This is a genomic window from Kribbella pratensis, assembly GCF_004365355.1.
Lineage (GTDB): Bacteria > Actinomycetota > Actinomycetes > Propionibacteriales > Kribbellaceae > Kribbella.
The window spans coordinates 399,129-456,050 of the sequence record NZ_SODP01000004.1; the positions used below are offsets into that span (position 1 = coordinate 399,129).

At 68.1% G+C, this 56,922-nt stretch carries 55 protein-coding genes and 1 pseudogene (2 of these 56 running past the window's edge); 23 read left to right on the forward strand and 33 right to left on the reverse strand.

Going from position 1 to position 56,922, the window contains the following annotated elements:
• Both EV653_RS42395 and EV653_RS36260 read right to left on the reverse strand, forming a co-directional pair.
• On the reverse strand, positions 1–209 hold the start of the coding sequence (locus EV653_RS42395) for an excalibur calcium-binding domain-containing protein (protein ID WP_238160689.1). It extends 427 nt beyond the left edge of the window; only the first 209 of its 636 coding nucleotides appear in the window; its start codon is at positions 207–209; its stop codon lies off the left edge, out of view.
• A gap of 95 nt (positions 210–304) precedes the next feature.
• Complete coding sequence (locus tag EV653_RS36260; RefSeq protein ID WP_238160690.1) at positions 305–550, reverse strand: hypothetical protein; 246 nt, start codon at positions 548–550, stop codon at positions 305–307.
• A gap of 139 nt (positions 551–689) precedes the next feature.
• Between EV653_RS36260 and EV653_RS36265 the strand changes: the two genes are divergently transcribed.
• The gene (locus EV653_RS36265; RefSeq protein WP_134110285.1) at positions 690–2,102 is read left to right on the forward strand and encodes a glycoside hydrolase family 43 protein; all 1,413 of its coding nucleotides are present in this window, start codon (positions 690–692) and stop codon (positions 2,100–2,102) included.
• A 41-nt stretch (positions 2,103–2,143) separates the two neighbouring features.
• Here the strand turns inward: EV653_RS36265 and EV653_RS36270 are convergent, their stop codons facing one another.
• From EV653_RS36270 to EV653_RS36280, 3 genes are all read right to left on the reverse strand, one after another.
• A complete protein-coding gene (locus EV653_RS36270) occupies positions 2,144–2,965 on the reverse strand; it encodes a carbohydrate ABC transporter permease (protein WP_134110289.1) in 822 nt (273 codons plus the stop codon).
• Entirely contained in the window at positions 2,962–3,804 is an 843-nt protein-coding gene (locus EV653_RS36275; RefSeq protein WP_238160691.1) for a carbohydrate ABC transporter permease, read from the reverse strand. The genes EV653_RS36270 and EV653_RS36275 overlap by 4 nt, the downstream gene beginning before the upstream one ends.
• A 258-nt stretch (positions 3,805–4,062) precedes the next feature.
• Entirely contained in the window at positions 4,063–5,355 is a 1,293-nt protein-coding gene (locus tag EV653_RS36280) for an ABC transporter substrate-binding protein (RefSeq protein ID WP_134110296.1), read from the reverse strand.
• 300 nt (positions 5,356–5,655) lie between these two features.
• On the opposite strand from EV653_RS36280, the gene EV653_RS36285 reads away from it, so the two are divergent.
• Positions 5,656–6,369, forward strand: a complete 714-nt coding sequence (locus EV653_RS36285; protein WP_134110300.1) for a hypothetical protein — start codon at positions 5,656–5,658, stop codon at positions 6,367–6,369.
• A 91-nt stretch (positions 6,370–6,460) separates the two neighbouring features.
• Positions 6,461–7,177, forward strand: a complete 717-nt coding sequence (locus EV653_RS36290; RefSeq protein ID WP_134110303.1) for a hypothetical protein — start codon at positions 6,461–6,463, stop codon at positions 7,175–7,177.
• On the opposite strand, the gene EV653_RS36295 is transcribed toward EV653_RS36290, so the two are convergent.
• Positions 7,174–7,908 carry an ArsR/SmtB family transcription factor gene (locus EV653_RS36295; protein ID WP_134110305.1) on the reverse strand — a complete coding sequence of 245 codons (735 nt, stop codon included), beginning with the start codon at positions 7,906–7,908 and terminating at the stop codon, positions 7,174–7,176. The genes EV653_RS36290 and EV653_RS36295 overlap by 4 nt on opposite strands.
• 66 nt (positions 7,909–7,974) lie before the next feature.
• On the opposite strand from EV653_RS36295, the gene EV653_RS36300 reads away from it, so the two are divergent.
• Positions 7,975–9,117 carry an MFS transporter gene (locus EV653_RS36300; protein WP_134110307.1) on the forward strand — a complete coding sequence of 381 codons (1,143 nt, stop codon included), beginning with the start codon at positions 7,975–7,977 and terminating at the stop codon, positions 9,115–9,117.
• Positions 9,118–9,244: 127 nt separating this feature from the next.
• Here the strand turns inward: EV653_RS36300 and EV653_RS36305 are convergent, their stop codons facing one another.
• Positions 9,245–10,777 (reverse strand): serine/threonine-protein kinase, encoded by a 1,533-nt coding sequence (locus tag EV653_RS36305; protein WP_370359286.1) that lies wholly within the window; start codon positions 10,775–10,777, stop codon positions 9,245–9,247.
• 52 nt (positions 10,778–10,829) lie between these two features.
• Between EV653_RS36305 and EV653_RS36310 the strand changes: the two genes are divergently transcribed.
• From EV653_RS36310 to ptsP, 6 genes and pseudogenes are all read left to right on the forward strand, one after another.
• Positions 10,830–11,390, forward strand: a complete 561-nt coding sequence (locus EV653_RS36310; protein ID WP_134110310.1) for an RNA polymerase sigma factor — start codon at positions 10,830–10,832, stop codon at positions 11,388–11,390.
• Positions 11,391–11,416: 26 nt separating this feature from the next.
• Positions 11,417–12,646, forward strand: a complete 1,230-nt coding sequence (locus EV653_RS36315) for an MFS transporter (protein ID WP_134110311.1) — start codon at positions 11,417–11,419, stop codon at positions 12,644–12,646.
• A gap of 43 nt (positions 12,647–12,689) precedes the next feature.
• Positions 12,690–13,694 (forward strand): dihydroxyacetone kinase subunit DhaK, encoded by a 1,005-nt coding sequence (gene dhaK / locus EV653_RS36320; protein ID WP_134110312.1) that lies wholly within the window; start codon positions 12,690–12,692, stop codon positions 13,692–13,694.
• A gap of 2 nt (positions 13,695–13,696) precedes the next feature.
• Complete coding sequence (gene dhaL, locus EV653_RS36325; protein ID WP_134111005.1) at positions 13,697–14,320, forward strand: dihydroxyacetone kinase subunit DhaL; 624 nt, start codon at positions 13,697–13,699, stop codon at positions 14,318–14,320.
• Positions 14,321–14,336: 16 nt separating this feature from the next.
• Positions 14,337–14,747, forward strand: a pseudogene (dhaM, locus tag EV653_RS42815) (dihydroxyacetone kinase phosphoryl donor subunit DhaM); the annotation flags it as partial.
• A 51-nt stretch (positions 14,748–14,798) separates the two neighbouring features.
• Complete coding sequence (gene ptsP / locus EV653_RS36330) at positions 14,799–16,715, forward strand: phosphoenolpyruvate--protein phosphotransferase (RefSeq protein ID WP_370359396.1); 1,917 nt, start codon at positions 14,799–14,801, stop codon at positions 16,713–16,715.
• On the opposite strand, the gene EV653_RS36335 is transcribed toward ptsP, so the two are convergent.
• Together EV653_RS36335 and EV653_RS36340 are read right to left on the reverse strand one after the other, a co-directional pair.
• Positions 16,694–17,419 carry a hypothetical protein gene (locus EV653_RS36335; protein WP_134110314.1) on the reverse strand — a complete coding sequence of 242 codons (726 nt, stop codon included), beginning with the start codon at positions 17,417–17,419 and terminating at the stop codon, positions 16,694–16,696. The genes ptsP and EV653_RS36335 overlap by 22 nt on opposite strands.
• Positions 17,416–17,700 carry a GNAT family N-acetyltransferase gene (locus EV653_RS36340; protein ID WP_202871992.1) on the reverse strand — a complete coding sequence of 95 codons (285 nt, stop codon included), beginning with the start codon at positions 17,698–17,700 and terminating at the stop codon, positions 17,416–17,418. The genes EV653_RS36335 and EV653_RS36340 overlap by 4 nt, the downstream gene beginning before the upstream one ends.
• Positions 17,701–17,817: 117 nt before the next feature.
• On the opposite strand from EV653_RS36340, the gene EV653_RS36345 reads away from it, so the two are divergent.
• A complete protein-coding gene (locus EV653_RS36345; RefSeq protein WP_134110316.1) occupies positions 17,818–18,282 on the forward strand; it encodes a pyridoxamine 5'-phosphate oxidase family protein in 465 nt (154 codons plus the stop codon).
• Positions 18,283–18,322: 40 nt separating this feature from the next.
• Here EV653_RS36345 and EV653_RS36350 read toward each other — a convergent pair whose 3' ends face one another.
• Positions 18,323–20,677 (reverse strand): beta-L-arabinofuranosidase domain-containing protein, encoded by a 2,355-nt coding sequence (locus EV653_RS36350; protein WP_238160692.1) that lies wholly within the window; start codon positions 20,675–20,677, stop codon positions 18,323–18,325.
• A gap of 247 nt (positions 20,678–20,924) precedes the next feature.
• On the opposite strand from EV653_RS36350, the gene EV653_RS36355 reads away from it, so the two are divergent.
• On the forward strand, positions 20,925–21,896 hold the full coding sequence (locus tag EV653_RS36355; RefSeq protein ID WP_134110318.1) for a LacI family DNA-binding transcriptional regulator: 972 nt from the start codon (positions 20,925–20,927) through the stop codon (positions 21,894–21,896).
• Here the strand turns inward: EV653_RS36355 and EV653_RS36360 are convergent.
• The 5 genes from EV653_RS36360 to purS are packed head-to-tail and all read right to left on the reverse strand — an operon-like array spanning position 21,885 to position 27,670.
• Entirely contained in the window at positions 21,885–22,379 is a 495-nt protein-coding gene (locus EV653_RS36360) for a DUF1707 SHOCT-like domain-containing protein (protein ID WP_134110320.1), read from the reverse strand. The genes EV653_RS36355 and EV653_RS36360 overlap by 12 nt on opposite strands.
• 42 nt (positions 22,380–22,421) lie before the next feature.
• On the reverse strand, positions 22,422–24,695 hold the full coding sequence (gene purL / locus EV653_RS36365; RefSeq protein WP_134110322.1) for a phosphoribosylformylglycinamidine synthase subunit PurL: 2,274 nt from the start codon (positions 24,693–24,695) through the stop codon (positions 22,422–22,424).
• Position 24,696: 1 nt separating this feature from the next.
• Positions 24,697–26,736, reverse strand: a complete 2,040-nt coding sequence (locus EV653_RS36370; RefSeq protein WP_238160693.1) for a hypothetical protein — start codon at positions 26,734–26,736, stop codon at positions 24,697–24,699.
• A 14-nt stretch (positions 26,737–26,750) separates the two neighbouring features.
• Positions 26,751–27,422 (reverse strand): phosphoribosylformylglycinamidine synthase subunit PurQ, encoded by a 672-nt coding sequence (gene purQ, locus EV653_RS36375; RefSeq protein ID WP_134110326.1) that lies wholly within the window; start codon positions 27,420–27,422, stop codon positions 26,751–26,753.
• Complete coding sequence (purS, locus tag EV653_RS36380) at positions 27,419–27,670, reverse strand: phosphoribosylformylglycinamidine synthase subunit PurS (protein ID WP_130387955.1); 252 nt, start codon at positions 27,668–27,670, stop codon at positions 27,419–27,421. The genes purQ and purS overlap by 4 nt, the downstream gene beginning before the upstream one ends.
• 112 nt (positions 27,671–27,782) lie before the next feature.
• Between purS and EV653_RS36385 the strand changes: the two genes are divergently transcribed.
• The 5 genes from EV653_RS36385 to EV653_RS36405 all read left to right on the forward strand — a co-directional run bounded on the left by EV653_RS36385 (position 27,783) and on the right by EV653_RS36405 (position 31,491).
• Positions 27,783–28,304: a PadR family transcriptional regulator gene (locus EV653_RS36385; protein WP_134110328.1), complete on the forward strand. Its 522-nt coding sequence runs from the start codon at positions 27,783–27,785 to the stop codon at positions 28,302–28,304.
• Positions 28,301–28,984 (forward strand): ABC transporter ATP-binding protein, encoded by a 684-nt coding sequence (locus EV653_RS36390; RefSeq protein WP_134110330.1) that lies wholly within the window; start codon positions 28,301–28,303, stop codon positions 28,982–28,984. Before EV653_RS36385 ends, EV653_RS36390 begins: the two co-directional genes overlap by 4 nt.
• On the forward strand, positions 28,981–30,306 hold the full coding sequence (locus tag EV653_RS36395) for an FtsX-like permease family protein (protein ID WP_134110332.1): 1,326 nt from the start codon (positions 28,981–28,983) through the stop codon (positions 30,304–30,306). The genes EV653_RS36390 and EV653_RS36395 overlap by 4 nt, the downstream gene beginning before the upstream one ends.
• Entirely contained in the window at positions 30,303–30,923 is a 621-nt protein-coding gene (locus EV653_RS36400; RefSeq protein ID WP_134110334.1) for a CDP-alcohol phosphatidyltransferase family protein, read from the forward strand. Before EV653_RS36395 ends, EV653_RS36400 begins: the two co-directional genes overlap by 4 nt.
• A gap of 79 nt (positions 30,924–31,002) precedes the next feature.
• The gene (locus tag EV653_RS36405; protein WP_134110336.1) at positions 31,003–31,491 is read left to right on the forward strand and encodes a hypothetical protein; all 489 of its coding nucleotides are present in this window, start codon (positions 31,003–31,005) and stop codon (positions 31,489–31,491) included.
• On the opposite strand, the gene EV653_RS36410 is transcribed toward EV653_RS36405, so the two are convergent.
• Together EV653_RS36410 and EV653_RS36415 are read right to left on the reverse strand one after the other, a co-directional pair.
• Positions 31,488–32,363 carry a phosphoribosylaminoimidazolesuccinocarboxamide synthase gene (locus EV653_RS36410; RefSeq protein ID WP_134110338.1) on the reverse strand — a complete coding sequence of 292 codons (876 nt, stop codon included), beginning with the start codon at positions 32,361–32,363 and terminating at the stop codon, positions 31,488–31,490. The two genes, EV653_RS36405 and EV653_RS36410, sit on opposite strands and share 4 nt — an antisense overlap.
• 9 nt (positions 32,364–32,372) lie before the next feature.
• Positions 32,373–33,431 (reverse strand): FAD-dependent monooxygenase, encoded by a 1,059-nt coding sequence (locus EV653_RS36415; protein WP_134110340.1) that lies wholly within the window; start codon positions 33,429–33,431, stop codon positions 32,373–32,375.
• 53 nt (positions 33,432–33,484) lie between these two features.
• On the opposite strand from EV653_RS36415, the gene EV653_RS36420 reads away from it, so the two are divergent.
• Positions 33,485–34,069 (forward strand): TetR/AcrR family transcriptional regulator, encoded by a 585-nt coding sequence (locus EV653_RS36420; protein ID WP_134110342.1) that lies wholly within the window; start codon positions 33,485–33,487, stop codon positions 34,067–34,069.
• Here EV653_RS36420 and EV653_RS36425 read toward each other — a convergent pair.
• The 8 genes from EV653_RS36425 to EV653_RS36460 form a co-directional block, all read right to left on the reverse strand.
• Entirely contained in the window at positions 34,053–34,475 is a 423-nt protein-coding gene (locus EV653_RS36425; RefSeq protein WP_134110345.1) for a hypothetical protein, read from the reverse strand. The two genes, EV653_RS36420 and EV653_RS36425, sit on opposite strands and share 17 nt — an antisense overlap.
• 571 nt (positions 34,476–35,046) lie before the next feature.
• Entirely contained in the window at positions 35,047–37,086 is a 2,040-nt protein-coding gene (locus EV653_RS36430; RefSeq protein WP_134110347.1) for an ArnT family glycosyltransferase, read from the reverse strand.
• On the reverse strand, positions 37,086–38,306 hold the full coding sequence (locus tag EV653_RS36435; protein WP_134110349.1) for a bifunctional glycosyltransferase family 2/GtrA family protein: 1,221 nt from the start codon (positions 38,304–38,306) through the stop codon (positions 37,086–37,088). Before EV653_RS36435 ends, EV653_RS36430 begins: the two co-directional genes overlap by 1 nt.
• 63 nt (positions 38,307–38,369) lie before the next feature.
• Positions 38,370–38,762: a hypothetical protein gene (locus EV653_RS36440; RefSeq protein WP_134110351.1), complete on the reverse strand. Its 393-nt coding sequence runs from the start codon at positions 38,760–38,762 to the stop codon at positions 38,370–38,372.
• Position 38,763: 1 nt separating this feature from the next.
• The gene (locus tag EV653_RS36445; protein ID WP_134110353.1) at positions 38,764–39,120 is read right to left on the reverse strand and encodes a hypothetical protein; all 357 of its coding nucleotides are present in this window, start codon (positions 39,118–39,120) and stop codon (positions 38,764–38,766) included.
• Between the two features lie 3 nt (positions 39,121–39,123).
• Positions 39,124–40,551, reverse strand: a complete 1,428-nt coding sequence (gene purB, locus EV653_RS36450) for an adenylosuccinate lyase (RefSeq protein ID WP_441294989.1) — start codon at positions 40,549–40,551, stop codon at positions 39,124–39,126.
• Between the two features lie 24 nt (positions 40,552–40,575).
• On the reverse strand, positions 40,576–41,190 hold the full coding sequence (locus EV653_RS36455; RefSeq protein ID WP_134110357.1) for a hypothetical protein: 615 nt from the start codon (positions 41,188–41,190) through the stop codon (positions 40,576–40,578).
• Positions 41,183–41,671, reverse strand: a complete 489-nt coding sequence (locus EV653_RS36460) for a SigE family RNA polymerase sigma factor (protein WP_134110359.1) — start codon at positions 41,669–41,671, stop codon at positions 41,183–41,185. Before EV653_RS36460 ends, EV653_RS36455 begins: the two co-directional genes overlap by 8 nt.
• A 73-nt stretch (positions 41,672–41,744) precedes the next feature.
• Here EV653_RS36460 and EV653_RS36465 point away from each other — a divergent pair, with 73 nt between their 5' ends.
• On the forward strand, positions 41,745–41,996 hold the full coding sequence (locus EV653_RS36465) for a TIGR04222 domain-containing membrane protein (protein ID WP_166679674.1): 252 nt from the start codon (positions 41,745–41,747) through the stop codon (positions 41,994–41,996).
• A gap of 1 nt (position 41,997) precedes the next feature.
• On the opposite strand, the gene purD is transcribed toward EV653_RS36465, so the two are convergent.
• Both purD and EV653_RS36475 read right to left on the reverse strand, forming a co-directional pair.
• Entirely contained in the window at positions 41,998–43,275 is a 1,278-nt protein-coding gene (gene purD / locus EV653_RS36470) for a phosphoribosylamine--glycine ligase (RefSeq protein WP_134110363.1), read from the reverse strand.
• A 58-nt stretch (positions 43,276–43,333) separates the two neighbouring features.
• A complete protein-coding gene (locus tag EV653_RS36475) occupies positions 43,334–44,059 on the reverse strand; it encodes a hypothetical protein (RefSeq protein ID WP_134110365.1) in 726 nt (241 codons plus the stop codon).
• A gap of 103 nt (positions 44,060–44,162) precedes the next feature.
• Between EV653_RS36475 and EV653_RS36480 the strand changes: the two genes are divergently transcribed.
• From EV653_RS36480 to EV653_RS36490, 3 genes are all read left to right on the forward strand, one after another.
• A complete protein-coding gene (locus EV653_RS36480) occupies positions 44,163–45,023 on the forward strand; it encodes an alpha/beta fold hydrolase (protein ID WP_134110367.1) in 861 nt (286 codons plus the stop codon).
• 131 nt (positions 45,024–45,154) lie between these two features.
• A complete protein-coding gene (locus EV653_RS36485; RefSeq protein ID WP_134110369.1) occupies positions 45,155–45,526 on the forward strand; it encodes an FKBP-type peptidyl-prolyl cis-trans isomerase in 372 nt (123 codons plus the stop codon).
• Between the two features lie 111 nt (positions 45,527–45,637).
• A complete protein-coding gene (locus EV653_RS36490) occupies positions 45,638–46,282 on the forward strand; it encodes a hypothetical protein (protein WP_134110371.1) in 645 nt (214 codons plus the stop codon).
• Here EV653_RS36490 and EV653_RS36495 read toward each other — a convergent pair.
• Genes EV653_RS36495 through EV653_RS36515 form a run of 5 tightly spaced genes read right to left on the reverse strand, consistent with a single transcriptional unit; the run spans position 46,239 to position 55,439 of the window.
• Positions 46,239–51,233: an AAA domain-containing protein gene (locus EV653_RS36495; RefSeq protein WP_166679675.1), complete on the reverse strand. Its 4,995-nt coding sequence runs from the start codon at positions 51,231–51,233 to the stop codon at positions 46,239–46,241. The two genes, EV653_RS36490 and EV653_RS36495, sit on opposite strands and share 44 nt — an antisense overlap.
• On the reverse strand, positions 51,230–52,381 hold the full coding sequence (locus EV653_RS36500; protein ID WP_166679676.1) for a M48 family metalloprotease: 1,152 nt from the start codon (positions 52,379–52,381) through the stop codon (positions 51,230–51,232). The genes EV653_RS36495 and EV653_RS36500 overlap by 4 nt, the downstream gene beginning before the upstream one ends.
• A 50-nt stretch (positions 52,382–52,431) precedes the next feature.
• Entirely contained in the window at positions 52,432–53,328 is an 897-nt protein-coding gene (locus EV653_RS36505) for an ABC transporter ATP-binding protein (protein WP_134110376.1), read from the reverse strand.
• A 3-nt stretch (positions 53,329–53,331) separates the two neighbouring features.
• Positions 53,332–54,369 (reverse strand): FecCD family ABC transporter permease, encoded by a 1,038-nt coding sequence (locus EV653_RS36510; RefSeq protein WP_134110378.1) that lies wholly within the window; start codon positions 54,367–54,369, stop codon positions 53,332–53,334.
• Entirely contained in the window at positions 54,366–55,439 is a 1,074-nt protein-coding gene (locus tag EV653_RS36515) for a FecCD family ABC transporter permease (protein ID WP_134110380.1), read from the reverse strand. The genes EV653_RS36510 and EV653_RS36515 overlap by 4 nt, the downstream gene beginning before the upstream one ends.
• A gap of 116 nt (positions 55,440–55,555) precedes the next feature.
• On the opposite strand from EV653_RS36515, the gene EV653_RS36520 reads away from it, so the two are divergent.
• The gene (locus tag EV653_RS36520; RefSeq protein WP_134110382.1) at positions 55,556–56,362 is read left to right on the forward strand and encodes a siderophore-interacting protein; all 807 of its coding nucleotides are present in this window, start codon (positions 55,556–55,558) and stop codon (positions 56,360–56,362) included.
• 84 nt (positions 56,363–56,446) lie between these two features.
• Here the strand turns inward: EV653_RS36520 and EV653_RS36525 are convergent, their stop codons facing one another.
• Positions 56,447–56,922, reverse strand: the 3' end of a protein-coding gene (locus EV653_RS36525; protein ID WP_134110384.1) for an alginate lyase family protein. 721 nt of this gene lie beyond the right edge of the window; only the last 476 of its 1,197 coding nucleotides appear in the window; its start codon lies off the right edge, out of view; its stop codon occupies positions 56,447–56,449.

The window sequence follows — 56,922 nt, forward strand, 5'->3', positions numbered from 1 at the left end:
CCCGCGGCCCAGCCCGCGATCAGCTTCACCGGCGGCTCGGCGCCGTACCTTCCGTTCGGTCCGCGCGTCCGCAACCCACGCGCATTCAGCCAGAACGCCCAGCCGGGCGGCGCCGGTGGCCAGGACGGGTCCGGCTGCCAGCCGGGTGGCGGTTGCCAGTTCGCTTCCGGTGGCGTCGGCCAGGCCGGTGGTGGATTGAAAGTTGCCATGGTGAGTTCCCCCTCCGGGGTTACATCCGGTCACCGTGACGTTGTGTTACATCTCGAAGAGAATGAGTTCGAGCTGCTCGGCTCGGTCCGCCGGATCAGGCGGCGATGGTCTCGCTGATCCGGGACGGAAGCGCGCCGGCGGCAACCGCCTGGTCGAGCACGGCGAGCTGGGAACACGCGAGCGCGACCGCTTCGGCCTGGGTACGGCAACCGGCGGCGTACCAGTAGGGATCGTCCGGCTGACGATCATCCGCGTCGTCGATGTCGGCGTACCAGCAGTCGTGCCGGTAGTTCACGACCCGAACCTTGAGCTTCATGTGGGGTGAGACGCCATACCTCATCCACAAGTTCCTTCGACCCAGGTCCTGAGGTACTCCGCCACATCGTTCGATCCTGGCGCAAAGGGTTTACAACGTTGACAAAGAGCCAGTAGAACCTTGAGCGAGACCGGTCCGCCCCCCAGGTTTCGAGAGGTGTGCCATGAGGTTCTTCCGTGCCGCAGTGACCGCAACAGCCGCCGTACTGCTGACCGGCGTCCTGGCTCCCGCCGCACCAGCCGCTCAGAAGCAGGAGGGTGTCGTGGCCTCGCAGACCTTTCGGAATCCGGTGAATTCGGCCGCGGATCCGTCGTTGATGTTCTACAACGGCAAGTACTACGTCGCGACCACCCGCGGCGACCGGATCGGGATCTGGTCGTCGGCCAGTCTCGCCACGCTGCTCGTGCAACCGGAGCAGGTGGTGTGGCGGGACTCGGACACCTCGCGCAACACGCAGATGTGGGCGCCGGCGTTCCGCCACGTCGGCGGCCGTTGGTACATCTACTACACGGCCTCGGACGGCGTCGACGCGAACCACCGGATGTATGTCCTCGAGTCGGCCGGCGACGACCCGCTCGGACCGTACTCCTTCAAGGCCAAGATCGCGGACTTCGATGAGTACGCGATCGACGGCGAGCCGATCACGGTCAACGGTCAGCAGTACTTTGTCTGGACCGGCCCCGGCCGCGGTCAGGGCGGACCGGCGCAGCTGTACATCGTCCGGATGAGCAACCCCTGGACGGCGAGCGGCGACCGCGTCGCGATTCCCGCGGACGGTGGTTGCTCGGAGGTCCGCGAAGGACCGACACCGCTGTACAGCGCGACCCGTACGTTCCTGACCTACTCGACGTGCGACACCGGCAAGCCGGACTACCAGCTGTGGATGAAGAGCATCGCGAACGGCGCCGACCCGATGGTGGCGTCGAACTGGGTCCAGCACGCCGGCCCGATCTTCTCCCGCAACGACGAGACCGGCGTCTGGGGTCCGGGCCACCACTCGTTCTTCAAGTCGCCCGACGGCACCGAGGACTGGATCGCGTACCACGGCAAGAACACCAGCACGTACACGTATTCATTCCGTACGACGCGGGTCCAGAAGATCACCTGGAACGCCGACGGCACCCCGAACCTCGGCCGACCGCTCGCCGCCGGCGCCACGCAGAACCTGCCGTCGGGCGACCCCGGTTCGTCGAACTACTGGATCAACGACACCGACAGCACAGTGGTGTACGCCGGGAACTGGAGCTCGGGATCCGGCTGCGGCAACCAGTGCTTCTGGGGTAACGACCACTGGAGCGGCGAGACCAACGCGACCGCCACGATCCACTTCACCGGCACACGCGCCGCACTGCTCAGCGTCGCCGACACCGGAAACGGGATCGCCGCGATCTCCGTCGACGGCGGCCCCGAGCAGCGCATCGACTACTACAGCTCGATCCGCGTCGGCGAGCAACTGATGTACATCAGCCCCACGCTCGCCCCCGGCGCCCACACCTTGAAGGTGCGAGTCACCGGCGACAAGAACCCGGCGTCCACCAGCACAGTCATCAGCCTGGACCGCATCGAGGTCTACTAGCCGATCAGGTACGACGTACCGCGAGCCCGTCGACCTGGTCGTCACCCCTTCAGGCCGGAGGCGAAGCCGCGGATGACGTAGCGCTGGAGGACCAGGAACAGCAGCAGGATCGGGAGGGCGGCGAGGATCAAGCCGGCCGCGACCAGCCCGTAGTTCGACGTGTATTGGTTGACGAACGCGAACACCCGCACCGGGACGGTCTCGTGTCCGGAGCCGCCCAGATAGAGCAACGGTGTGAAGAAGTCGTTCCAGATCTGTACGGCGTTCAGGATCAGGACTGTTCCGGTGATAGGCCGGAGCAACGGGAAGATCACGTGCGCGAACGCTTGCAGATGCGAAGCCCCGTCGATCAGCGCGGCGTTCGTGTAGTCCGCCGGCAGCGAGCGGATGAAGCCCGTGTACAGGAAGACCGTGAACGGCAGCTGGATCCCTGTGTAGAAAAGGATCATGCCCTGATAGGTCCCGAGCAGACCGAGATTGTCGACGAGTTGGTACAGCGGGATCATCCCCAGCTGGAACGGCAGGATGATGCCGACCAGGAACAGGATGTAGAGGCTGTAGCTCAGGCGGGTCGCCGTACGAGCGAGGAAGTACGCCGCGAGCGAGCCCAGCGCGATCAGCAGCAGAACGCTGACGACTGTGATCAACGTGCTGTTCAGTAAGGCCGAGCTGAGTCCGGCCGACCGCCAGGCCTCGCCGAAGCTCCCCACGCTCGGCGGGGACGGCAACGACAACGGCCGGTTCGCGATCTGCTGGGGATCCTTGAACGCCAGCGTAACCAGCACGTACACCGGGAACAGGAACCCGATCGCGACCGCGATCATCACCAGCTCCAGCAGGAACGTGCGCGGGCGATACTTCATGCCGCCGTCTCCCTCGACCTCAAGTACCCGATCTGCAGGAACGACACGGCCGCGACGAAGATCGCCAGTACCAGCGCGACCGCGGTGCTGTAGCCGAACTTCCCGAACACGAACGCCTGCTTGTACAACACCGTCGAGAGCGTGTCCGTCGCGTACCCGGGTCCGCCGTTCGTCATCGCGATGATCTGGGTGAACAGCGTCAGGCCGCCCACCGTCGACAGCATCACGTTGATCGTCACGGCCGGCGCGAGGAGCGGCCAGGTGATATGGCGGAAGCGGGCGACCGTACCGGCGCCGTCGACCATCGCGGACTCGTGCAGCTCGGCCGGCACGCCTTCGAGCCCGGCCAGGAAGATCACCATCGAGTACCCGGCGCACTGCCAGATCACCGTGAACGCGACCGACCACAAGGCCAGCGACGGATTCCCCAGCCAGTCCTGCCGCAATGCACCGAGTCCGACCGCTCCGAGGGCCGCGTTCAGCCCCGCGTCCGGCGCCGGGTTGTAGACGAACTTCCACAGGAACGACACGATCACCGGGCTCACCACGACCGGCGCGAAGAACACCAGCCGCAACGCCATCCGACTCTTGATCCCGGTGTGTACGCCGAGCGCCAGCAGGAGCCCGATCCCGTTCTGCACAACGACGATCGCGACCGTCAGCAGCAGCGTGTTACGCAACGCCCCGAGCGCCTGGCTGTCGTGCGCCAACTGTTTGAAGTTGTCGATCCCGACAAAGGTCTTGGCGTTCCCGATCCCCGACCAGTCCGTGAACGCCGACCCCGCACCCGCGATGCTCGGATACAACACCACCACGGCGTACACCAGCACAGCCGGCACCGCGAACCACCACGGCGGGACGATCCCGCCTCGCCCCCTTCCCTTACCCGCGGCCTTTCGTCGTACCGATTCAGGTGTTGGAGCAACAACGGCTGTCATTGGACCGGTCGCGGGCTCCGGACATCCATGGAAGGAGTGCGCCGCGACTGCCTCCCTTCGAGGACGCGGAACTGTCGGTTCGGGTCTCGCCTACGCGTGAACCTCAACTGTCTGCCTCCGCGTGGTAGTTGGAATCCCCGCTTTGCAGTCGGGAGGACGTCAAGCTTTCTTCCGGTAGGCCTCGTCCATTTTTTTCAGGGCGGCGTCGACGGTTGTCTTGCCGCCGAGGAGTTCCTGGACGACGGCGAAGTGGGTCGGCTGTACTTCGGCGTTCGGCCAACGCTGGTCCATGAAGGGGACCGCCTTGTTCGCCTTCAGCGCGGGCAGGAACAGCGTCAGCGCCGGGTCGACCTTCGCGTCGCCGTACAACGGGACGCAGGAGACGGCCTCGGCCCAGGTGTTCAGGTTCTCCTGTTGGCCGCAGTAGTCGAGGAACGACTTGGCCTGATCCGACTTCTTGCTCTTCGCGCTGACCGCGATACCGACCACGACACCGGCCGGAATCCAGTTGTCAGCGGCAACATCCGTGGCCGGGAACGGGAACATCGACAGGTCGTCCGGCGTCTGCGACGCGGCCCGGAACGCCGACAGCACGGCGGAGACCTGGACCGCCATCGCAGCCTTGCCGGTGGCAACCATCGAAGTGGCCTGCTCGTACGTCGTACCGTTCGGGTTGTCGTTGAAGAAACCCTTCTTCTGCAGCTCGAGGTACTTGTTCATCGCGTCGACCCAGCCGGACTCCGCGAACGAAGCCTGGCCGGCGAGCATCTTGTCGTCGAAGTCGGGCGTCTTGGCGTAGACCGTGCCCGGGACCAGCGCGTACGGGATCAGCTGGGTGATCCACGGCGTCTGCGCGCCGAGCGCGATCGGGACGATGCCCTTCGCCTTGAGCTTCTCGCAGACCGACAGCAGCTCTGACCAGGTGGTCGGCGGCTCGACGCCCGCGGTCGCGAACGCCTTCTTGTTGTAGATCGCGCCGAGCATGCTCGAGCCGGGCGAGAAGATGTACGTCTTGCCGTCGCTCTGGAACGCGCCCTTGAAGCCGTCCGGGATCTTCTGCGTCCAGGACTGGCTGCTGAGGTCGGCGAGCAGTCCGGCCTTGGCCAGCTGGGCCATCGACATCGCGCTGCCGTTGCCGGGGTAGACGACATGTACGTCGGGTGCGTTGCCGCCGCCGAGCTGGGTCCGGAGCGCGGTCTGCACCTGGTCGGCCGGTGCGAACGAGAGGTTGAAGTCGAAGCCGGAGTGCGACGACTTGTACGCGTCGAGCACCTTCCGCAGGCCGGCCTCCTGGTCGCCGACGCCGATCACCTTGAGCGTGCCGCCGGACGACGACGAGCCGCTGCCGCCTCCGCCGCAGGCCGCCAGCGTGCCGACCGCAGTGGCGGCGACAGAGGCACCGCCGATCAGCTGCAGGAGCCGCCGTCGGCTGACGGACTGGTCGAGTGCCATGGGTCCTCCTGAGCGCCGGAGATACCGGCGAAGAGTGTGAAGTAACCGCAGGATCGTGTTACTTTCGTCACCGGGACGCTACGTATGGCCCGGGAGAGTGTCAAGCCCTCGTTGAAAGGATTCAGTCAGGAGCGGTCCGAAAAGGTCTCCACCGGGGTTTTGGGCTCGTGCCCGTCTCTCCTGAGAAGATGGCGCCGTGTCCGTGACCGCCTCCCCGCATCCGGCCGGTACGCCGTACTCCGTACTGCTGCCCGGCGGTCCCGCTCTGTCCACGCGCTCGACCTGTGGGCCGGTGCACGCGTGAGACGAGTCCTCCTGGCCGGCCTTTTGCTGCTGGCTCTGGCGCTTGGCGTAGGCGGCGGGTACTACACCGGCGACCGCCTGGACGCCCCAGAACCAACCGCCTCCGGCACCGCCGGCCCCCTGGGCACCGTGTCGGAGTCCCCGTCACCCACTCCCACGGAGCCGTCCCTGCCGGTGAAGACCCCGGTCCCGAGCAACCTCGAGCCCCTCCAGCCAGGCCTCGAATACACCCGCCGCTCGTTCACCGTCACGCCACAGGACGAGCCGTCGGTACAGCTCTCGATCGAGATCCCCCAGGGCTGGAAGCAGACGCGCGACCCGAAGCGGCCGCAAGAGGTGAAGTACCTGGACGACCAGAAGGAGCGAGGGGTCCGGATCGAGGCGGTCGAGCCGGTCGACACGACTCCCGCGGCAGCGATGGCCCAGCTCATCGTCGACCTGAAGAAGAGCCAGGCGCCGGAGAACGACGTACGGATCGTCAGCCACACCACCGGCCAGATCAACGGCGAGGACGGTGATCCCCGCCCGGTCGCGACGCTGATCTACACCTATATCCCGGGCGAGACGCTCCGCTATGTGATCGTGCGCTGGATCGCGATCGACGGCCAGCTGACGAACGTCGAGATGAGTATCACCGGCATCCCCGAGGACGCCGCCGCGCTGGACGAGGTTCTGCAGCGGACCTCGACGTCGGTCCATCAGGTCGGCTGAGCGCTTTCACGGAATTGTTACCTCGAGACATGCAACCTGAGACTGTACTCAGGTGTCTTCTGTTGAGTAAGGAACTGGGGAAGGTGGGGGCGTGAAGAGGACGATGTCGCGGCGCGCGCTGCTCGGCGCCGGCCTGCTCACGCTGGCCGGGGTCGGTGGCGCCGGCGGGTACGGCGTCGGCCTGTTCCTCACCGAAGAACCCAGCCTGGCCGGTACTGCGGCGCCGCTGCCGATGGCAGCCACCTCGGAGCCAGGGACGACGCCGACCACACCGGCCCCGCCGCCGAAGCAGATCGTCCCCGACGACACCAAGGCGCTGGACAAGGACGACCTGGAGTACAGGATCCGTGAATTCACCGCGACCAGCGTGGTGCGGTCGGATGTCCGACTCAAGGTGCCGAGGGACTGGGGTTTCACCCAACCCGATCCCCCGAAGATCGGCCGCTACACCGACCCGACCTCCAAGCGCTGGATCCGGATCGAGGCCGGGTTCACCATCCGTCGGCCACCCGCTGAGTCGATGGCCCAGAGGCTCACGGACCTCGCCACGGTGCCGGCCGCTCAGATGCTCTCGATCAAGTCCAGCACCGTGGACCCGCAGACCAAGGAAGCAACGCTGGTCTACACCTACGTGCCGGAGAACTCGCTCCGCTACGTGATCATCCGGTGGGTCGCCAACCACGAGGGTCTGTGCACCTTCGAGATCGCGGTCACAGGGCTGCCACAGGACCGGGAAGCCATGGAAGACATCCTGGACCACGCGGCCAACTCGGCGACCCGGGACGACTCACCGCTACGCCCCTCCTAGCCTGTCAACAGTCCGGCGAGGGCTTCTTGGCCGGTGGGGGTCAGGTCGACGGCTCGTTGGTTCGGGCGGCGGTGGAGCCAGTTCCGGGTCAGGAGGCTGTCGACGACGGATGCGCCGAGTTGGCCTGACAGGTGATGGCGTTGTTCGCTCCAGTCGACGCAGAATCTCAGGAGTTGGCGGCGGGACGGCTGGTCGTTCAGGTCGACGCCCAGTTCGCCGAATACCTCGGTGGCGTTGGGGCCCAAGGCATACGGGGCGTCCGGAAGTTGTGCGGCCAGTGGGTCGTTCGGACGACGGTCTGCGCCGACGCCGCCGTCGGTGCGGGTCAGGGCGGCCCGGCGTACCAGACCGTCCAACAGGGCGACGCCGAGGCGACCGGCCAGGTGGTCGTAGCAGGTGCGGGCTTCGCGGAGTGCTGCCGCGCGGGTGCTCTGCCTGAGCGACTTGATCGGTTGGGGTTTCGCGATGCGGGCCAGGGCTTCTACGGCCGCGGCCACCTCCGGTCCGGACAGCTTGTAGTACCTGTGTCTCCCGGACCGCTCGACCGCGACCAGACCGCCGTCCAGCATTTTGCGCAGGTGACCGCTGACGGTCTGCGGAGACACACCGGCCTCTGAAGCCAGCAAGGAGGCAGGCAGCGCGCGGCCGTCCGCCAGCGCCATCAGGACCTTCGCCCGCGCAGGCTCGGCCATCAGGCCGGCGGCGCGAGCCACATCGGCATCTCCGCTCATGCAGTCCATGCTCACACCGTCATACTTCGGCGCAACCCGAAGTGTTTCGGTGGAAACGTGGGAAGCATGCTTCTCGCGTTGCTCTGTGGCGGAATCTTCCTCGTCCAGCTCGACGTGACCGTGGTCAACGTCGCGCTGCCGACGATCCGGACCGGCCTCGACACCAGCGCATCCGGGCAGCAGTGGGTAGTGAGCGGCTACATGATCACGCTGGCCGGGCTCCTGCTCGTCTGCGGAGCACTGGGCGACCGCATCGGCCACCGCCGTTCGGTGCTTGCCGGGCTGATGGTCTTCGGCTGCGCGTCCCTGGTGTGCGGCATCGCGCCGAACATTGAGCTCCTGGTCGCAGCCCGGGCACTCCAGGGCGTCGGCGCCGCGCTGCTCCTACCGGGCACGCTGGCGGTCATCACGGGTCAGTATGTCGACAGCGCCGCGAGGGCCCGTGCCGTTGGGATCTGGGCCGGCGCGGGCGCACTCGCTTTGGTCGCCGGGCCAATCCTCGGCGGCGTACTGGTCAGCGGATTCAGCTGGCGGGCGGTGTTCCTCATCAACCTGCCGATCATCGCGTTGGTGCTGCCAATGGCGTGGCGGATGGTGCCGCGACGCCGTACCGATCGACGCGAGGCACACGTCCGGCTGCGCATCGGTCCGGCGTTGGTCGGCGCCAACGTGGTCTCCGGCCTGATGAATCTGGTTGGTCTAGGCACGCTGCTCGCTCTGACCCTTTATCTACAAGAGCATCTGGACCAATCCGCACTCCGTTCCGGTCTGGAGTTACTGCCTGTCCTGCTGCCGCTAGCAGTCCTCGGCCCGGTGTCAGGCCGGATCACCGCTCGGTACGGTTCTCGGCTTCCGATGTCGTTCGGCCTTGCTCTCGGGGCGATCGGATCGTTCTGCCTGTTGGTCGTCCGCCCGGACAGCCGTTACGGCGCGGTCATTCCCGTGGAGATCTGCCTGGGCATAGGCATGGGTTTGCTGACCGCCGCGGTTGTGCATGCGGCCATCGCAGCGCTGCCCCCGGATCGCGCCGGACTGGCCAGCGGCGTCAACAACACCGCGCGGCAGGCCGTCGGCGCAGCGGGCGTAGCGCTCTACAGTGCGGTCTTGAGCCACTCCGCGACCTTCACCGCAGGTCTCCACACCCTTGCCTGGGTCGGCGGCGGCCTGTGGGTGGTTACGCTCGGCATCACCTGGCTGACAGTCGACTAATCGACCGGCCAGATGGTACGGAAGATCGTGGAACGCAGCCGATAGAACGTACGACGGGCAGACTGCATCAGCGCCGGCGACGGCCGCAGCCGTTCGGTCGGAAAACGCATGGGGGACTTCCTCAGCGCTAGTACTTCACCGAATTGGCGATCTCGGCAGCCCGAGCGGCATCCGGCGTGATCACCTGGACGAGCAGCGAGCCGCCGTCCCCGCGATCGACGACCCGTTCGAACAGGACCATATCCGCCCCGGCGCATCCACTGGAAATCCGGTCCGTGGTCGGCCGGTCATTGAACGTGCCCGGATACGTCGGACCGGGTTTGCACCCGAGCGCCTTGTTGTCCGGGAGGGCAAGCTTCGAGCCCGCGACGCCGATGAACACTCCCGGCGTCCTCGCTGACCAGTCTGCGTCCCGGCTGACCCGGAACGCAGGCGTCCGGGCCTTGCTGCCCGGTGCCAGCCAGTCGGTCTGGGCCATCGACCTCGCCCAGGACCGCGGCACTGTCACCTGGAACGGTCCCTGCGAGACGACGATCGCCTTGCGACTGGACAGGTACCACTGTCCGGCGTACCCGGCGCCGCCGCCGACCACCAGCGCCAGTAGGGCGGCGACGACCCACCGGCTGCGCTTCCGCTTCGGCCTGGGCTCCGGCTCGACCTTCTCTGTGACTTCTTCTGGTACGGCGGGTGCTTCAACCGCGACGGTCTCTGCGTCCACCGACGGCTCGGCGAGCTTCACGACCGTCGGCTGGTTCTCGTCGCTCAGCGCGGTCTTCACACCCAGGTGATCCGTGTCCACGGCAACCAGATCAGGGATCGCCAGCGGGAAATGGTGCGTGGTCTCGTCGAGCCCGCCCACGAGCTCCCGCGTGAACGACTGCACGTCCGGCCAGCGCTTCTCCCGGTCCGGGTCCAGCGCCCGGACGATCGCGGCGTCGACCTGCTCCGGCAGCTCGAACCCGAGCGAGCTCGGCGGCGGAGCCACCTCGACCCGGCTCGCTGCGCCGAGTCCGTCGACCTGGTGCGGGGACCGCCCGGTCAGAGCGGCGTACGCGACGGCACCCAGCGAGTACTGGTCGGCGCGCTGGTCCAACCGCTCCCCCAGCGCCTGCTCAGGAGCGACGTACGACGGGGTGCCGCCGGGCATCGTGATCCTCGACACCTCGTCGAGCGACTTGCCCAGGCCGAGGTCGGACAGGACAGCCCGCTCACCGTCGTCCGTACTGCGGAACAGAACGTTGGCCGGCTTCACGTCGCGGTGCAGCAGACCGCGCCGGTGCAGCGCCTGCAGGCCACGGCCGACCTGGACCACCACGTCCACCGCCTCGGCCAGCGGAAGGGGCTTCTCCTTCAACCGGTCGGCCAGCGTGCCGCGATCGGCGTACGTCAGCACCAGAAAAGGGCGGCCGTCCTCCAGTTCGCCGACGTCGTGCACCTGGACGACATGCTCGGACTCGACCCGGCGCAGGAACCGGCCCTCCTCGAGGAACCGGTGCCGGACCGAATCGTCGTGCCCCCAGTTGTCCGCGAGCACCTTGATCGCCACTTCAGCATCCAGTTGCTCATCGTGAGCAAGCCATACCGTAGCGAAACCGCCTGAGCCCAGGCGTCGGCGCACGACGTAACGCCCGAGTCTGGTTGGGACCCCCATACAGGGCATTATGGAGTACTGGAGTGTCCCGTGCCGGGGCCGATCGAGAGCAAAGGCGCAGATGAGCGAGAGCACCAGCCCGACCGACGACCTCGCAACCCTCGCGGAGCAGGCGCAGGCGGGTGACAAGAACGCGATGGACGACCTGCTGCGGCAGGTCTATCCCCGTGTCCTGCGGATCTGCCGCAGCGTCCTGCCGTACTCCGCCGACGCGGAGGACGCGGCCCAGGAAGCGCTGCTGAACATCGCCACCAAGATCAACACGTACTCCGGCCGCAGCAGCTTCTCCACCTGGGTCCACTCCGTCGCGGCGAACTCGGCCCGTTCGACGTACCGCAAGCTGAAGCGCAGCGCCCAGGCCGCACACAACCCGGAGCAGATGGAGAAGCCGGACCCGCGCACCACCAGCGTGATCGCCGGCACCCGTCTGGACCTCCTGGAGGCGCTGGAGACCCTGGAGCGCGACCGTCCCCAGATGGTCACGCCGCTGGTGCTCCGCGACGTCTACGGACTGTCCTACGAGGAGATCGCCGCCGAGGTCGGCGCACCGCTGGGCACGGTCAAGTCCCGCATCCACGACGCCCGCGAGGTCGTCCGCCCGCTGCTGCGCCCCAAGGACTGACCTAGCCCAGGCATACCCTCCGGGTTATGTCCGCCCGGGGGTTATTGCACAACGGTGACTATCTCAAGCTGCTGACCGGCCAGACGATCAGCTCCATCGGCTCCGCGATGAGCTCGTTCGTCTTCACCCTGCTCGGCTTCGCGATCACGGGTTCCCCGGTCCAGGCGGGCCTGATCGGTACGGCGTACGCGCTCGGAGCAACCCTGGCCGCGCTCCCCGCGGGTGCGCTGGCGGACCGATGGAGCCGGCGCCGGATCCTGATCGGCTACAGCTTCCTCGGCGCCGTCCTGTTCGGTTCGGTGGCGGTCGCCGGCTGGCTCGGCCACCTCACGCTCCCGCACCTGGTCGTGGTTAGCCTCCTGAACGGCGCCGGGTTCGCCATGTTCATGCCCGCCGAGTCCGGCGCGCTCCGGCAGATCGTCGCCCCGGAGGACATCAGCACCGCCCTCGCCGCCGCGCACGGCCGGCAGAACCTCGCCGGCCTGACCGGCGCACCGCTCGGCGGCCTGCTGTTCTCGATCGGCCGGGTCATCCCGGTCGCGGTCGACGCGATCTCGTACCTGGTGATGGCGATCCTGCTCGTGACGATCCGCCATCCGCTGCCGGCCGCGAAGCCGGACGGCGACGCGCACGAGCCGATGCTCAAGGCGATCCGCTCCGGCCTGACCTGGCTGTTCCGGCAGGCGTCGCTGCGGACGATCGCGGTGGTCGGCACGATCCTCAACTTCGCCGCGAACGGGACCATCCTGGTCCTCATCCTCAGCATGCAGCAGCGCGGCGTGCGGCCGTCGGTGATCGGGCTGCTGGAGACCGCGATGGGGATCGGCGGGCTGGCCGGCGCGATCGCGTCACCGAAACTGCTGTCCAGATTCACCACCGGGCGGATCACGGTCGTCGCCTGCTGGATCATCACCGTCACGTTCACCGCGACCGCCGCCACCACGCGTCCCGCCGTACTGATCTTGCTGCCGGCGTTCGCGATCTTCCTGCTGCCGGCGCTGAACTCGGGCCTGTTCGGCTACCAGATGCTGATCACACCCGACAACCTCCAGGGCCGGACGCAGAGCGCGGTGATGTTCTTGTCGAACATCTCGATGCCGTTGGCTCCGTTCCTCGGTGGACTGTTCCTGGAGACATTCGGCACGAGTACAGCGCTGCTGATCTTCGGCAGCCTGCTCGTGGCCGGCTCAGTGTTGCTCACCGTCAGTCGATCGATCAGGTCGATCCCGTTGCTGGCCGAGGTGGAGGCCGTCTGATCGGGGGCTCCCGTTCTGGGCGGGCGTGTGCTCAGATGGGGACATGAAAAAGCTCATCAACGACCCAGGTGATGTTGTGAGTGAAGCGCTGCAGGGGATGGCGGCAGCGCATCCGGATCGGTTGCGGGTGGATCTGGAGAACCGGATCGTCTACCGCAAGGACGCGCCGAGACCGGGCAAGGTGGGGCTCATCTCCGGCGGCGGGTCGGGGCACGAACCGATGCACGGCGGGTTCGTCGGGCTCGGGATGCTGGACGCCGCGTGTGCGGGTGAGGTGTTCACGTCCCCGGTGCCGGACCAGATGATGGCAGCGACCAAGGCGGTCGACGCGGGCGCCGGCGTACTGCACATCGTGAAGAACTACACCGGCGACGTGATGAACTTCGAGATGGCGGCCGAGCTGGCCGCGGCCGACGCCGGCACCGAGGTGCAGTCGGTCGTGACCAACGACGACGTTGCCGTCCAGGACAGCCTCTACACGGCCGGTCGCCGCGGCGTCGGTGTGACCGTGCTGCTGGAGAAGATCGTCGGCGCGGCCGCCGAGGAGGGCCAGCCGCTGCCTCAGGTCGCGGATCTCGCCCGCCGGGTGAACGACAACGGCCGCAGCATGGGGATGGCGCTCACGTCGTGCACGGTCCCGGCCGCGGGCAAGCCGACGTTCGACCTGGCCGACAACGAGATGGAGGTCGGCATCGGCATCCACGGCGAGCCCGGCCGTCAACGGTTGCCGTTGGCCCCGGCGCGCGAGATCGCCGCCATGCTGGTCGACCCGGTCGTCACCGATCTTCCTTACCAGCAAGGCGATTCGGTCATTGCCTTCGTCAACGGCATGGGCGGTACACCGCTGATCGAGCTGTACCTCATGTACAACGAGGTAGCCCAACTCCTCGACCGCGCCGGCATCACCGTCGCCCGCTCCCTCGTCGGCAACTACATCACCTCACTGGAGATGGCCGGTTGCTCGGTCACCCTCCTCAAGGTGGACGACGAACTGGTACGCCTCTGGGACGCCCCGGTAAACACCCCAGGCCTACGCTGGGGCGCGTGAGCATGGGAGTCGATGCCTTCGTCAACTGGTTGCGGGATGCTGCGGGTGTGCTGCATGAGAATGCGGCGTATCTGACCGAGTTGGACTCGGCGATCGGGGACGCGGATCATGGCGCGAATATGGATCGCGGGTTTCAGGCGATCGTTGCAGTGCTGGACGGGACGTCGTTCGAGAGCGCTGACGAGCTGTTGAAGAAGGCCGGGATGACGCTCGTCAGCAAGGTCGGTGGGGCGAGTGGGCCGTTGTACGGCACGTTCTTCCTGCGGTTCGGGACCGCGCTGGCCGGTGTCTCGTCGATCAATGCCGAGGCGGTGGGCAAGGCGCTGCACGCGGGGGTCGAGGGTGTGCTTGCCCGCGGCAAGGCTGAGCTTGGCGACAAGACGATGTACGACGCCTGGGCACCCGCGCTGGAGGCGTACGACGCTGCGGTGGCGGGCGGATCGGAGGTCGGTCCGGCGCTGACCGCGGCGGCGGAGGCTGCGGCGAAGGGGCGGGATGCGACGGTGCCGTTGGTCGCGCGGAAGGGGCGAGCGAGCTATCTGGGCGAGCGGAGCGCTGGGCATCAGGATCCGGGAGCAACGAGTACGACGCTGATCCTCGAGTCCGCCGCGCGCACGCTGGCATGACGGTTCGGATAACTGCATGATCGGCATCGTGGTGGTGTCGCACAGCCGCGCATTGGCTGAGGCGGCGGTGGGGCTTGCGTCGGAGATGGTTGCCGAGGACAAGCGTCCGGTGATCGCGGTCGCCGCTGGGCTGGACGCGACGACGTTCGGCACCGACGCGATGGCGGTCTCGGAGGCGTTGACTGCTGCGGACAGCCCGGACGGCGTGCTGGTGCTGCTGGATCTCGGTAGCGCTGTGCTGAGTGCGGAGATGGCGCTCGAGTTCGTGGATCCGTCCGTTGGGGACCACGTCCGGCTGAGCAGTGCTCCATTGGTGGAAGGGCTGGTCGCGGCGGTCGTGACTGCTTCCACCGGCGCATCGCTCGATGCTGTGGTTGCCGAGGCAGAACGCGGTTTGGTCGGTAAGCAGGACCACCTCGGCGATACTCCGGCCGCGGAGGCTGCGGCTGTTGTGGAGGCCGACCAGAGCGTTGAGGTTGTGCTGGGCAACGAACATGGTCTGCATGCCCGACCAGCCGCCCGGTTGGTCGGGTTGGTCAACGGGTTCGACGCGACGGTCACGCTCACGGACTTGGACACCGCCCGCGGTCCCGTGGATGCCGGCAGTCTGAGCATGGTCGCAACACTGAACGCCCAGCAAGGCCATCGGGTCCGTGTGAGTGCAAGCGGTCAGCAGGCATCCGAAGCCCTGGCCGCGATCGAGAAGCTGGCCGCCGAAAACTTCGGTGACGCGCCCGCAACAGGAGCCGCGCCCAGCGGCTCAACAGCCGGGGGACCGTCCAGCGTGTCTGACTCCCCTAGCGGAACAGCCGACAGGTCCACAGCAGGTGGGTCTGGGTTGGATGTGGCCATTGGGCCTGCGGTGGTCCTGGGGTCTGAGGTTGACCTGAGTGATTATGTTGCCGAGGACAACGAACTCGAGCGACTGAACCAGGCCGTGGAAACCGCCGCCGAGCAGCTTCGCGAGCTGCGGGACACAACCCCCGAGCACGGGGACATCTTCGTGGCTCACCTCGCCTTGCTGGGGGACCGGAAGATTCTCGAGGCTGTCGAGCATGCGATCTCCGGCGGCTCACCGGCTCCGGCCGCCTGGCGGGACGTGTACGACGAGCTGGCGACCACCTTCGAAGGGCTCGACGACGCCTACCAGCGCGAGCGGGCGCAAGACGTCCGCGCAGTACGAGATCGCGTACTGCGGATCCTCGTCGGCGCGACCGAGGAGACACCGACGGACGGCATCCTCGTCGTACCAGAGCTGGACGCGGCAACTGCGGCAACGCTCGATGCGACCCGGATCGCGGGGATCGCGGTACGAGCCGCCGGGACGACCGGCCACGGTGTGATCGTCGCGCGCTCGCGCGGCATCCCGCTCATCACCGGGATCGGCGAGGTCGACGTACAGCCCGGCGCAACGATCGCCTTCGACGCGCGGACCGGATCCTTCGAGGTCGAGCCGGACGAAGACCAGGTCCACGCGACGATCCGCGAACGGCAGAGCGAGCGCGAGCAAGCGGTCACCGAAGCCAACGAGCCCGCCATCACCCGCGACGGCAAGACAATCGACGTGCTGGTCAATGTCGGTGTCGTCCAGGATGCCGTCGACGCACGTGGCGCGGACGGGTCAGGCCTGGTGCGGACCGAGGTGCTCTTCGGCGACCGTCGGACCGCGCCGACCGTCGACGAACAGGTCGAGACCTTCCGCGCGATCGCACAAGCGCTGAAGAACAGGCCGATCACCATCCGCACCTGGGACATCGGCGGCGACAAGCCGCTCCCGTTCCTCCCCCAGGCCAAGGAGGCGAACCCGTTCCTCGGCGAGCGCGGCCTCCGCGTCTTCCGCCGTCGCCCCGAGCTCCTGCGCGACCAGCTCGAAGCCATCCGTCGGGTAGCGACCGAGACGCCGGTCCACGTGATGTTCCCGATGGTCACGACCGCCGACGAAGTCGCCTGGGCACTGGACGAGCTCGGACCACGGCACGGTCTCGAGGTCGGCATCATGGTCGAGGTGCCCGCCGCCGCGTTGCGCGTTGCCACTCTCGCCAAGGATCTCGACTTCGTCAGCATCGGCACGAACGACCTCACGCAGTACACAACCGCCGCGGATCGCACCAACACCGCGGTCGCGTCGCTCGCCGACGGTCTGGACCCCGCAGTCCTCCAGCTCATCGACCACGTCGTACGCAACGCCGGCGTCCGCGTCGCAGTCTGCGGTGACCTCGCCAGCAACCCACAGGCCGCAGTACTACTCGCAGCCCTCGGCGTCACCGAACTCAGCGCTGTCGGCCCACAGGTGCCCCTCGTCAAAGCACGACTGCGACAGGCCGACCTCAGTCAGGTCGACACTGCCGCAGTGCTCAATGCAAGGGACGCGGATCAGGTGCGCGGCCTGCTGTAGTAGCGCAGCTCAACCAGGTTGAAGCCAGAGGTGCGTGAGGGCTTGGCGGGGAGGGTGTAGGACTCGCCGGGCTCCAGGTACGTCACGTCGGGGTGCTCGAGGTCCAGGTCGACCACGAGGGCCGGGTACGCGCCGGTGTGCCAGGTGTACGACTCGCCGGCCTCGGGTGTCACGTGCTGCACGCGTACATCGTCCTCGTCGACGACCACCTTCACCGGAAGTTCGCCGGCCTCGGGTGTCACGTGCTGCACGCGTACATCGTCCTCGTCGACGACCACCTTCACCGGAAGTTCGCCGGCCTGATCGAAGCCGGACTCCGCCGGGACGCCCGCGATCACGAAGTACGGGTCGCCGCTCGCCTCCTCGCCCAGGTCGAGTACCTCGATCAGGCGGTTGAGGTACAACGCGTCGCCGTCGTTCGTGAGCATGTGCACCGGGGACACCGGGCGGTACACCGACCCGCCGACCGTCTCACTCAGCTGGCGCGCCGGACTGCCGTCCAGCCAGTCCATGTGGCACGGAGATGTCGACAGGCACAACACGACGTACGGGTTGTGATGCAGGTGCCAGCCCTGTGCCTCGCCGGGCTGCAGCGACACCTCCCACACGCGCACACGCGAGTTCTTCAGCAGCACGCGGGTCCCGATCTCACCCAGTACGACCTCGCTGCCGTCCGGAGCGGTGACAGTGGTGCCTGCAGTCATGCGGTCTCCTCAATCGATCGTTCCATCGCGACGCCGGCGAGCACAGTGCCGTCGGGCATCGGCAGCTGAGCCGCCTCCACCTCGGTGAAGCCAAAAGCCTTATAGAGCGGTACTCCGGGCAGCGTCGACATCAGCGCCAACTTGGCGAACCCCCTCGTGTTGAACAGCTTGTTCCGCCGGCTCCACCCGCCGCAGGCGACGATCTCGCCGTCAGCCTCGTGCACGTAGTAGGTGCCGTCGTGTCCGTCCGCCGGCACCGCGAGCCGCAGAACAGCCTCCACGCGCACAGGCTAGTTCAGTCCGGAGTCGCTTCGTCTGGCGCCTCGCCTGGTGTTGGTGTGCGGCGTAGTGTCGGCGACAGGGTGCGGGGCGCTCGGTGCCCCGCGGGGGAGGTAGTCATGACGACCATGCAGGGAGATCTCGCAGTTCTGCAAGATCCGGTCGCACAGCAGTTGCTCGAATGCCGTCAGCCGGCCCGGTTCGCCTATCTGTGGACCGACGGCACACCGCGGGTTGTGCCGATCTGGTTCACCTGGACCGGCGAGGAGATCGTGTTCGGCACTCCGCCGAGGGCTCCGAAGCTGAAGGCATTGGCGGCGAACCATGACGTCGCGGTCACCATCGACGAGAGTGCGGCGTGGCCGTACAAGGTCCTGCTGGTTCGGGGCGACGCCACGGTCGAGCTGCAGGACGACGTCGTACCGGAGTACGCGCAGTCCGCCCACCGGTACATGGGACCCGAGCAGGGTGCCGCGTTCTTGTCCCAGATGCGGGGCATGCCGATGGCACGCGTGGCCGTCCGACCCACCTGGGCGGCCGTCCTCGACTTCGAGACCAGATTCCCCAGCGCCCTGCAGCTGTAAGGGGCCTGTTCGGCCTGCCGCACTTGACAGCTCGGCCCCGTCATGCGAACAGGAGCTGCAGCAATCCGCCGGAGTACGTCGGGCGCAGTACTGCCTCCAGCCGGACGTACTGCGCATGCACCGGCGTGAACGTGGTGGTGTTGAGCCGGTCGACTGCAACGTCGTACGGCGTGGTGTTGTCGACCGCCCGCCAGGTGTCCCCGTCCAGCCACTGCACCCGCCAGGACTGCGGTACGCGGCACTGACCGGAGCCCGTGTCGTCGTACCAGTAGGCGGAGACCTCTGACAGCTCACGCGGCGAACGCAGGTCGTACGAGATCCACTCCGTCGTCCCGCGGCGGTCCCACCAGGTGAAGCGCGGAATCGACGTGTCTGCAGAGGACTCCGGTACCCGACCCGAGTCAGGAGCTTCGAGCGAGTCGCCGTCGTTTACATGGGAGGCCGTGATCCGCGTCCGGTAGCTCCACTCCTTGCCGCGCGGCGAGACCTGTGGGAAGGACGTGACCCGCAGTCGAGCCGCACCCATCGGAATCAGCGTCACAGTCTTAACGGGCTCATCCGACCGCGCTGGACCAGGCTGCAGCAGTCCGACCACGTCTTCGGTATCCGTCTCCCACTGCGGGAGCCGTCGCGCCTGCGTGGTCAGCGCGACCGGCACTCCCTCGGTAGTGAAGGGATTCGCGCCGGCATCCCGTCGTACGACGTCAAAGCGTGCACCGGCGACCAGACCGTAGTTCCAGGGGGACTCTGGATAGACGGAGAGCTCAGGCCACTCGTCGGTCCCACCAATGCGCTCGTACCGCTCATCGATCTGCAGCGAATAGGTCAACGGACCACGGTCCACAGACACCGAGCGCTGGTTGTCGTCCCAGACCCTGGTGCTCGTCCGCATCGGCAACACGAGCTCCACGCGGTCACCCGACCGCCAGGTGCGGTCCAGCTTGAGCCAGTCGCCGCTGACGTGAACCGGCTGACCGTTGACCTTGACCGACACGTCATGTGCCCACCCAGGACGCCTTAAATACAAGGGGAAACGAGCCGCTCCCTGCACAGTGAACGAGATGTGGTCAGAGAACGGGTACTCCGTGTCCTGCACGATGCTCACCGTCTCACCGGCAGCCCCGACGCGAGCAGTCACCTTGCTGGCGGCGTACATGGACGCAGCCAGACCGTTGTCCGTAGTCGCCAGCCAGAGCTCCTGCGCGTAGTACGGCCAGCCCATGCCGTAGTTGTGCGGACAGCACCGGTACTGATGCACGCCGTACTTGTACGCCTGCATCGGGAACGGGTTCTGGAACTGCCCGTGCTTCGGCTGGTCGTCCAGCTGCACGCTGTTCGCACAGGTGATGTAATGCATCACCTGCTGCTGCGGGTCGTACGACGCCGGCAGCGAGTTGAATGCCAGCTCCTCACACCGGTCCGTCCACGCCCTGTCGCCGGTGAAGCGGGTGAGCAGTTCGCAGCTGTGCATCAGCTCGACGATCCCGCACGTCTCGAACCCCTGCCGCGGGTCACCGAACCCGGGCCGCGAGTTCTCGTCACCGGCGAACCCACCGCCGGGGAACTGCCCGTAGAGCCCCATCACCGTCGCATAGTTCCGGTACGTCGCCGCGCGGTGCTTCTCGTCGCCGGACAGCAGCCAGTACTGCAGCGGCTCACGGAACCCCTGTGCCAGGTTGACGTTGTGCCACGTTGGAATGCCGTTGACGTAGTCCGCCGACCCGCTGTGCATCTTGGTCACCAGGTCGAGCAGCCACTCGTCTCCGGTGCGGTTGTAGAGCCAGTAAGCACTGTCGATGTTGTCGCCCCAACGGAACGCACCCCACGACCGGTTGAACACCTCTGGTGGCTGCGTGTTCTGGAACCCCAGGTACTTCGACATGAACGGGATGACGCGCTCGTCGCCGGAATACTCGTACCAGGACCGGAACGCGGCCAGCAGCGGCATGCCCGGCCAGAAGTCCGGTCCGCTCTCCAATGAGGTCCGCAGCCGCTCCGGACCGAACCATCCGTCGGCGGCCTGGGTCCCGAGGATGCCTTCCATCCATCGCTGCGTCCTGGTCAGTACGCCGGTGTTGCCGGTGACATACCCAAGGTCGCCGAACCCCCGGAGCCAGTACGGCAGCTCCTCCCACGCTCCTTGCGCAGGGTCGACCCAGCCGTTCGTCTCGTAGACCAGGAAGTCCGAGATCTCGTCGTACCGGCCACACAGTCCATCGATCTGCAGCTCGAGCTGTTGCGCGAGCCAGCCGCGGGGCTCGATCGCACCCGGTGGGAGTTTCTGGAACGGGACCGGCCTGAGCGGCGCGCGCTGCGGGACGTAGTGCCCACCGCGGCCGGCAGGTGGTCCGGACGATGGAGCGGCGTCGGCGTGGCCAGGATCGAGGGCGGTCACAACGGCAGCCGCTGCGAGAGAGACACCAAGGAAGTCACGTCGGGGCATTCCTTCTGGGGTGGGTTCGGGCATGGCGATACGCCTTTCGGGTGACGGGGGCGGACATCACACCGACGGAAAGGCCGCACACGTTTTCCGTCGCTGACAACGTAGGACCGCCAAGGCGCTTGGTCAAGATCAAAGTGCAGGTCAGAGGGGATACCGCGGATTCCTGCTAGGCTTCGGCGCGAGAGTGGGAGGAAACGTCATGAAGAGGCCAAGCGTGCGGATCACCGACGTTGCGGCGCTTGCCGGCGTATCCGCCGGGACCGCCTCGAAGGCGCTGAACAACACCGGCCAGCTCAGCCAGGAGACGCGAGCCCGGGTACGACGGGCGGCCGCACAGCTCGGGTTCACGCCGGACGCCCGCGGCCGGGCACTCTCGTCAGGCCGGACGTACACGGTCGCATTGCTGACCACAGACAGCTCGGGCCGCTTCAGCATCCCGATCATGCGCGGCGTCGAGGACGTGCTGAGCGCGGGCGAGCTGGCGACCGTCCTCTGCGACACCCGCGACGATCCGCTCCGCGAACAGAGCTACCTGCGCGCGCTCGTCGCCCGTGGCGTCGACGGCATCGTCGTGACCGGCCGGCGGACCGAGCCGCGCCCGCCGATCGACGTACCGCTGCCGGTCGTCTACGCGCTGGCTGCCTCGACCGATCCGGCGGACGCCTCGGTCATCGTCGACGACGCGGCCGGCGCCGCCGCGACGATCACCCACCTGCAGGGTCTCGGTCGCACCCGGATCACCCACATCACCGGGCCGGCCCACCACCGCTCCGCGGCAGAACGCGCCGAAGCCGTCGCCGCTGCCCTCTGCACCGAGCCGCTGTTCGGCGAGTGGACCGAACGCTGGGGCCGCCAAGCCACAGACCTGGTACTGCGCCAGCGCCCGGACGCCATCACGTGTGGCAGCGACCAGATCGCTCGCGGTGTCTGTGACCGGCTCCGCGAGCTGGGCCGCTCAGTGCCTGACGAGATCGCCGTCACCGGCTACGACAACTGGCCGGTGATGGCTCTGGCCAGCAGGCCGCCGCTCACCACTGTCGACCTCCGCCTCGAAGACCTCGGGCGCCGCGCTGCCTCCCTGCTCTTGGAGGCGATCGCCGGCAAGCCGCACCACGGCGTACTCGAACTCCCTGCCCAGCTGGTCACCCGGGAGTCGACGCTAGGCGCCTGACTGCCTGCGGTCCTCCCGCCGCGGCCGCGAGGCCCAGCGGTACGTGAAGAACACCCACGCGAGCGCGGGCAGCCCGAAGATCGCCGCTGCGATCTCGCGCCCGAACACCAGCATCAGTAGCCCGACCAGCACGAACGGCACCGCCATCCACACCGCTCCGGCGAACGCCGCCCACCGCCACTTCCCCGGCTTCCGCGCGGCCGGCTTGTAGAGCGACGGCGTCGGAAGTCCGGCGAAGATCGGCTGCAGGTCGCCGTGCGTCACGGCATCGTTCAGCAGATCGACCCGCCGGTGCAGCTCCAGTTCATCCAGCCGCCCGACCGCGAACTGCTCCGCCAGCTCATCTGTCGCGACCCGACGCTCCTCGTCCGTCAACCGGAGCTGGGCCAGCCGCCGCCGCGCCGCCGCGGCCCGAGCCTCCTGACCGGCCGCAGCCGCCAGCCCCATCAACTCCCCCGGCTTGACCGGCCGCCGCTCTGCCATCCATCACCTCACTCGTCCCCACCGAGTGTGCCAGACGGGTGTCTAGTTGAGGACGGATGGCAGAGTCGCTGTCCACGCGGTGCGGAGCTCGGTCAGGGGGATCTCGAACTGGTCCTGTACGTCGAGGGTGTCGCCGGTGATGACGCCGATCTTCGCGTGCGGGAAGCGGCGGGCGGTGCACATGTCGGTGAACCGGACCTCCTCGGTCCGCGGTACGGCGACGACCGCGCGGCCGGCCGATTCCGCAAACAGGAACAGGAACGGGTCGAGCCCGTCCGGCGCCCACACCCGCGCACCGACGCCACCGCGCAGCGCGGATTCGACCAGCGTCTGCGCGACCCCGCCGTCGCTCACGTCGTGCGCGGCGTCGATCAGCCCGTCCCGCGAAGCGTTGATCAGGATGTCGGCCAGCTGCTTCTCGGCCTCGAGGTCGACCGCCGGCGGCCGCCCACCGAGGTGACCGTGGATGACGTTCGCCCACTCGGATCCGGACAGCTCCTCCTCGGTCTCACCGAGCAGGTACAGCTGGTGGCCCTCCATCTCGGCCGTGAACCCGATCGGCGTCCGGCGGGTAACGTCGTCGATCACGCCGAGCACACCGATCACCGGCGTCGGCAGGATCGGGGTCTCGCCGGTCTGGTTGTAGAACGACACGTTGCCGCCGGTAACCGGGATGCCCAGCTCGATACAGCCGTCGACCAGACCGCGGATCGCCTCGGTGAACTGCCACATCACGCCCGCATCCTCCGGCGAGCCGAAGTTCAGGCAGTCCGTGACCGCCGCCGGCCGCGCACCCGTGGTGGCCACATTCCGGTAGGACTCGGCCAGGGCCAGCTTCGCACCGGTGTACGGGTCGAGCTTGGCGAACCGTCCGTTGCAGTCGGTCGAGACCGCGACGCCCAGGCCGCTGGTCTCGTCGACCCGGATCATCCCGCTGTCCTCGGGCTGCGAGAGCACCGAGTTGCCGAGCACGTACCGGTCGTACTGGTCCGTCACCCACGACTTGTCGCAGAGGTTCGGCGACGCGACGAGCCGCAGCAGGGTGTCGCGCAGCTCCGCGCCACTGCTTGCCCGAGGCAACTTCTCGGCGCCGTCGGCCTGCAGCGCGTCCTGCCAGTCCGGCCGCGCGTACGGGCGGTGGTAGACCGGGCCCTCGTGCGCGACGGTCTCCGGCAGTACGTCGACGACGCGCTCGCCGTGCCAGTCGATCTCCAGCCGGCCGGTGTCGGTCACCTCACCGATCACATCGGCCTGGACGTCCCACTTCGCACAGATCTTCAGGAACGCCTCGACGTTCTCCGGGGTGACGCAGGCCATCATCCGTTCCTGCGACTCGCTCATCAGGATCTCTTCGGGCGACAACGAAGCGTCCCGCAGCGGCACCTTGTCCAGCGACACCCGCATGCCGCCGTCGCCCGCGCTGGCGAGCTCCGAGGTCGCGCAGGACAGGCCACCGCCGCCGAGGTCCTGGATGCCCTCGACCACGTTCGCGGCGAACAGCTCGAGCGTGCACTCGATCAGCAGCTTCTCCATGAACGGGTCGCCGACCTGGACCGCCGGCCGCTTGGTCGGACCGCCCTCGGCGAAGGTCTCCGACGCCAGCACCGACACACCGCCGATACCGTCACCGCCGGTCTTGGCGCCGTACAGGATCATCTGGTTGCCGACGCCGGTCGCGTTGGCGAGGTGCAGGTCCTCGTGCCGCATCACGCCGATGCAGAGCGCGTTCACCAGCGGGTTGCCCAGATACGTCGGGTCGAAGACGACCTCGCCGCCGATGTTGGGCAGGCCGAGGCTGTTCCCGTAGCCGCCGACGCCCGACACGATGCCCGGCAGTACCCGCTTGGTGTCCGGAGCGTCCAGCGGACCGAAACGCAGCGGGTCCATCACCGCGACCGGGCGGGCGCCCATCGCGATGATGTCGCGGACGATGCCGCCGACGCCGGTCGCCGCACCCTGGTACGGCTCGACGTACGACGGGTGGTTGTGCGACTCGACCTTGAACGTGACGGCATACCCCTCGCCGATGTCGATCACACCGGCGTTCTCGCCGATCCCGGCCAGCATCTTCCCGGCCGGCGTCTCCTGCGGGATCTCGCCGAACCGCTTCAGGTGCACCTTGGACGACTTGTACGAGCAGTGCTCGCTCCACATCACCGAGTACATCGCCAGCTCACAGCTGGTGGGCCGACGCCCCAGGATGTCCCGGATCCGCTGGTACTCGTCCGGCTTCAGTCCGAGCTCGGCCCAGGGCTGCTCGACGTCCGGGGTGCTGTTCGCGTTGCTAACGGTGTCTGCGTGTGATTGCGGGGACACTTCAGGACTCCTGCACTAGGTGGGACTCAGGTGAAACGGTAGCGGGCTGCCGGGAGGCCATGAGATGAGCCACCAGCAGTGGGACAGCGAAGCCGGCCATGATCGCGGGCAGTGTGACCCCGGCGTCGTTCAACAGCATGCCGACGAGACCGCAGGTCGACATGGCCAGCAGCGTGGGCCTGACCATCGGCACACTGCGGTAGAACTCACGGAAGGACGTCGAGGGCACGCGGTCCGGCAGCACGGTAGCCAGCATGCAGAGGACGACGCCGACGAGCATCCCCCAGCCGCCGGGTCCACTGAAATAGTGGCCCGCCATCTGGAGCTTGCGGATGAGTACGTCGCCCACGTCACCGTCGAGGAGCCGTGCGACGAACGCACCGAAATGGCTGCGCTGCTCGGGCGGACGCAGATAGTCGAGGAAGGCGACCACAGACACCACCAGTACGCCGGCAACGCCCACGCCGATCAGTGCGCGCAGCGAGATCGTGCCCTTCCAGGTCAGCCAGGCCATCAGCAGCACGGCCGGGGTCAGCGCAATGATGCCGCCGAAGTCGGTCCCCCAGCCCGGTTTGCCGTCCACAACGATCGCAGCGCCGCCGATGGCCAGGACGGCGAGCGCGGCCTGCACTCTGCTCTTGTCGAGCAGCTTCTGCGCGGCCCACCCGGCAGTGACGAGCGCACCGACCGCCAGCGCGGCGAAAGTCGAGTTGCCGAAGCCATAGAACCGCCCGCCGATCACAGGTCCGTCGGCGAACATGCTGCCGACCTGCATCGGCGTACCGAGCACGCCATCGACCAGCAAGAGCAGGTACACCGCCAACGCGAGCCCGAGGTATGCGTAGCGCTTCAGGAACACCTGCGCGACGACTGCAGACAACACGCTGATACCGATCGTCACGGCGTACAAGGAGAACCTGGGCGACGGCCACCGCCACCACACAGTCGCCTGCGCCAGGAAGACCGCGATGAAGAACCCACCCTGCACGAGCAGCGCCAACACTGCAGTACGACGGGACGCGGGGCTGCGCCTGATCAGGAACCACGCCAAGGCGAGCAGCTCGGCGCCGACGATCGTCAACGCAACCGCGAACAACATCGGCCTTGGCTGCTCGAACCGTTGGTTGGCATCCAGCCTGTCCTCGATCACCGCCGCCGCATTCGTGTGCAGGTCACCGGTGAAGTGGATCTCCGCGCCGTCCAGCGGTCCTGCCTTCTCGGATCCGGCAGGATCGACCGGCTTGGCCTCACCACGCAGGACCGTGGCTGTGATGTCGGTCAGCTGGATCATGCCGGGGCGGCGGGTCGAGTCGCTGGTCAGCCAGCGCGGCCCGTTGTCCGGAGGGGTCTGCATCGCCACCAGGGTCTGCCGATGCGCATCTGCCGTCTCCTGGGCCACGCCGACGAGCAGCACCCAGCCGCCCGCAGCCCTGGCCTGCGCGACCAGGTCGGCGACATGCTTGCGCGCTTCGGCGCGTCCCTCGCGGAGCGGCATCGCTCCGGCGTCGACGATCGCATCGCCACACGCGGTACCGGCGAGCTTGGCGGCGTCGAACTCCGGGCTCCAGTTGGTGACCGTGCCGTCCGTCTTCGCTACGGCGATCGCCCCGCCCGGACCGAAGCCGCAGACGCGGTCACGGCTGACGCCGAGGCGGCCGATAGGAGCGCCGGTGTGATGCTCGGCCTGCCGGTCGACGTACGTCTGCCAGCCGGTGATCTTGCCGTCGGTCACTGCAGGCAGGTCGCCGCACGGCTGGCCCGGGACATTGCCCCAGGCACGAGTACCCGCGCTGATCGTCAGCCAGCCGTCGATCGGACAGGTGCGCGGCCCGGCCGCCTTCACCGAGATCGACCCGACGTGCGACTGGTTCACCAGAGCAGTCAGCTCCGGCGACGCCTGCACATCACTCCACGTCAGCCCGGGTACGCCGATCACCACGACCTTCGCCATCAGGTCGGCGGGCTGCGCGGCCGCCGTACCTGTGGTCGCGAGGACGACCGCCGCTGCCAGGAAGAGGGTGCGGGCCAGGAGCGACCGCACCCGGGTGAGGCTCATCAGGAGGCGACGACGGCCTTCAGCACCGAGGTGAAGAAGCCCAGGCCGTCCGTGGTCGGTCCGGTGAGAGTCTCGACGCAGTGCTCCGGGTGCGGCATCAGGCCGACCACGTTGCCGCGCTCGTTGGTGATGCCGGCGATGTCGCGGTACGAGCCGTTCGGGTTCTCGTCCAGGTAGCGGGCGACCACCCGGCCCTCACCCTCCAGACGGTCCAGCGTCGCCTCGTCGGCGACGTACGAACCGTCCTGGTTCTTCAGCACGATGGTGATCTCGTGGTTGGCGTCGTAGTCACTGGTCCAGGCGGTGCGGTTGTTCTCGATCCGCAGCGGCTGGTCCTTGCAGATGAACTTGCGGTGGTGGTTCTTGATCAGCGCGCCGGGCAGCAGGTGCGACTCGCACAGCACCTGGAAGCCGTTGCAGATCCCCAGCACCGGCAGGCCCTCACCGGCCTTCTTGATGATGGTCTCCATCACCGGGGCGAACCGGGAGATCGCACCGGCGCGCAGGTAGTCGCCGTACGAGAAGCCGCCGGGCAGGACGACCGCGTCCACGCCGTGCAGGTCGGCGTCACCGTGCCAGAGCGCGACCGCCTCGGCACCGGCCACCGCAGCCGCCCGACGGGCGTCGGCGTCGTCCAGCGAGCCCGGGAAGGTGACGACCCCGATCTTCACTGTCCGTTCTCCACGTGCAGCGTGTAGTCCTCGATCACCGGGTTGGCCAGCAGGGTGTCCGCGGCCTTCCGGATCTCGGCGACCCGTTCCTCGGTCGCCTCACCGTCCAGGGTGATCTCGAAGCGCTTTCCCTGCCGGACGTCGGCCACGCCGTCGAAGCCGAGCCGGCCGAACGCGCCGTGCACCGCCTTGCCCTGCGGGTCGAGAATCTCGGGCTTGAGCATGACGTCGACGACAACGCGAGCCACTGACTACTCCAGGTTCGTTGCGGGGTGACGCCTGAATCCTACCGAGCACGATCCAGAATGCCGCATCCTGGACTATTCACTGAGTACATACACGCAGTGTATAGTCACCGCTATGGCCACCGCGGAGCTCGTGCTCGGGCTCTTGTCCTCCGGCCCGGCACACGGGTACGACGTGAAGCGCGGCCATGACGCGTGGTTCCCCGACAGCCGCCCACTGGCCTTCGGCCAGGTGTACACGACGCTAGGGCGACTGGAGCGCGACGGACTGGTCGAGGTGGTCGACAAGACATCCGGCGGAGGCCCGGACCGGACCGTCTACGCGCTCACGAGCAAGGGCCGCGACCACCTGGCCGACTGGCTCACCGATCCGGTCCCACCGGCCTGGGGCAGTGCCGACGAGGTACTGCGGAAGCTCGTAGCAGCCATCCGCACCGGCGGGGACGCTGCCGGCTTTCTCGCTCGTCAGCGTGCCAGCCACCTGCGCCGGATCCGCGAACTGCGTGAGACTCCCGCCGACGACGACCCGACCTCACCACTGGTCCGCGAGTACATCGTGGCCCATCTCGACGCCGACCTGCGCTGGCTGGACAGCGCCTTGGACCGCATCTCGGAGCAGAGGGGGGCTCACCAATGAGTGGACAACCGGTGCTGGAGCTGGAGAGCGTCGAGTACTCGTACCGGCGGAACACTGCGCTCCGCGGGGTCAGCCTCGAGCTGAAGCCGGGCGAGGTGGTCGCGGTGACCGGGGCCAGCGGATGCGGCAAGTCCACGCTGCTGCACTGTGCGGCCGGCATCCTCGCTCCGGACGCCGGAGTGGTCCGCGTGGACGGACAGGACCTCTCCGCCCTGCCGGAAGAGCGGCGCGCGGCACTCCGGCGTACGAAGGTCGGCATCGTCCTGCAGTTCGGGCAGCTGGTGCCGGACCTGCCGCTGATCGACAACGTGGCGCTGCCACTCCTCCTGGACGGTCACGAACGTGGCGAAGCCCACGTGGCCGCACGCCACTGGCTGGAGCAGGTGGGGATCGCTGACGACGCCGATGCGGTGCCGTCCGAGCTGTCCGGCGGCCAGACGCAGCGTGCCGCGCTGGCGCGGGCACTGGTCACCGGACCGTCGGTCGTACTCGCGGACGAGCCGACCGGCAGTCTGGACAGTCGCGCCGGCCAGGAGCTGCTCGACGTACTGCTGCAGGCTGCGCGGTACCGCGGCGCCGCACTGCTGATGGTGACGCACGACAACGTCGTCGCGTCCTCGGCGGACCGGGAGATCAGGCTGCGCGACGGCCTGATCCAGCACGAGGTGTCGCTCCGATGACGCTCGAGACGCTTGTGCAGCTGTCCCGCTCGCGGACTCCGGCAGACCGCAGCCGGGTCCAGCTGGCCACCGCGACCCTCGCGCTCAGCGGCGCCCTGTTGCTCGGCGCACTGCGGATCGCACGCCTGGGCAAGGGCGACCTGAGCGAAGGCGTCTACAGCAACTACGTCGCCGAGAGCGGCCTCCGCTCCGGTCTGATCGCGATCCTCATCATTCTCGCCGTACTGACCGGAGGGCTCGCGGTCCAGGCCCTGCGCCTGGGTACGGCGGCACGCGAACGGCGACTGGATGCCCTGCGACTGGCGGGCGCATCGAGGAAGCAGCTGCGTCAGCTGACGGTGACCGACGCAGCGATCGCGGGTCTGGTGGGCGGCCTGCTCTCCGGACCGGCGTACCTGCTGCTCAGCCTGCTCTTCGGCGCACTCCCCCGGATGGCTCGCATCCTGCCGGGTGCGGAGGTGCTGGACTTGGCGCTGTGGATCCCAGTGGTGATCGCCATGACGGCGGCCGGTGCGGTGATCGGCAGTCTGCTGCACCGCGACGGTCCGCTTCCGCCCGCCGCGGAGTCCGCGGCGCACCGTCGTACGGGCATCATCGCTGGGCCGGTGCTGATCGTGCTCGGTCTGCTGACTTCGCGGTACCTGGGCTACATCGCGTCGACGATCGCGCTCGCCGGGATCGCACTACTCTTCCTCAGCATGTCGGCGGTGTGGATCCGCGCCGTCGGTCGGCGGCTGCAGCGGTCGAGCGATCCGGCGTACATGCTGACCGGTCTCCGGCTGGTCACCGACTCGCGTCCGGCGTCCCGCATCTGCATGTTGCTCGGGTGCTGCGGCTTCCTCGCCGGCACCATGGCCAACGCCATCGCCGGCGTCCACGCCGAGAACGACCGGGGTGGCCATGCCGCGTTCTACACCACCGGTTTCGGGCTGACGATCGCCGGCCTCGCCCTGGTCGCGCTGACCGCGATGGCCGGGCTGATCGTCGGCGTCGCGGACCAGTTGGTCGACCAGCGTCGCCAGTTCGCCAGCCTGACCGCGCTGGGCGTGGACCTACCGTTCCTCCGCCGGGTGATCCGCCGTCAGCTGACTGCGGTCGCCGCACCGGCGCTCGCGACCGGCCTGCTGCTGGGGACGCTGATCGGTCTCGGTCGTGTGGTCGGCGGTGCGGTTGATCCATTCGAGCCAGGCACGCTGCTGATCGCGGTGGCCTTGACGGCCGGGGGCTGGGTGCTCGGCCAGCTGGGCGGCACAGCCGCCGGTTACCTTCTCCGCAACCAACTCCGGGACGCACTGGATCCCGAGAATCTGAGGGCCGCATGAGTTCGACCCCTTTAGCGGTCCGGCCCGCGCTGCTGCTGGGCCTGCCGAACCGCGTCACCCTGGTCCGCACCTTGATCGCGATGGCAGTCGCCACGTTCGCGTTCCGTACCGGCGATCTGGCCTGGCTGGTGCTCGGGTACTTCTCGTACTGGTTCGGCGACAGTCTCGACGGCTGGGTGGCTCGCAAGCGGAACGAGGAGTCACTGTCCGGGGCGGTGTTCGACATCGTCTGCGACCGGGCGTGCTCGTTCCTGCTCGCCGCCGCATTCATGGCGACGTACCCGGCCACGATCGGTCCGCTGGCGATCTACCTGGCGCAGTTCGGCGTACTGGACACGATGCTGACGTTCTCGTTCCTGCTCTGGCCGTGGATGCTCAGCCCGAACTACTTCTACAAGGTCGACCGGCCGATCTACCTCTGGAACTGGTCCAAACCCGCCAAGGCGCTGAACACCGGCGCGGTCGTGATCTCACTGGTCGTGGCCGGTCACACCGGCGCGCAGTGGCTACCGTACGCCGTCGCGATCGCGGCGCTGGCGGTCAAGGTGGTCTCGTCGTACCGCCTGGTCATGATCCTGTGCGGCCGCCGGCTCGCCTCCCCGGGGCAGCCACGATGATGGGGTGGACCCTGGTCTACCCCCGAAGGTAGGCCTGAGATACGTGGGAATGGCCGCAATGGCGCATAGCCTCGGAGTCATGTGGGTCTGGCAACTGGTACTCGCGGTGGGCTTCGGCATCGGCTCCGCCGTCGTACCGGTGATGAACGCCGAGGCGTACGTCCTCGCCGTCGGCGCTACCCATGCCCTGAACCCGGTCGTCGCCGCGGCCGGGGTCTCCGTCGGCCAGACCATCGGCAAGGTCGCGATGTTCCTGGCCGTCCGGTACCGGCCCGGCTACGCCGCCCGCAAGACCAAGGAGCCCAAGCCGGTCGACCTGGACACCCGCTGGGGCCGCTTCGTCCAGTGGAACCGCGACCTCACCAAGCGCCTCCTGGACGCGATGAGCGACAGCCGGTGGGGCGTCCCGGTCACGCTGCTGAGCGCCTTCGTCGGCATCCCACCGCTGTACGGCGTAGCGCTGATCGGCGGCGCGTCCCGGATGAGGACCGTCGTTTTCACCCTGTCCGTCCTGGCCGGCCGGGGCGCCCGCTTCATCCTGCTCGCGCTCGGGATCAGCGCGTTCTAGCCCTCGAACTTGCGACCGGTCAGCTGCTCGTAGGCGTTGATGTAGGCCGACCTCGTGCGCTCGACCACCTCGTCGGACAACGGCGGCGGGGCTTCGCCGGACGTCCGGTCCCAGCCCGACTCGAACTGCAGCCAGTCGCGGACGATCTGCTTGTCGTACGACGGCTGCTGCTTGCCCGGCGACCACTGGTCGGCCGGCCAGAAGCGGCTCGAGTCCGGCGTGAGCACCTCGTCGGCGAGCACCAGCGTGCCGTCCGCCCGGTGGCCGAACTCGAACTTGGTGTCGGCCAGGATGATCCCGCGGTCCTCGGCGATCCCCCGCGCCCAGGTGTAGATGTCCAGCGTGGTGTCCCGCAGCGTCGACGCCACGTCCGCGCCGACCGTCGCCGCCACCGCGTCGTACGAAACGTTCTCGTCGTGCTCGCCGAGCTCGGCCTTGGTCGCCGGGGTGAAGATCGGGTCGTCCAGCCGCGAGCCTTCGACCAGCCCGTCCGGCAGCGCGATACCGCAGACGGCGCCGGTGGCGTTGTAGTCGAGCAGGCCCGTGCCGCTCAGGTAGCCGCGGGCGACGCACTCGACCGGGTAGATCGCCAGCTTCTCGCAGACCACAGCACGGCCCGCGACCTCGGCCGGCACGTCGGTGGAGATGATGTGGTTCGGCATGTCCAGCTGCTCGAACCACCACAGGCTCATCGCGGTGAGCACCTTCCCCTTGTCGGGGATCAGGCTCTCCAGGATCCAGTCGAACGCGCTCATCCGGTCGCTCGCCACCATCAGCAGGTCGCCGGAGTCCAGCTCGTACAGGTCCCGGACCTTGCCGGAGTGGATGTGCTTGGCGCCGGGGATCTCCGGCGCCTGCGGCGTTGTGATCACGCCGCGAGCCTACTTGCGGGCGCGCAGTGCCATCAGCTTGCCCCCTAGGCCGAACAGCCCGTCGCGGAGCGAGCACGCCAGCGGATTCTCGACCTGCCCGAGCCGGCCGAGACTGCGGGACCGCTTCACCAGCTTGGTCGTCGCGGGCCGCCGTTCAGCGTCGTACGCCGTGAGCGCCTGGGTGAGCTCGCCGGCGTGAAGGTGTCGCGCTAATGCCCCGGCGTCCTCGATCGCGGAGCAGGCGCCGCGGCCCAGGTTCGGCGTCATCGCGTGGGCGGCATCGCCGAGCAGGACGATCCGGCCCTGGACAAACGGGACCAGCGGCAGCGTCAGGTCGTAGATGTCGTTCTGCAGCACCTTCTCGGTGCTCGCGATCAGCCTCGGGATCGGATCGTGCCAACGCATGAACACGGTCGGCTCGCTGGTCCGGCCGGGCGGCTGGTTCACAGTCCCGTACCAGTAGAAGCGCCCGTCGATCAGTCGCGCGAACCCGAACAGTTGCCCTCGGCCCCAGGTCTCGCCACCACCGTCGTCGATATCCACGTCCGCGATCCCGCGGTACGCCGAGAAACCGGAGTACCGCGGGCCCTTGTACTGCGGGTACAACGCGCCCCGCACCACGCTGCGGATCCCGTCCGCGGCGACCACGAGGTCGGCGTGGAGCTCGCCATTGACCGTGACGCCGTCCTGATCCTGCGTGACGGTTCGTACGTCGTACCCGGTCCGGACCGTGACGGCCGGACCGAACTCGGCGGTGATCAGCTCATGCAACTGCGCGCGGTGGATCATCACCGGCAGCTCGACGCCGAGCTCGGCCGCGGTGACCACCCACCGGCCGTCCGCCTTCCGCATGCCGGCCGGTTTGGACTGCACCGAGGCCTTCTCGACGCCCTTCACCCCGAGCTCCTCGAGCACGGCGACCGCCGACGGCCAGACCGAGATGCCGGCCCCAACCTCGCCCAATTCCGGAGCACGCTCCAGCACCGTGACCTGCCAGCCGCACCGTTGCAGCGCGACAGCAGCCGTAACCCCTCCGATACCCGCCCCGACCACGATCGCCGTACCCATGAACTGGACTCTACATCTGTAGAGTCTGGTTGGGAAGTGCGAGACTGACCGGCGTGACAGGGCCTAAGTCCGTTCCGCGCGGTGCGGATCGCCAGGACGCCATCGCCGACGCTGCGATCCACCTGGTCGCGACCCGCGGTCTGCGCGGGCTGACGCACCGGGCGGTCGACACCGAGGCAGGTCTGCCGCCGGGCTCGACGTCGTACTACCTGCGCACGCGCAACGCCCTGCTGACGGCGTGCGTGCGCCGGATGCTCAGCCGGGACGTGAGCACGATGCCACTGGCCGGCGCGGATCCGGTCGAGTTGATGGTCGGGATGACGGTCGGGCTCGCGAACGATCGGCCGGACGATCTGGTCGCGCGGTACGAGCTGTCGTTGGAGGCGAGTCGTCAGCCCGAGCTGCGGACGGCGATCAACGAGGGTGGGCGCGAGTTGCGGGCGATGCTCGCGCAGTTGCTCGACGGGCTCGGCGTACCCGAACCGGAAGCGGCGGCGTGGCCGGTGGCCGCGATGATGGACGGACTGATGTACGACCGGGTCGCGGGGGCGGGCGCAACGCTCTCACCAGAAGCGTTCGAGGCCGCCGTACGACGCTCTGTCGTGGCGCTGGTCGCCGGCCTCAAAGGCGCTCGGTGAGCGTGACGAAGGTGAAGTAGCAGACGCCGATCAGCATGCCGACGTGGCCGAGCACGGACAGGCCCGCGCCGGAACCCCACGCATCACTCTGCGTGTCCTCGGAATGCTTGCCTCCACTCGGCAACCAACGGGCCAGAAGCAACAATCCGATGACGGTGAGCAACCACCACCCGGTCAGCATCACCAGGGCGATCCCGTGCCGACCGGTGACCAGGGCAACGACCCAGCCGAGCAGGGTGATCACACCGACGACGGTGTGCAACCGCAGCAGGGCAGCAGAAAACCCGTGCCGCCCCGCGCCGTGACCGGTACCGTCCACCACCGTTCCGCCGAGCCGGACGCGCGTGATCAGTACGACGACCGCACCGAGCGCGGTCAGAAACCAGGTGACGTTCGACCATTCCACGCCCCCATCCCTACCCCACCCCGTGGGCCGGTGAACCATTCAGCGTGTCGTCTCATGGCTTGACGATCGTCCAGAAACAGCGCCCGGCGGGCCGAGTGTCCGCTCATTGACCCGCCGGGCGGTCTACGTCACGCAGACCGTCACCCGTTCTGCGTCATGCCCTGTCCTTGCTGAGTTCCCTGGCCTGGAAGGGTTCCTTGCCCTGGCTGGATCCCCTGGCCCGGCGACGTGCCCTGACCGTTGCCCTGTCCCTGGAAACCGCGACCGAAGCCGCCGCCACCAGGCCCGCCGAACTGGTTCTGCTGGGTACTCGTCCCGTCCCACGAGTGACCGACCGCCATCCCCCCAAGGAATGCAAGCACCGCAATCACGGACCCGGCCCCAGCCAACACCGCGCTGCTGGGCCGCTTCCCAGCCGGAGCGGACTGCTGTGAGGGGGTGGAAGCATCCGAGGGGCCGCTCGGTGCCTGCGGAGCAGACCCCGCCTGCACCGCCGGACCCGCGTGCGGCGTACCCGCCTGCGGTGTGGAGGCGGCTTTCGCGGCTTGCCATTGGGCTTCTTGTGTCATATCTATGCTCCTGTTCCGGTGGAGAGGTCGTACACGGTGGTGCTGCCGACGGTCTGGGCGGTGAAGTTCTCCGAGACCCACGTGGAGATCTCGCTCGAGGTCCCGCCCCGGCCGCCGAATCCGCCGCCCATCCCGCCACCACCGACGAAGTAGTGGATCTTGCCTTGGGCAACCAATTGCTCGAACTCGGCCAGTGACGGCGCCGGGTCGGTCCCGTTGAACCCGCCGATCGCCATGATCGGCTCGCCGGACGCGATCTGCAGCGGCGCGGCCCCGTTCGCGGTCACCGCCGCAGCGGCCCAGGTGTACCCCTTCGCCCCTTGCTGCAGCAGCGTCACCAGCTCACTCGAGACCCCACTCGTCCCGCCACCACCAAGGAACCCACCGACGCCACCACCAGGCATTCCGCCTCCAGTAGTGGTCCGGCCCGTCCCCGGCTGCCCCGTCGTACCAGTGCCGGTGCCGGCCCCAGTTCCAGTACCGGTCTGCCCAGGCGGCGTACCCATCCGCCCACCAGGGAAGCCGCCACCGCGTCCGCCGCCCATGCCACCCATCCCGGCAGGACCAGCGGTCGGAATCGCGCCGGCGTGCGCGGTGCTGATGGTGTCCAAGGAGTACGCCGTGGGCCCGGCCAGCGCGCTGAACGTCAGCACCGCGGCAGCCGCAATCCCAGCCCGTCGAGCGGCCGTTCGATGCAGCTTGAGCTCTGGCAACAGCATCACCAGGCCAGCCGCGAGCACGCCCGTGATCAGCACCACCCAACGCAGCCAGGGATGCCAGGTCGGCGTCGCGTTCAGTAACGCGAAGCTCCACCCGGCTGTCAGCAACGCACCACCCGCGAGAGTTGCCCGCGGCAACCACTCGGCGCGGCGCCGCCACAGGACCGACATCGCGCCGCCGATCACCGCGCCGAAGGCCGGCGCCAGGGCGATCATGTAGTACGGATGGATGATGCCCTGCATGTAGCTGAACACCAGCCCGGTGACCACGAGCCACCCGCCCCACAGCAGCGCGAAAGCACGAGTCTTGTCCGTCCGCGGCGCCTTGCCCGCAGCAACGATCAGTACGACGGTGGCCAGCAGCGCGGCCGGCATCAACCAGGAGATCTGCGATCCGAACTCGCCACCGAACAGCCGCTGCAGCCCGGTCGCGCCACCCCAACCCGGATTCCCGACACCGCCGCCGACCGACCCCGACTCGTTGCCGCTCAACCGCCCGAGGCCGTTGTACCCAAGGGTCAGCTCAAGGATGCTGTTGTCGGACGACCCACCGATATACGGTCGTGCAGACGCAGGCAGCAGCTCCACGATCGCGACCCACCAGCCGGCACTCACGATCAATGAGACCGTCGCCAGCAAGAGATGGAGCAGCCGCTTCCCCAGCGCAGGCTTCCCGGCCACGAGATAGGCAATCCCGAACGCCGGCAGGATCAGGAACGCCTGCAGCATCTTCGTCAGGAACCCGAACCCGACCAGCGAACCGGCCAGGATCATCCACCGCGCCGAGTGCTTCACCGAGTCGATCGCCCGCGTCACGGCCCACGCGCCGGCGCACAGCAGCAGGATCAGCAGTGCATCCGGGTTGTTGAACCGGAACATCAGCACCGCGACCGGCGTCGTCGCGAGGATCGCGCCGGCCAGCAGACCGGCGTTCGCGGAGAACCAGCGCCGCACCGACACGTACACGAATCCGACGCTCGCGACGCCCATCAGCGCCTGCGGCACCAGCATGCTCCAGCTGTTGAAGCCGAAGATCCGCGCGGACAACCCCATCACCCACAGCGAGCCCGGAGTCTTGTCCACGGTGATGAAGCTCGACGCGTCGAACGACCCGAAGAACCAGGCCTTCCAGCTCGTCGACCCGGCCTGTACGGCGGCCGCGTAGTACTCGTTGGCGTATCCGTTCTTGGACAATCCCCACAGGTACGCGATCGCGGTCAGCACCAACAGGCCGCCGTACAGGATCTTGTCCCGGCTCAGCGTGTACTGCGTTGTGATCGGGCGAGACCTGGTGGCCTCGACCGGATCAGTCAGCGTGGTCATCAGTTGCTCCGGGTTTGGTCGAGAACCGCTGGGGGTTCAAAGGCGGGCAGGGTAGGCGCGTCATCGTCGAACACCCACGTCTGGAAGAGGCTGAACCGGACCACGGTGGCAGCCAGGTTCGCGATGGTCAGCACAGTGATCTCCACCGCTTGATGCGGTACGGCGATTGCCGTGTGCAACAACCAGAGGGACGCCGCGGTCAAGCTCCAGCCGATGCCGAAGGCAACCAGACCGCGCAGCTGATGCCGCCAACGGCCCTCCACGCCACGTACACCGAAGGTGATCCGGCGGTTCAGCGTGGTGTTGCCGACGGCCGTGATCAGCAGCGCGAGCAGGTTCGCCACCTGCGCCGGCATGCCCTGCCGCAGTACGAGATACAGCAGCGCGTACGCCGCCGTACTCAGCACACCGACCGCGCAGAAGCGCAGTACGCGGGCCGCCATCGCCGTTCGGGGATCGAGGATCCGTGGCCGGCCGTACTTCTGCCGGACCGGCTCGAGGTCGACGCGACTGCGCATCAGCCGAGCGATCCCCCGCAGATCCTCGCCGACCGTCTTCGCGATCGCGACGCGGGAGTCGAGGTCGTCGACCCAATCCACCGGTACTTCGTGGATCCGCAGCCCGGCCTTCTCCGCCAGCACCAGCAGCTCGGTGTCGAAGAACCAACTGATGTCCTCGACCAGCGGCAGCAGCTCGTGCGCCACGTCGGCACGGATCGCCTTGAAGCCGCACTGGGCGTCGGAGAAATGCGCGCTCAAGGTTGCCCGTAGCAACAGGTTGTACGAGCGGGAGATGAACTCGCGCTTCGGCCTCCGGACCACCCGGGAGCTCTTCGCCAATCGGGTGCCGATGGCAACATCACTGTGCCCGGCCAGTAGCGGCGCGACCAGCGGGAGCAGGGCGTTCAGATTGGTGGACAGGTCGACATCCATATAGGCGAGCACCTCTGCGTTGCTCGCGGACCAGACCTGCTTCAGCGCGCGACCGCGCCCGGACTGCTCGAGCCGGACGATCCGGACCCCGGGCAGCTCGCTCGCGAGCAGCAGGCCGAGTTCATAGGTCGCGTCCGTACTTCCGTTGTCCGCGATGCAGACCTCGGCCGGGAACGGGAAAGCGGTGTCGAGGAACTCCCGCAGCCGTCTGATGTTCGGTCCGAGGTCGTGTTCCTCGTTCTTGACGGGTACGACGATCTCGACCCGAGGATGACCTGGAATCTGCATGACACCGATGCTGTCCGGTCAACCTGTGTCAGCCCCTGTGCGTGGCTGGCAGTTTGCTGGCAGCTACCGGGTGCGACGCAGCCAGAGCAGACCGAGCACCGGCAGCACCACCGGTACGAAGCCGTAGCCCTGGCCGAAGTGCGACCACACGGTCGCGTCCGGGAAATCGTCCGGTACGGCGTAGCTGAACGCGCCGATCGCGAGCACACCGATCAGCTCGATCACGATCGCGGTCGTAGCGACCTTGCGGGACACCTTCGTTGCCTTGGCCAGCGCGAACGTCGCCGCGCAGTAGATGATCGCGGCAATGGCCGACAACAGGTACGCGATCGGCGCATCGCTGAACTTCGTCGCGATCTGTACGCCGGCCCGCGCGGTCGCGGCCAGCGCGAACACGCCGTACACCGCGATCAGGATCCGGCCGGGGCCGTGCTTGGTCGCTGCGGGATCGGTCACGTCAGGCCGTCCACACGTCGTACAACCTGAGCTCGAGGATCGGGATCACCACGCAGGCGATGGCCAGCGCGCCGGCGCCCCAGCGGCTGCTCTCCGCCAGCGCCCAGAACGCCCCGATCGGCAGGATGATCAGCGACCCGACCAAGTACCCGATGAAGAACGGCCCGGACACGTCCCGGGTGGTCTGGCTCAGCTGCACGATGCCGACGACCAGCTGTGCCAGCAGGGCGACCTCGATCACCCCGAGCACGCCGAGCAAGGTCCAGTTGATCCGCTTGTCGCGGGCCGCGAGTACGACGGCGAACAGCGCCGCGGCGAGCGACAGCGCGACCAGGAACCAGGTGAGCGGTGCGAACACGGGTTAGAGGATGTCACCCGGCGTGTAGGCGGCCGCCTCCGGGTAGCGCTTCGCGAGATCGTCGATCTTCGCGACGACCGCCCCGACCTGGGCGACGGCCGCACCGGTGAACGTCAACGGCTCGCCGACGATGCCGACGATCTGCTCCTCGGTAAGCCCGAGTCGCCCGTCCACACCGAGCCGGTGGAACAGGTCGTTCCCGGCCAGGCCCTTGCGGAGGTCGAGCGCGGTCGCGACCGCGTGCTCCTTGATCACCTCGTGCGCGGTCTCCCGGCCGACGCCGTTCTTCACGGCGGCCATCAGCACCTTGGTCGTGGTCAGGAACGGCAGGTACCGCTCGAGCTCACGCGCCACGACCGCCGGATACACCCCGAACTCGTCGAGGACGGTCAGGAACGTCTCGAACAGTCCGTCCAGCGCGAAGAACGCGTCCGGCAGCGCAACCCGTCGTACAACGGAACAGAAGACGTCGCCCTCGTTCCACTGGTTGCCGGCCAGCTCGCCGGCCATCGACGCGTATCCGCGGAGGATGACCGCGAGACCGTTGACCCGCTCACAGGACCGGGTGTTCATCTTGTGCGGCATCGCGGAGGAACCGACCTGGCCCTCCTTGAAGCCCTCGGTCACCAGCTCGTGCCCGGCCATCAGCCGGATCGTCGTCGCGAGGCTCGACGGCCCGGCGGCCAGTTGCACCAGCGCGGAGACGACCTCGTAGTCGAGCGACCGCGGGTAGACCTGGCCGACGCTGGTCAGCGTGTGGCTGAAGCCGAGGTGCTGCGCGATCGTGCTTTCGAGCGTGGCGAGCTTCGTCTCGTCACCGCCGAACAGGTCGAGCATGTCCTGCGACGTACCCACCGGGCCCTTGATGCCGCGCAGCGGATACCGCTCGATGAGCTCCTCGATCCGCGCGATCGCGACCAGCAGCTCATCCGCGGCCGATGCGAACCGCTTGCCCAGCGTGGTCGCCTGGGCGGCGACGTTGTGGGAACGACCGGTCATCACCAGCGCCGCGTGCTCGGCCGCCTTTTGACCGAGCTGTACGGCGGTTGCCACCGCGCGGTCCCGGACCAGCTCGAGACCGGCGCGGATCTGGAGTTGCTCGACGTTCTCGGTCAGGTCACGACTCGTCATCCCCTTGTGGATGTGTTCGTGCCCGGCGAGCGCGCTGAACTCCTCGATCCGCGCCTTCACGTCGTGCCGCGTGACCCGCTCCCGGGCCGCGATCGACGCCAGGTCGACCTGGTCGATCACCCGCTCGTAGTCCTCGACGACCCCGTCCGGAACCTCGACCCCGAGCTCCTTCTGGGCCTTCAGCACCGCCACCCAGAGCTTCCGCTCGAGCACGATCTTGTGCTCCGGTGACCACAGCTCCGCCATCGACAGACTGGCGTAGCGCGCGGCGAGAACATTGGGGATCAGGGGCTTGGTCACGAGCCCCATTCTCCCAGACGGCGACTACTTGACGGTCACCAGACCACAGAGCTTGGCGCCGGACAGCGTGCACAGCTGGTAGGAACCGGCCGCGAGCCCCTTCGGCAGCGCCAGCGTGTATGGTCCGGCGCTGGTGTACTGCGGGATCGCGATCCCCGACTCACCCGGGATCACCTTCATCGAGTACGGCGTGGAGGCGTCGCCTGGCACCTTGGCAACGAGCGTGTACAGCGGCACGTCCGGCTTGGCCGCCGACGCGAGGTTGAAGGTCACGTTGCGGACCTGCTTGTCCGGGAACGAGGCGACGACCTGGCCACCGGCGACGAGCGCCTTCGCCGAGGTCAGCGTCAGCGGGCCCGCCTTCACGACGGGCGCCGGGTTCGGCTGCTCGGACACCTGCGGCGGGGCGACCAGGTTGGTCGGGACGGGGCTGTCGGCCACCGGCGCGTTGTGCGCCGGCCGCAGCGTCGGGACGACCGCGACGGCGCCGACCACGACGGCCGCGCCGAGCACGGTCAGGCCGGCGGTCAGGCGGCGCTTGCGGGAACGGGCCGCGGTCAGGACGGAGTCGAAGTCACCGGCGGACTCGGCGGCCTTGCGGTCCGCCAGGGCCTGCAGGTCCTCTTGCAGATCAGGCATGGTCGTCACTCCTCAACAGCAATGAATCGGACAGGGCGTCCCGGGCGCGGGACAGGCGCGACTTGACCGTGCCTTCCGCGATCCCGAGCGTGTCCGCCACCTGAGCCACGCTCAGGTCACAGACGTAATGGAGGACGACGACCTGCCGGGTCGGCATCGGCAGGCCGGCTAGAGCCTGCTCGAGATCACCGGCGTACCTGTCGGCGGGGTCCGGGACGTGTTCGGCCGGCAGCCGGTGGAACAGTTGCGTGAACCGGTTGCCGTCACGGTGCCGGTTCGCGGCCAGCCGCACGGCGACCAGGCGCACCCAGGCCTCCGGTGATTCGTACCGCGAGACCTTCTGCCACCGGGGCACCAGCCGGACGAACGCCTCCTGGACGATGTCTTCCGCCTCGGCTCGCGACCCGGTCAGCAGCGAGATCACGCCGACCAGCCGTGGCTGGTGCGCGCGGTAGAACTCCCGCAGCCCCTCCGTCTCCATGCCCACTAACACCCCCGACCCCTTGATCCGGTTCCATCGGATCGCTGACCCTATCGAAGCTCACTCTGAGTACATGGACAAGCTATCGACGTACGAGGTCGCCTGGCTGGTCGGCGGCGCGGAGCGAGCCGCACTGGTCACCTTCGTGGCGCTGGCCGCGGACGGGCGGCTGGAGATCGCTTACAAGCGGCAGCGGGTAAAGGTGGCCCGCACGGAGTCGACGTACCCGGTCGAGGCCGCCGCCCTTGCCCTGGTCCCGGACAGCGGGCTCGGCGTGACCGAGTTCTCCATCGGGCCGTCTTCTGGCACCTGGACCGCCGGGTAGGTCAGACGGTGATTTCGCCGCGCTCGGCCTTGAGGGCGATGTCGGTGCGGTGCTGGGAACCCTTGATACGGATCTGGCCGACGCCGGCGTACGCGCGTTGGCGGGCCTCGGCGAGGTCCTTGCCGACGGCGCTGACCGCCAGTACGCGGCCTCCGGCCGTGACGAGCTCGTCGTCCTCGAGCGCCGTACCGGCGTGGAAGACGCGTACGTCGTCGCTCTCGGCCTGCTCGACGCCGGCGATCGGGTCGCCCTTGCGCGGGCTGGACGGGTACTTCTTCGCGGCGACGACGACCGCCACCGACGCGGCGTCGCGCCAGCTCAACTCGCCCTGGTCCGCGAGCTTGCCGGTGGCGGCAGCGAGCAGGAGACCGCCGAGCGGCGTCTTCAGCATCGGCAGGAGCGCCTGCGTCTCCGGGTCACCGAAGCGGCAGTTGAACTCGATCACACGGACACCACGTGACGTCAGCGCGAGACCGGCGTACAGGAGACCGCTGAACGGCGTACCGCGATGGCGGAGCTCGTCGATCGTCGGCTGCAGGACCTTCTCGGTGATCTCGGCCACCAGGTCGTCAGGTGCCCACGGCAACGGTGTGTACGCGCCCATGCCGCCGGTGTTGGGACCCTCGTCGTTGTCGCCGAGGCGCTTGAAGTCCTGCGCGGGCTGCATCGGCAACACCGTGGTGCCGTCGGTGATCGCGAACAGCGAGACCTCGGGCCCATCCAGGAACTCCTCGATCAGCACCTGCCCGCACTGGGCCGCGTGGGCGAGCGCCTCCTCGCGGTCCGACGTGACCACAACGCCCTTGCCCGCCGCGAGCCCGTCATCCTTCACGACGTACGGCGGCCCGAACGCGTCGATCGCGGTCGCGGCCTCCTCAGGCGTCGTGCACACGTACGCGCGCCCGGTCGGCACGCTCGCCGCAGCCATCACGTCCTTCGCGAACGCCTTCGAGCCCTCGATCTGCGCCGCCTCGCGGGACGGACCGAACACCGCGATGCCTGCGTCCCGCAGCGGGTCGGCCAAGCCGGCCACCAGCGGCGCCTCCGGACCGACGACGACCAGGTCGGCGTCCAGCTCCTGCGCCAGCGCCAGGACTGCGTCGTGGTCCTCGATATCCACCGACCGGCAAACGATCGTTTGCCCGTCGTGCGCAGGACGCAACGTGGCGATCCCAGGGTTACCCGGCGCCGCCACCACCTGCTCGACCTCGGGGTCCTGGGTCAACGCCCAGGCCAGTGCATGCTCACGACCGCCGGACCCGATCACCAAAACCTTCACGGGCGCTCAGCCTAGCGTGCTCCGACTGCGGTCCGCGTCGTCCTGTCCGGCTGTCTCATCAGTAATGCCAGTAGTAGCGGCCGTCGGCGTTCCAGGTGAGGGGGACGGTGGTGCGGTTGGTGAAAGCCATGCCCAGGCCGCGGGCCAGTTCGACCGTGCGGGTCAGCTGCAGGGAGTACGGGTGATGGTTGTCGTCCCACCACTGTTCGTACTGGGTTATGCAGGTCTGGGAGCTGTAGTACGGGTTGGTGCAGGGGTGGGGCGGGAGCCACTTCTGTAAGTGGCGGAAGTTGACGGTGGTCGATCCGTTGGGCGGCTTGATGGTGCCCGTGGCGTCCAGGCAGTAGCCGGTGGTGGGGATGGTCCATCGGACGTAGTGCTGGCGGCCGCCGTTCGACGGGAGGGGCTGCATGTTGTTGCAGTTCGCGTCGCCGATGGTTTCGCTGGTGACGCGTTGGACCTGGGTCAGTGGGCGGCCGGCGCCGTCGCTGTAGCCGTCGAGGAGGACCCAGTCGCCGTCGTGGATGAAGTGTTCGGCGGATTTCGGCGGCCAGGCGGTCGGGTCGCCCCAGGAGATGTCGGACTCGGTGGCGCTCAGCGGGGTCCAGGCCCATTGCCCGGCAGCGGTCCCGCCCGCGAAGTACTGACCAGCCGACTTCTCGAACATCAGCGAGTACTGCGCATAGGTCTCCGTCGCGGCGTCAGAGCTCCGTGGATCAGCCGCCGCGACCGCCGTCGTCAGTACCGCGGACAGGCCGATCACCAGAGCGAGCGTCTTGATCACGGACGGCAACTTTAGTGCCGATCGGGTTCCGGTTGAGTTCCTGTTCCGTGCAACCGGAGCGGTCTAGGCTCTCGATCACGAGACCGACCGCAGAGGAGCTGTGATGCCAGAGCCTGTGACCCAGACGCTCGACGTGCCCGGAGCCACGCTGACGTACGACGTTCGCGGCGACCTCGCGAACCGCCCGGTGCTGCTGATGATCGGCTCACCGATGGGCGCCAGCGGATTCCCGACCCTGGCCTCGCACTTCGCCGATCGCACCGTCGTCACGTACGACCCTCGCGGCGTCGAGCGGAGCGTCCGCACCGGTGAGATCACCGAACTGTCCCCCGACGACCACGCCGCGGACCTCGCAGCGCTCATCGAGCACCTCGACGTCGGCCCGGTCGACATCTTCGCCAGCAGCGGCGGCGCGGTGAACGCGCTGGCCCTGACCGCGAAGCGTCCCGACCTCATCAACACCCTGGTCGCCCACGAGCCGCCACTGGCCGCGATCCTCCCCGACAGCGAGGCGGCTCTGGCCGCGGTCGCCGACATGTACGCGACGTACCAGCGAGACGGCATGGGCGCCGGCATGGCGAAGTTCATCGCCTTCGTCGGGTACGACGGCGAGGTCCCCGCCGACTACACGCAGCAGCCCGCGCCGGACCCGGCCATGTTCGGCCTCCCCACCGAGGACGACGGCTCCCGCAACGACGCCCTCCTCGGCCAGAACCTTCGCGGCTGTACGTCGTACCGGCCCGACTTCGACGCCCTGGCCAAGGCGAAGGAGCGGATCGTGATCGGTGTCGGTGAGGAGTCGGCGAACCAGATGGCCGCCCGCGGCGGGAAGGCAGTTTCCGAGAAGCTGGGGCTGGACCCCGTCGTGTTCCCGAGCGGCCACGGCGGCTTCCTCGGCAATGAGTACGGTCAGCCGGGCAAGCCGGAGGAGTTCGCCACCACGTTGCGCCAGGTCCTCGGCTGATCGCGCCCAGAGGCCACAACCGGTCCCGACCGGGTGACCGGTTGTGTCCGGCGTTCCGCTAACAGCGGAACGGAGCTGACCTGGAGGGTCCAGCACTCGACGCCGCCGCGGGATCTGCTTAGCTGGAAGGTATGACTGAGAAGCCAGAGATCGACTTTCCGGACGGGCCGCCCCCGGCGGATCTCGAGATCACCGACATCACCGTTGGCGACGGCGACGAGGCGAAGGCCGGTTCGCGGGTCAACGTGCACTACGTGGGCGTGGCCCACTCGACCGGCGAGGAGTTCGACGCGTCGTACAACCGGGGCGCCCCGCTGGCGTTCCAGCTCGGCGTCGGCCAGGTCATCCAGGGCTGGGACACCGGCGTCCAGGGCATGAAGGTCGGCGGCCGCCGCAAGCTGGTCATCCCGCCGCACCTGGGCTACGGCGACCGCGGCGCCGGCAACGCGATCAAGCCGGGCGAGACCCTGATCTTCGTCGTTGACCTCGTCAGCGTCAGCTGAAACCAACGCTGTCCGGGACCCCCGCGACTCCGTCACAATGACGGAGGCGCGGGGGTTCTTCGCGTAGTTGTACTCATCCGCCTCGCCCAGCGGCCCGATTGACTGGGAGGCATGACGACGATGGCTGTGACCACGGTTCCCGGCACGCGGGCCAACTGGCTGCGGTACGCCGCCCTGGCCGCGAAGGTACTGCTCTTCGCATTGTTGCTCTCGGCACTGATCTGGCCGGACCTGAGCGGGATCAAGGGCAAGGCATCGACCGCGCGCCTGGTCGTGTACCCGATCGGCGCGATGGTGCTTCCGCTGTGGTGGTGGGCCTACGGGCGCACCCGCAGCAAACTCCACAGCACGTTCCCATGGCATGCGGACCTGTTGATGACGCTGCCGTGGTTGATCGACCTGATCGGCAACCGGCTCAACCTGTTCGACACCGTCGACTGGTGGGACGACGCGATGCACTTCGTCCTCTGGGGCTTCCTCACCGCGGGTGTTCTGCTGGCCTTCGCACCCCGCGACCTGTCCCGAGGGCTCACCGCCTTCGTGGCGCTGGGCTTCGGCGCCACGGCTGCGGTCGTGTGGGAACTGGGCGAGTACGTCGCGTTCGTTCGCAACTCGCCCGAACTACAGACGGCCTACACCGACACCCTCGGCGACCTCGCCCTCGGCACGATGGGCGCACTGCTCGCCGGACTGATCGTCTATCAGGTCCGCATCAGTCCGACGGGCGATGAAGGGCGTCGACCAGCTGTGAGGTGACCGTCTCCGGCGAGCGGGTCCAGTCGGTGGTCAGGACGTGATGGACTCGCCAGCCCGTGGTTGTCAGAGCGCTGGGGTGAGTGGTCAGTCGTTCCAGCAGGGTGTCGGACGCGACCCGGTCGGGCGTGTCCACGAGTACTGCGAGGCGATGGCCGGCGTCCTCCGGCAACTTGAGCGCCAGGTCGCAACGGAACACCGACTCGCCCACCGCGGTGTCGACCTCGACACCGCGGGCCTCCAGCGCCGCGGCGAGGTGCTCGATCACGGCGCTCGGTCGCGCTGACGCCGGGGCCTTGACGGCGTACGGCGTGAGGGCGGCCTTCGCGGCGACCTGGTCGCCTCGGGAGACCGCGGTGGCGTACGCGAGGAACCGGCGGAGGGTGTTCGCGCCGTCGTTGTAGGTGTTGGTGATCGCCTCGGGTTCGATGCTGCTGACGATCACCATGTGCTCGCGGGCGCGGCTGAAGATGACGTTCAGGCGCTTCTCGCCGCCGGAGGTGTTGATCGGGCCGAAATTCATCAGCATCCGACCGTCCGGTCCAGTGCCGTAGCAGACGCTCATCAGGATGATGTCGCGCTCGTCGCCCTGCACGTTCTCCAGGTTCTTCACGAACAGGCCGGCGTCCTGCTCGCCATGCGTACGCACCTGCTCCGCCTCGTACAGCGCCGCGAACTCCGGGTCTGCCTCCGCCAACTGATCCAGCGCCCGCTCGATCTCACCCTGCTGGGCCTCGGAGAACGCCACGATCCCCAGACTCTTCCCGGTCTGCCGGACCAACGTCTCGCGCACCAAGGCGGCGATCCATCGTGCCTCGGCAGGGTTGGTGCGCCGGACGTACACGCCGTCGACGAGCCGCACCGCCGTGATGCTTCCCGCCAGCATGCTGTCGCAGACCTCGGACACCATCGGGGAGTCGGACCGCACGGTCCACGGCGGCGCGGCATGCGGTGGCAGCCGATCCGGAACCGTCGCGAGCTTGCCCTGGTAGAACGCCGAGTTGCTGAACGAGATCAAAGCTTCCGAACGACTCCGGTAGTGCCAGGTGAGCATCGTCGACGCGAGCCGCAGCGCGCTGATCGAGAGGAAGCTGTCTTCGGTGAGCGCGATCCCGACCTGCTCGGCTGCCTCGTCTTCGACGTCGATTTCTTCGTCTGAGGTCCGCACGCGGAAGTATTGCGTGGGCGGCAGTTGCATCTGGTCGCCGACGACGATCACCTGTGGCGCTCGGTGCAGTGCCGGGATCGCCTCCTCGACCGGGATCTGGCTGGCTTCGTCGTACACGACGACGTCGAATGAAGTTGTCAGAGGCAACGTTTCCGAGACCGAGGACGGACTCATCAGCCAGACCGGCCTGAGGACCGAAACCACCTCGCCGGGCGCGCCGGAGGCGAGGTCGCGGATCGACCGGTACCGCATCACCTTGCCGAACTCGTGTTCCAGCTCCCGGCGACCGGTCGCGAAGGTCTTCTTCCGTTCGCGGTCCTCGGGCGACATCCCGGTGACGCTCTGCTCGGAGTGCGCGACCTCGGCAAGGAAGCGGCGGCGGACCTGGGCGATGACTACCTGGGCGTTGAGCTCGGTCAAGTCGTCGTACACCATGCTCAGTTCGCCGACGATGGCGTCGACTCGAGCGGAGGAAAGCTGCAGGGGTGCGACCGCGCGGGCGCGTTCCCATTCGGCGGCGCAGACGGCGTACTCGAGCTGGTCGGGTGAGGCGTCGAGCTGGCGCAGAGCGGTGAGTACGGACGGCGGGGCGGTGGCGAGGTCGCGCAGTTTGGGACCGACTGCGCGTACGACGGGGCTCTCGGCGACAAGCCGGTCGGCGAGGTCACGGAGGCCGTCGACCGTCAGCGTGTCCCAGTGGTCGGCGAGCAGGTCCTGCGTTGGCTCTTCGGCTTCGTCGAGCGCGTCGGCCAGGCGGGAGAGCTCGGCGGGCGCGCCTTCGCGGAGTACGAACTGCCAGCCGGGCACGGTCTTGCGGGCAGCTGCGAGTTGGTCGATTAGTTCGCGCGGGTCGTCGACAGCCCAGTCGCGACGGGTCTGCTCGGTGTGTCGCTCGACGGCGGCCGAGGCGGATTGCGCGCCGACGAGGTCGGTGAGGGTGTCGGTGATCGATGGTTGTACGGCGCGGCCGGTCGCGTCGAAGCGGGCGCGAACGAGGTTCTTCACCCGGCGCCAATCACCGCTCAGGAAGGAGAAAACCCCACCTTCCTTGCCCTGAGCAACCTTCAACGCCGCCCGCGCATCAGCCGGCGCCAGCGGCTCGCTCCACCCGCCGGCCTCCTTCCAAGCCGCGCCCTCAGCCACGGTCAACCGCTTCCGCTCAGCCCCAGCAGCCGCCAACTCAGCAGCCTCACCGGACCGGGGAACAATCGCCTCCACCCGATCCACAGCCACCAACGGCTCGAGCACCCGGCCAAGCCGAGCCAGCGCCCGAACCTCCCGCACCCCCGACCCTGCCGCCTCCAGCGCTTCCACGGCGGCTGCCACCACGTCCCACCTTGCTCGGAGTTCCCGCGCGTCGGCAGTCAGGTCGGCGCCGTCCCAGCGCTCGGTCGCGACGTAGGCAAGCGAACTTCGCGCCAACACCCCGCCCGTAGAGGGATCCGCCGACGCCAGCTCGCGAGCAACCTCACGCACCGAATCCCGCGCCGCCCACCAATCCCCAACCTCAGGCACCACCGAGTCAGGAGTCCAAGCATGTACGTGCAGTTCGGCCAGGCGGGTGATGAGGTCGCGTAGCCGGGGGTCTCCAGAGGCCAACTGATGTTCGAAGGCGTCGACCGTCGACAACAGACGGTCGACGCGCATAGTCAGCTCGGCGCGGCGGGTGGTTAGCGTGTCCAGGTCGTCCTCGGCCGCTAGCCAGGATTCGTAGGTTTCGCGCAGCCCGTGGACGAACGCCTTCTTGTCACCCTGGGAGTCGTGGATGAGCGCGCACAACCCGTCCAACCGCCGGCTGGCCAACCTCGCGTGCACCACGTCGAGCGCAGCTCGCTTCTGACAAACGAAGAGGACCCGCTTCCCCCGCGCCACGAAGTCGGCGATCAGGTTCGTGATCGTCTGCGACTTCCCCGTCCCAGGCGGACCCTGGATCACGAAGCTCTCGCCCCGCCGCGCACGAGCGATCGCCGCCACCTGTGAACCATCAGCAGGTACGACGAGATGTCGATCAGCCGGCGCCAGCTCAGGCGGAGTACTGCCGATCGGTCGCGGACGATCCGAGAACAGTTGCTCGAAAGACGGCGCCGACTCCCCGCTGGTCAGCAGATCGTCGTAATCGCGGACCAGCCCCAGCGTCCGATAGTTGAAGTTAGCCAGCGAGACCGCGCACAGGTCGACGTCCCACGAGTACGGCCCGCCCTCGGTATCCAGCGAGTACACGTCGGTCTCGAGAGCCCTCGCCGGCCGCGGCGCCTCGCCCAGCGCAATCCCCAACGGCAGCGTCTGCTCCGCGATCTGCGTCCGGTAGATCTGCACACCCAGCGGCTGATAGTCCGCACGCCGATACGAGTACGGGTACTGCTTCCCGCCGAACCCCGTCGCAACGTTCCCGCGCCGCCGCCGGTTGTACGTGCGTAGCCGCGTCATCGCCCGCTGCCGCACCAGGTCGATCCGAGGCTTCTCCCGCAGGTGTAGCTGCAACCCCGGCTCCGTCGCCTGGATCTCCTTCGCCAACCGCTCGTGCAATTCCCGCAGTGCACCCGGCGACGACAGATCGACCGTCTCCGGCAACGTGATCCCGTACAAGACCCGCAAACTGTGTCGCAGCGTCGGGTTGACCTCGGCGATCGGATCGGTGACCCGCAACGTGTACGAATCCCGTACGCCGCGCTTCCGCGTCAGCTCCACCTTCGCCAGCACCAGCGGCGACGCGATCCGCGTATCCCGATCGTTCTTCAAGTCATGCCAGCGCAGGAACGCCGGCACCAACCGCAACTGGTCCTGCCCATAGTCGGCCCGGTCGCGGCGAGCCGTCGAGATCAGCTTGTCCAACGTGTTCGCGGCGTACGGCGCCTCGTCGTACCGGATCCATTTCCCCAGCGGCTGCGCCTTCTTCAGCAACTCGCCCGCGAGGTCGTCCCGCCACGTGAACAGCTGCTCCGAGCGGATCGTCCGTACGTCGAGCATCAGCGGCACCGACACCTCGGTGAGGTTCAGCGTCTGAGCGGTTGGCCGGAAGTTGATCAGCCGATTACGCCGCGACAGGTCGAACAGCCTGTCCCGCAACGCTCCCAAGACGGCCGTACGCCGGTCCGCCGCACCCCGGACGATCGCCTCGACGTCGAAGTCCAACGGCTGATCGCGGTAGTTCTCGAGCTGCTCGATCAGCGAATGCAGGTCCTGCGCGCGCCGGTGCCGGTCCGGCTCGACCATCTGCGCCGCGACCGAGACGATCACCGGATGCAGATCCGGATCGAGCTTGTACAAGTTGCCTCGGGCATCGATCAGCGTGGCGACATCCGCGGTCCGGGACAGGTCGAGGCCGCAGCCGAGCGCGAGCAGCAACTGCCCGAGGCTGAAGATGTCGGTGAGCTGATCGTGGTGGCCGACTACGTGCTCCCAGCTCTGCCAGCCGGCCACCAGCGTCGGGGCAGTGATCGCAGCCGGCACCGGCTCGGGCACGACGGTCTTCTCCTGACCGCCGCTTTCACCCAGATCGATGTCGGACTGCCGGTGCATGACGACCTCGACAGCCGTCGGTCGCGACCCCTGCCGTGCATCGAGCTCACGCACGGCGAGCGTCGGGCGGCCCGCGTCCTCAGGCGCGAAGCCGAGCCGGTTCTGCTCGTCGACGATGATCCGATCCAGACCACGCAACGGCGCGACCAGCCCGCGCTCATGCACTGCGGCTGTCTCGTGGAACAACGGCAGCACGGCGGCCAGCAACGCATCGTTACCCAGCCCGCCCTGGGAGACGGCCAGCGCAACGAGATCCTCAGCGCTCATCCGACCACCTCCGACGCCTGCACGAACCTCGCTCGTTGCTTGTCGCTCCATCCCAGCTCGTCGTCCGCGACGTCGACGTACCCCGGCAGTCCTGAACGCCGCGCGAGCGCCAGTGACGCGACCAGCCCGGCGTCGCCGACATCCGGGTCGGCCGTCGCGAGATCGAGGAGCAGATAACACAGGTACCGCTTCGTCGCCGCTGCCAGCGGTCTTGGTCGCGGCGTCGGGGCCCCATCCACCGGACGCACTGTCAACGGCTCGTCGAACCGCACAGTTCCCGCGGGCTCGCCCGGACTGTCCGCGAACCCGGCAGCCGCCGTCGCCACCGCATCGGTCCGCAGGCCGTCGGTCTGTGCGATCACGCCAGCAAAATCACGGCTGAGCTCGCGCAACACCACAGCGTCGAGGAGATCCGGCGCATCCACGTCGAGCGGCCCGGTCACCAGCTCCTCGACGTACTCACCGTCGGCCCAGTTCTTCAAGGCCCAGGCCCGTCCAACGGCCTCCGGATGTGTGGTCCCGCGACTCCCCGAGCGCAGATCGAGCGACTCCGCCTGGCGCAGGTACGCCGCGGGGTCCGCAGTACTCAGGCCTGTCTCCAGCTTCAGCAGAGCGCGGATCGTCGTACTCAGGTCACCGCACGCCGTGAGCGCGCCACGATCCGCGAACAGCTCTGTCGCCAGAGACCACCGACGATGCGTCTCGAGGTACTGCGAGGGCGTCCGCGCATCACCGGCCGCCGCGTCGAGCAGCCTGTCGACAGCGAGGTACCCGCCGTCCTCGGCCTGCCACAACAACCGGTGCGCGAGCTCATGCCCGATCACCGCCGTCAGCTCGTCCTCGTCCAGCCGATCGAGCAACGGCCCCTGGAAGAGAATGACCGGTCTGACCTGGTGAATGTACGCCGCGTTGGGCTCCCCACTCACCTGGAAATAGTCGATCTCCTCATCGAGCTCCAGCGCTCGCGCCGCCCGCTGTCCGGCCCGGAACACCGACGGATGGGCGTCCGGCTCCAATCGGTACGCGTTCCGCAACAGCACGTCGTCGAGCGAGCCCTCCGGCTCACCGTGCAACGCCGCCCACGCGCGCTCGTCCTGACGGCGCACGACCGCCAGGACAGCTCGGTGATACCCAAGGACGGACAACATGCCGGCAACCATAACCACCCCGACCGACGAAAACGTGTGCCAAGGACAGGTCAGTCGGGTGCTGGACGGCAGACGCCGTTGGCCGCCGCGCTGGCTGCCAGGGCTGCGGCTGCCGGGTTGCCGGACACCGCGGCGGGGTCCGTGCGAGTGGTGTGCCGGCCGATCGGTACGACCATCGGCGTGCCGGCGACCGGGTCGGGGACGACCTTGACGGCCAGGCCGAAGACGTCCTGGACCACGTCCTCGGTGATCACCTCCGCGGGGTTGCCCTCGGCAACGATATCGCCGTCCTTCATCGCGATCAGATGGTCGCCGAACCGGCAGGCCTGGTTGAGGTCGTGCAGCACGAGCACGATCGTCCGGTCGTCGGACTTGTTCAGGTCGACGAGCAGATCGAGCACCTCGAACTGGTGCGTCAGGTCCAGGAACGTCGTCGGCTCGTCCAGCAGCAGGATGTCGGTCTCCTGCGCCAGCGCCATCGCGATCCAGACCCGCTGCCGCTGACCGCCGGACAGCTCGTCGATCGGCCGGTCCGCGATCGACAGGACGTCGGTCGACGTCATCGCCTCCGCGACGGCTTCGTCGTCGGCTTTCGACCATTGCCGGATCCATCGCGTCCGCGGGTACCGCCCGCGGCCGACGAGATCCGCGACCGTGATCCCCTCCGGTGCGGTCGGCGACTGCGGAAGCAGGCCGAGCTTGGTCGCCACCTCGCGCGTCGGGATCTGCTGGATGCTCTTGCCGTCCAGCAGCACGGTCCCGCGCGACGGCTTCAGCAAGCGCGCCAGCGTCTTCAGCAACGTCGACTTGCCACACGCGTTGGCGCCGACGATGACGGTGATCTTCCCGGTCGGGATCCGCACCGACAGGTCGTGGATGATCTCCCGCTGGTCGTACCCGACCGCAAGACCGTCGGCAGCCAAGCTGTGTTCCACACCGTTCTCCATCTCTCAGCCACCACTTCCGACACGGTTGGCCCGGGCCAGCAGGAACATCAGGTACGGCGCACCCACCACGCCGGTCACCACGCCGACCGGCAACTGCGTGTCGCCGAACGCGTGCTGGGCAACAAGATCCGACAACGCCACCACGAGCGCCCCGAGCAGCCCGGACGCGATCATCGCCGGCCCTGGCGAGCGGGTCAGCCGCCTCGCGATCGGCGGCGCCACGAACGCCACGAACCCGATCGGCCCCGCCGCCGCAGTAGCCACCGCAGCGAGCAGTACCGCGATCACGATCAGCCCGAGCCGCGACACCTCCACCCGCAACCCCAGCCCGTACGCCGTCTCGTCGCCGAGCTGCAGGATCCGCAGCTGCTGCACGAGGAACAGCAGGAACGGCAGCAGCACGACGAACGTGATCGCCAGCGACCGTACGTTCGACCAATCCCGCCCGTTCAGACTCCCGGTCAACCAGATCAGCGCCTGCTGAGCGATCTCCACCCGCGCCTTCGTCAACAGGTACGACGTGATGCTGGTGGCGATCGCACCGATCCCGATGCCGATCAGGATCAGCCGGTAACTCGACACCCCGTGCCGCCAGGCGAGCACGTACATCAGGAACGCCGTCAGCACCGCACCGACGATCGCCGACACCGACACCGCGACCCCGGTCAAGCCGAGCGTCACGATCGCGAATACCGCGAACGCGCTCGCGCCGTACGTCACACCGATGATGTCCGGGCTGGCCAGCGGGTTGCGGGCGATGCTCTGGAAGATCGTGCCGGACAGGCCCAGCGCCGTACCGACGAGGAGGCCGGTGAGTGCCCTGGGCAACCGAAGCGTGTTGACGATGAACTCGGTCGCGTGGTCGCCGCCGCCGAACAGCGTCTTGACCACGTCGGTGACCGGGATCTTGAAATCACCCAGCGACAACGAGACACAGAAGGTCGCGAACACCGCGACGGCCAACGCGACGATGACGACGAGTGAACGGGTCTGCCGAGCGGCGCGCGCCCGGGCAACGATCTGAACTGCCTCAGCCGTCACAGGTCCGCCAGCTTCCGTCGGCGTACCAGGATGATGAAGAAGGGCGCACCCAGGACCGCGGTCACGATGCCGACCTGGAGCTCACCGGGTTGCGCGACCACCCGGCCGATCACGTCCGAACCGAGCAGCAGGATCGGCGCGAGCAGCATCGAATACGGCAGGATCCAGCGGTAATCCGGACCGGTCACCAGCCGCGCGACATGCGGGATGGTCAGCCCGACGAACCCGATCGGCCCCGCCGCTGCGGTCGCTGCTCCACACAGCAGTACGACGACCACCGCGACGAACAACCTCGCCAGTCCGACTCGCTGGCCAAGCGACTTCGCCACGTCGTCCCCCAGCGACATCGCGTTCAGCACCCGCCCGCAGAACAGCGACAGCACGATCCCGACCAGGATGAACGGCGCCACCTGCGCCGCGACGTCCGAACCGCGCCCCGCGAACGATCCGACTGACCAGAACCGGAACTGGTCGAACGTGTCGACGTCACCGATCAGCACAGCCGTCGTCAACGACCCGAGCATCGCCGTCAGCGCCGCACCCGCCAGCGCGAGCTTCACCGGCGTCGCACCCTCGCGCCCGAGCGACCCGAGGAAATAGACGACGACGGATGCTGCGGCCGCGCCGGCGAAGGCAAGCCAGACGTACGACGTCAGCGTCGACAACCCGAACCAGTAGATGCCCCCGACAACGAACAGGGCAGCGCCACCGTTGACGCCGAGGATGCCGGGGTCGGCCAGCGGGTTGCGGGTCACGCCCTGCATCAACGCCCCCGACAACCCGAGCGCCGCACCGACCATGAGCCCGATCAGAGTCCGCGGCACGCGCAGCGAGTGGACGATCACGTGATCGGTGTTCGACTCGTCGTAGTGACGCAGGGCATCGATCACCGTCGACAGCGGGATCTGCTTCGACCCGACCGCGATGCTGAGCAGGATCACCAGGATCAGCAGGACGACGCACCCGATCAGTCCGAGGACGAGCGTGGTCCGCCGGGCCCGCCGCCGAGGACGCGGAGAAGCGGCTGCCAGGTCGGGGTCGGCGGAGACGACGGCACTAGGCGGTGGCATTGGACTTTCGGGATCCTCTTAGGTAAGGCTAACCTCTGGGTGCTTCACCATAACCCGGCCGCCCTCGGGTGCGCACACTGCGCCTCCCCCTGCGAAGTTTATGGAGAAACCACAGTATGACGACTGTGCTCGAGCGACCGATCGAGTTCGACTCGCTCCTGGCCACCGTGGCGGCCGTCGAGGACCTGAGCCCGCACCTGCGCCGCGTGACGTTCGTCGCACCGAGGATCGCCGAGGCGGTCACAGCCGGCCCTGACCAGCGGATCAAGGTCCTGCTCGCGCCGCCGAACGGCACCGCGATCAAGCTGCCGTCCGGACCCGAGTGGTACGCCGAATGGTGCGCGCAGCCCGTCGACGAGCGTTTCATCATGCGGACGTACACCGTGCGCGCACTCCGGCCGGAGGTCGCCGAACTCGACGTCGAGTTCGTCCTGCACGGGGTCAACGGGCCGGCGTCGGCGTGGGTCAGCCAGGCCCGGGTCGGCGACGCCGTCGGTCTGCTGCTGCCGTTCGCGGTCGACACCACGAGCATCAAGGGACTGCTGCACTCCGGCGTCGACTACGTGCCGCCGGCAAGCAGCGTGCGTCGGATCCTGGTCGCGGACGAGACCGCGCTTCCGGCGGTGGCCGGCATCCTCGAGGAGCTGCCGGCCGACGTACATGCGACCGTGTTCATCGCCGTACCTGATGCTGCTGACGTGCGGCCGCTGCCGGGGAATGCTGACATCACCTGGGTCGCCGACGGATCGTTGCTGGAGGCACTCAAGTCGGCGACGCTGCCGTTCGACGCGGACTACTCCTGGGTCGCCGGCGAGTCCTCGATGATCAAGTCGGTACGCCGCCACCTGGTCAATGTCGTCGGGATGCCGAAGACGTCGATCTCGTTCCAGGGCTACTGGAAGCGCGGCGAAGCCCACTGCTGAAGATCCGGGAGAGCCGGAGGGCAGTGTTGAATTCCTTCCCCACCCCACCGCCCCGGTCGGCCCAGCCCTCCCGGAAGTCTTCAGCTAGGACGGGTTCTCCGCGTGGGTCAGCGTCTCCCACGCGACGAACAGGTTGTTCGAACCCGCCGGGCGACGGGACTCGGTCAGCGCCTGGGTGTTCGACATCGCGATCCCCAGCCGGGTGTGCAGCGCGTTGTAGCCGACCTCGGTGATCGGGCCGAGGCCGCGGTTCACCGTGCCGTTGCAGAGCCAGGACGGCACCGGCTCCAGGTTGCGCTCCCAGCGGGACTGGAACCCGAGCGCCTGGCGGAGCCGCTCACCGAACTCCGGGTACATGTCGATGCCCTGGATCCGCGCGGTCTCCAGCACATGCGAGATCGACGAGATGCCGTAGCCGGTGTGGGTGAAGTCGCGGCAGGTCTCCTGAGTCAAGCCTGTCACGAATGTCCCCTGGCCCTGCCAGTAGCTGACGATCTTGTCGCGGGTGTTGAGGTTCTGGCTCGGCACCGTCTTCGGCAGCGCGCCGTCGGACTCCAGGT

Excerpts from the sequence above, each read along its gene's own strand:
- EV653_RS36260 (WP_238160690.1), bottom strand. The coding sequence starts at position 550 with ATGAGGTATGGCGTCTCACCCCACATGAAGCTCAAGGTTCGGGTCGTG.
- EV653_RS36265 (WP_134110285.1), top strand. The coding sequence starts at position 690 with ATGAGGTTCTTCCGTGCCGCAGTGACCGCAACAGCCGCCGTACTGCTG.
- EV653_RS36270 (WP_134110289.1), bottom strand. The coding sequence starts at position 2,965 with ATGAAGTATCGCCCGCGCACGTTCCTGCTGGAGCTGGTGATGATCGCG.
- EV653_RS36280 (WP_134110296.1), bottom strand. The coding sequence starts at position 5,355 with ATGGCACTCGACCAGTCCGTCAGCCGACGGCGGCTCCTGCAGCTGATC.
- EV653_RS36295 (WP_134110305.1), bottom strand. The coding sequence starts at position 7,908 with ATGAGCGGAGATGCCGATGTGGCTCGCGCCGCCGGCCTGATGGCCGAG.
- EV653_RS36300 (WP_134110307.1), top strand. The coding sequence starts at position 7,975 with ATGCTTCTCGCGTTGCTCTGTGGCGGAATCTTCCTCGTCCAGCTCGAC.
- EV653_RS36305 (WP_370359286.1), bottom strand. The coding sequence starts at position 10,777 with ATGCCCTGTATGGGGGTCCCAACCAGACTCGGGCGTTACGTCGTGCGC.
- EV653_RS36310 (WP_134110310.1), top strand. The coding sequence starts at position 10,830 with ATGAGCGAGAGCACCAGCCCGACCGACGACCTCGCAACCCTCGCGGAG.
- EV653_RS36315 (WP_134110311.1), top strand. The coding sequence starts at position 11,417 with ATGTCCGCCCGGGGGTTATTGCACAACGGTGACTATCTCAAGCTGCTG.
- dhaK (WP_134110312.1), top strand. The coding sequence starts at position 12,690 with ATGAAAAAGCTCATCAACGACCCAGGTGATGTTGTGAGTGAAGCGCTG.
- dhaL (WP_134111005.1), top strand. The coding sequence starts at position 13,697 with ATGGGAGTCGATGCCTTCGTCAACTGGTTGCGGGATGCTGCGGGTGTG.
- EV653_RS36335 (WP_134110314.1), bottom strand. The coding sequence starts at position 17,419 with ATGACTGCAGGCACCACTGTCACCGCTCCGGACGGCAGCGAGGTCGTA.
- EV653_RS36345 (WP_134110316.1), top strand. The coding sequence starts at position 17,818 with ATGACGACCATGCAGGGAGATCTCGCAGTTCTGCAAGATCCGGTCGCA.
- EV653_RS36355 (WP_134110318.1), top strand. The coding sequence starts at position 20,925 with ATGAAGAGGCCAAGCGTGCGGATCACCGACGTTGCGGCGCTTGCCGGC.
- EV653_RS36360 (WP_134110320.1), bottom strand. The coding sequence starts at position 22,379 with ATGGCAGAGCGGCGGCCGGTCAAGCCGGGGGAGTTGATGGGGCTGGCG.
- EV653_RS36385 (WP_134110328.1), top strand. The coding sequence starts at position 27,783 with ATGGCCACCGCGGAGCTCGTGCTCGGGCTCTTGTCCTCCGGCCCGGCA.
- EV653_RS36390 (WP_134110330.1), top strand. The coding sequence starts at position 28,301 with ATGAGTGGACAACCGGTGCTGGAGCTGGAGAGCGTCGAGTACTCGTAC.
- EV653_RS36395 (WP_134110332.1), top strand. The coding sequence starts at position 28,981 with ATGACGCTCGAGACGCTTGTGCAGCTGTCCCGCTCGCGGACTCCGGCA.
- EV653_RS36400 (WP_134110334.1), top strand. The coding sequence starts at position 30,303 with ATGAGTTCGACCCCTTTAGCGGTCCGGCCCGCGCTGCTGCTGGGCCTG.
- EV653_RS36405 (WP_134110336.1), top strand. The coding sequence starts at position 31,003 with ATGTGGGTCTGGCAACTGGTACTCGCGGTGGGCTTCGGCATCGGCTCC.
- EV653_RS36415 (WP_134110340.1), bottom strand. The coding sequence starts at position 33,431 with ATGGGTACGGCGATCGTGGTCGGGGCGGGTATCGGAGGGGTTACGGCT.
- EV653_RS36430 (WP_134110347.1), bottom strand. The coding sequence starts at position 37,086 with ATGACCACGCTGACTGATCCGGTCGAGGCCACCAGGTCTCGCCCGATC.
- EV653_RS36435 (WP_134110349.1), bottom strand. The coding sequence starts at position 38,306 with ATGCAGATTCCAGGTCATCCTCGGGTCGAGATCGTCGTACCCGTCAAG.
- EV653_RS36455 (WP_134110357.1), bottom strand. The coding sequence starts at position 41,190 with ATGCCTGATCTGCAAGAGGACCTGCAGGCCCTGGCGGACCGCAAGGCC.
- EV653_RS36460 (WP_134110359.1), bottom strand. The coding sequence starts at position 41,671 with ATGGAGACGGAGGGGCTGCGGGAGTTCTACCGCGCGCACCAGCCACGG.
- EV653_RS36465 (WP_166679674.1), top strand. The coding sequence starts at position 41,745 with ATGGACAAGCTATCGACGTACGAGGTCGCCTGGCTGGTCGGCGGCGCG.
- EV653_RS36480 (WP_134110367.1), top strand. The coding sequence starts at position 44,163 with ATGCCAGAGCCTGTGACCCAGACGCTCGACGTGCCCGGAGCCACGCTG.
- EV653_RS36485 (WP_134110369.1), top strand. The coding sequence starts at position 45,155 with ATGACTGAGAAGCCAGAGATCGACTTTCCGGACGGGCCGCCCCCGGCG.
- EV653_RS36490 (WP_134110371.1), top strand. The coding sequence starts at position 45,638 with ATGACGACGATGGCTGTGACCACGGTTCCCGGCACGCGGGCCAACTGG.
- EV653_RS36495 (WP_166679675.1), bottom strand. The coding sequence starts at position 51,233 with ATGAGCGCTGAGGATCTCGTTGCGCTGGCCGTCTCCCAGGGCGGGCTG.
- EV653_RS36500 (WP_166679676.1), bottom strand. The coding sequence starts at position 52,381 with ATGTTGTCCGTCCTTGGGTATCACCGAGCTGTCCTGGCGGTCGTGCGC.
- EV653_RS36505 (WP_134110376.1), bottom strand. The coding sequence starts at position 53,328 with ATGGAGAACGGTGTGGAACACAGCTTGGCTGCCGACGGTCTTGCGGTC.
- EV653_RS36515 (WP_134110380.1), bottom strand. The coding sequence starts at position 55,439 with ATGCCACCGCCTAGTGCCGTCGTCTCCGCCGACCCCGACCTGGCAGCC.
- EV653_RS36520 (WP_134110382.1), top strand. The coding sequence starts at position 55,556 with ATGACGACTGTGCTCGAGCGACCGATCGAGTTCGACTCGCTCCTGGCC.